This is a genomic window from Gymnodinialimonas mytili, assembly GCF_037544085.1.
In the GTDB taxonomy this organism is placed as follows: Bacteria; Pseudomonadota; Alphaproteobacteria; order Rhodobacterales; family Rhodobacteraceae; genus Gymnodinialimonas; species Gymnodinialimonas mytili.
In genome coordinates, this window is the sequence record NZ_JBBIFW010000008.1 from 55,290 (window position 1) to 110,864 (window position 55,575).

A 55,575-nucleotide genomic window follows, 5' to 3' on the forward strand; every position below is an offset into this window, starting at 1 on the left:
TATTATCGTCGGCAAAGATCGCGAGACGTCGTTTCAGAGTGACGGATTGCTCTGACTTCGATCCTTTTGCCGAACTCCGCACTTAGTACGACGACCGGTTTGTCTGAATTGTCCGTAGTAGGATTTCTGTCTCAACCCAATCTCCGCTGGGAACCATAGTCGCTTGATCAGACTTACAGACAGCATGCAAACAGCCTGGTCGGAAGTATCTTGACCGCTAAGACCTTATCTCACCCAGACTCAACGACCCAATTCTGACGAGAGCTTTTGCATGAGATCTAGCCTACGCGAACCGACTATCTGTTTGGCTAAGAACAGCCGCTTTATCGCTGTGAACGATCAGCTCTTGCAAAATACCTATCGAAAAAGACATGTCGGTGTTTATTGCTGTTGCGCCACAAATTCCGTAGGCACACCTATCAACGAATAGAGGATAAACCCTATGGCAAAGATACCGGATCTTACCAAACTGTCTTTGGATGAATTAAAGCGCCTGCAGAAAGAAGCGGATCAGGCTGTTGCAAGCTTTGAAGCTCGCAAGCGCGCGGAGGCCGTTGCGGAGTTGGAAAAGGTTGCCGCCAAGCACGGCTACAAGCTGAAAGACCTCGTCGGTGCCAAACCGGGAAAGGCGACGCCTCAGGGCGTTGCCAAATATGCTCATCCTGAAAACCCCAGCAAAACCTGGACAGGCAAGGGCCGTCAGCCCGCATGGATCAAAGACGGCATCGTGGCGGGAAAGTCTCTGGAAGACTTTGCCATCTAAAGCAATGCTGTCCATCAGCGAAAATGCTCACGCCGACGCAATCCAGCGGCTTACTCATACTGAGTGAAACACTATAACGGAGCAAGCCAGATACCAGGCGACCGAAGCCGCCTGGTATCCATCTCGACTACGTAAAGATAAAGTCATCACTTCCAATCTGGGCCAGATCCGCAGCTGAGATTTTGGCGAGTTGAAGAGCGTTTCCGCCAAAGACAACTTGCACATCGAAGATCCCGGTTGTGCCTTGCTCAACTGACGTAACAGTCAAATCCCCATATCCAGTCGCACCCCAAGCTGTGATATCGAGTATGTCATCCGCCTCTGAGTAGTCTATGACCGTATCAGAGGAGGCCGTGTCATCTGCGAACACAAAGGTATCCTGGCCAGCGCCGCCGATGAGCTCATCGCTTCCCTTGCCGCCAATCAGAGTGTCATTTCCAGCGCCGCCGTCTAGTAGATTATCAGCGCCCGTTCCAACCAACGTGTTCTGGCCAGAACCTGCAATTGCAGCCTCAAAGGCTATCGCTTGGTTTACGGTCCCGTGAGAGAACACCACGGTTTCCAAGCTCAAATCAATGGTCGAATCTGTGCCCGAATATGAGAAATCAAGCGTATCAAAACCTGTTCCACCATCGTAATCGTCTAGGCCGCTATTCCCAATAATTAAATCATTTCCACCGCCACCATAATGGTAGTCATTTCCGCTGCCTCCATCTAACGTATCGTTCCCGTCTCCGCCATAAAGGGTGTCATTGCCCGATCCACCATGCAGTAGGTTATGTAAGGCATTTCCGTTAATAAGATTATCGCCAGAGCCCGCCAGGACAGCTTCAAACCCTGTCACAGATTCTATGAAACCACTTTCGAATGTTGCCGTCTCTTCAGCTAGACTTATAGCAACGTTGTTCGAACTATAGGTGAAGTCGAGCGTATCGTAGCCTTCACCGCCATCGAACGTATCATCGCCCCCACTGCCATAGATCAAGTCGTTACCAGCGCCGCCGAAATGGGCATCGTTGCCCGCCTCTCCGCTAATCGTATCGTTACCGGCATCGCCATATAGTTTGTCATCGCCCTCGCTTCCTTCGAGTCGGTCATTGCCATCGCCCCCAGAAACAAAGTCATTACCGCCTTGACCAACGATGTGATCGTCGCCGCCCTCTCCAAAATGCTCATCCTCGCCCGAGCCACCGGCGATACTATCATTCCCCTCTCCGCCGAAAAGGGTGTCGAGGCCACCACCGCCAAGCAAGACATCATTGCCGCCCAACCCTAGCAACTCCTCTGACGCATTCTCACCTTCAAGGCTGTCGTCACCTTCGGTGCCCAGCAAAACACTTGTCGCATTCAGTTGTTGCGAGGTCAGGATCGAGCCATCGGCAAACTCAAATTCTTCAACCCGCTCCAAGGTACTGAAACGGAACTGGTCGATAATCGTCACAGCGGGTCCAGATTTGAGCTGGAAGACAAGATCATCATTGATATTCAAGATCGCAGTGATGTCTTTGAGGTTCATGTCTGTGAAGACAAGACGATCTACGCTTGATGAGTCTCCACTGAAATTGAACTCGCGGATCGTGTCGTTCCCGTCACCGCGCGCATAAAAATATGTGTCACCGCCGCGACCACCTTCCAGAAGATCATCCCCAGCGCCGCCCGAAATTGTATCCTCCCCCCTGGCTCCTTCGAGCGTGTCATTGCCAGAACCGCCGTCAATGTTGTCATTGTCAGCGCCCCCATAAATGACATCATCGTCAGCACCGCCGCTCAGCTTATCAGCGCCGTCTCCACCAAGTAGTGTGTCACTCCCCTCGCCTCCATCGACAAAATCCTCTCCATCACCACCAACAAGGGAGTCATCTCCTGTGCCGCCGCTCAAATTGTCATCGCCGATGTGGCCAAGCAGTGTGTCGTTTCCTTCCCCACCTTCAAGGGTGTCGTCCCCTTCATCACCATGAAGAGTGTCGTTGCCGCCACCGCCTAAGAGCGCGTCAGCGCCAGAACCTCCAAACACCACGTCATTGCCACTTCCTGCATCGACGCTATCACTGCCCTCTCCAGCAAAAATCGTGTCGTCTCCGGCGCTACTGGTGATTGTATCGTCACTCGCGGCCATCGTGTCATTAGACGTCTCACCGGGCGCGAGATCACCGAAGATCAAGTCTGCCGATGTTCCACCGTTAAGAATGTCTGACCCTGTTCCGCCGGACAGAATAAGAGCTGCGTCATTCCCATTCACTGTATCGTTGCCACCGCCCGCAAGCGCGATACCCTGGATCGTCCCGGTGAGCGTGAAAGTTCCGTCGCTATCGTCGCCCCGAAGCGCCTCGCCCGTTCCGTTTTGAACCGACGCGGATTGAAACCCAAGGAGCGGGTTCTCTGAGATCGCCTCACGCGCCCGCTCTTGTGAGAGCTCGGCCTCCGACATCAAGCGAGGCGCGCCAAATTCCAAGTCTTCGCCGGTCGTCAGATCAAGACCTTCATAGTTCAAGAGGCCGCGGACCTGTGTCGAATTGTGCAGCACTCTAGGGAAGCTCAGTTCAATATTACCATCCAAGAACAACCCGAAATCACCTTGCCTGAAATCCTGAATGACGGAGGATGCTTCGGAAAGCTTAAAGAGCCGTCCAGGATCAATGCCGGTACCGTGTGATTGTGTTGGGGTAAGTGATACATCCTCGAAAATATATATATCATACAGAATAGAGGATGTTGTTCCGTCAAAGTCATCAGCAATCCCTGTCACTTTAAACACAATACCAATTGACGCTTCGACTGGCTCGCCTTCTTGCCAGGAGATGATTTGACCGCCTTTTTGCACTGCAACATAATCGCGATTGCCAGAGGCCCCGCCGAACTCAATGCCAAAGATCACATCGTTGCTGATCTCGGTGATTTCCACACCATTGATAAACAGCTTGTCGTGGCCCTCTGCATCTTTAATATTCCTGCCGCCACCCGCCGTGATATGGAACTCGTCTGCTCCCGAGCCACCGTAAAGATCGCTCCTGCCATTGCCATATAGAATATCTTCGCCGGAGCCGCCTCTCAACTCTGCTGAGCCAATACCTTCTATTCTTAACTCATCATCGCCTGATCCGCCGTCGAGGAGATCGCCATCGACGTCTCCATCGTCCGATATGATGTCCTTTTCGGCACCACCCCTTAGCTCATCTTTGCCGCCTCCGCCGAATATGAAATCTTCGCCGGAACCGCCATCAATGATGTTTTCGCCCTCTTCGCCTGAAATCGTGTCATTAAAAGCGCTGCCGATAACGCTTTCAAAGTCAAAAGCTTCGAGAGACACGACGCCAACAGACAGAACCCCTGTGTCTAAATCGACGTTTGCACCTTGATCAGAATACCGTAGGTCGATGATGTCGTTATCGAACTCATCACCTTCGCCAAGACCATCAACAGTAGCTAGACCAGTGGCATCGGCATCTGACGACATCACAACCAATCTATCGTCACCAAGAGTGAGCTCTAGCACCTCCGTGTTGAATAGGGCCGACTGATTCTCCGAATTGAAGACATTTCCGAAGTTAGTCGCGTCTGGATTGAACTGAACCAATGCACTGAATTGTGAAGTGCTGCTATGAGAATGAATTATCGCGGCAACCGGCGCTGTTTCAAAGAATGAAACTGTATCTCTTCCACTTCCGCCATCTAAGAGATCGCGGCCTAGCGAGCCCTTAATGAAGTCGCTTCCAGACCCACCATGAACAATAAAGCTGCCTCTAAGCAAGCTCTCTGTTTCGAGAACATCCCCGCCGTCCGACCCTACGTACAACCCGCCTGAGATCAAGCGGACCATCCCGTTGCCACCATGAGAACCATAGGCATCTTCGAAGAAATCCTCTGCCGCACCTAATGCAGCAACAGTAGTGGTAGTAGCGTCTACTGCTGCTGCCGAGCCTTGAGAGAAGAACAAGTCTGATAAACCCAAGAGATTGCCTGAAACGATAGTATCAAAACCCGCTTGGACCGCAGCGGCCATCGATACGGCTAAGTCGTAGGTCTCGCCCGGCTGCTCAAGGATAGTTTCGTACCAAAAATCATCTTCACCAAGGCCAAGAAAAAGCAAGTTTCCGGACCAGATCGCCGGATTGCTAGAAAAACGTGAGAGCTCATCAAGTGTGGCGGCCGCATCTTGCCGACCAATGCGAACTAGGTCGGGAACATCGTAGAATCTCTCTCCGTCTATCATTCGAGGATTGTCGGAGATGTCCTGATAGACCGCCCGAGCGATTGCGTTTGACGCGTCCTGCAGGATAATATCAATATCTTGAATCGGGCCGCCCTGCCGAAGCTCAAGCTGGGCCGCTGTGTAGGTACGGATTAAGTCGGATGCGCCTCCCTGGCCTAGATTTGTTTGGGCTGCAGCACCAAACCAGGCTTCCAGACTAGGCTCTGCGGTGTTCTCGGGTACTTCCGGCATTTGCGCCCAAGCGTAAATTTGAGCGTACATATCAGCAAACTTTGTTAGAGAATTTCCATCGTATATTCTGGTAATTTCATCAAATTGTGATTGAGTCAGTAACATGCCATATCCCCGCGCGACAGAGTTACGTATACAAGCGTGACGTATACGAGTATGATGTTGCACCTCTATCTTATCTGACGAAATCTAATGGAGAACATCAAGGGAGTATTAAATGAGAATTTTAGAATTCTTCGTTTGTTCAGCTGTCTTACTACTCACCAATTCAGCTCTGGCTCAAACGGTAGAGCTGTCTTCGCGTACATTTTGGCTGGGCGAGTCACCAAGTACCATGGAGAGCGATCAACCGTTTTTTGCGCCACAACGCATTCAGTGGTTGAATACAATCATCGAACGTGACACCGTTCTTCGAGAAACGGTGATCCATGTCGACACGGTGCATCCATCAATACCGGTTTCTGAAAGGATTATTGACCCAGGACCTAACGTGATACCGCTGGAGCTTGACGATCTTCCAGAGCATTTGGTTTTGGATGGATATCATGTCTTTGGTTCATCAAACGGGTCACTTCGCAGGATCGTATATCTCCCGCTTGATCCTTCGGCAGGCTTCAGAGTTAGTTGCAGCCAAATGGATGATATGCAATCTCTCGGTTTGTGTGTGGTTCGCGCAACCTATCCGCCAGATAACTTGATTTGGCTCATGGGTAGGCTATACTTTCCGGAAAATCCTGCTGATCGCCCTGAGTTTTTTCGTCAAGTTGCAGAGCGAATGCGTGATTTCACGTATTGCCTTGACGTTACAGACGCGCCTACAAATCCTAGACTGGAAAATCCAACCCTTTCCAACTGCCAAATTGAGATGACTTCTTAGGTGCATATTCGGGTAGTATTATTCCAACCACTTCGTTTAGGCAGATTTGAGCCTTCGAAACTGATCAAATCACGCCTGTCGTGGCCCAAATGCCATTGCCTTTCGCACGAAACTGCCTGATCCAGCCCCATGATACGAGTCGTTTCGATATGGAATCCATTCCCGTTTCTTTCTGTTTGTGTGTTTGCCGTTTGGCGCGATTAAGGCAAAGCGTCGACTAGATATCTAAGCTGCAGTTTCCAAGTGCAGCACCACGCGTTTCAGCGCAATACTCCTCGGCAACCTCGTTTTCTAGCAAAAACCCTATGAATGAACCATGCTGGAGTAGCTGATCGAGTGATTGGAACTCGCAAACAGCAGACTGGGCTACTACGTGGTACCCACTATTTGAACCCGTTGCTCCGGTTAAGATACATCCAAGCTCAAAATCTCTGATTAGGTTTTCGGACTCTACTGGATCAAGAATTAGACCCCAGAGACGTATCTCACCGACAGTATCAAACTCCAAACTACCTAGTGATTTTACTCGCTCAACACTTGCTACAAAACCTGCGAAGCGTCATTGATCGTACCGTATCTGCCAGGGCGGGATCAGATGGTGGGTCTTTTGATGATTAGTCTGACAGATAATGTTCGGATTGCCGAGAACACAAACATCGAACGAGAAGCCATTCCGCTACGCCCCTTGCTGCCCCAGTAGCTTGATAGGCTGCCGACGCTTCCGGCCGAACGCCAAAGTCAGATTTGTTAAGCGTCGGTCTCACACACCGAAACAACGCGAGGGCTTTCCAGAGCAGAGCTCCAGTAACGCTCATATGTCTTCAGCCGAGGCGCCAGAGTTGGTTTGAGGATATCTACAATTTTGCTGTCGTGCTTCTAACCGCCGACACGGGATTTGGTGATGATGTTGGCTGAGTGCAAGACAATCAGGTATCCGAGATATCCGATACGACCAGTGTCTCTTGGCACTTTGTTTGAGGACCAGCCTCCTGTTGCTTTTGGTCTCAAACAGCCAAGACCGAGTTTCTCCCGGAAGAATTAGACGAGGACCTATCGAGATTCAGGATGCAGTCTACTCGATATTTGTTTTTCGATTCAGCTAAAGCCCGGTAGTAGACGTGGGTTGAGAGCGCCACAGATCGGTCGGAGAACAATTTGCCATCGCCTCACGCGGAGCCGCATTCGGTTTTGCTATTTTAGGCAGGGCGCTCCGACGCATCGCGAAGCCGTTCAAGGGCAGATGTCCAATAGCGCTCATACTTGCTGAGCCAAGGTGCCAGACTTTCTTCGAGAGCTTTCGCATTGACGCTGTAATACTGATGGCGACCGTCTCGGGTTGCTGTCACGAGGTCTGCTGCGCGCAAGACCATCAGGTGTTTCGATATTCCAGAGGTCACAAGCTCTGGAAAGGCTTTCCCGATGTCGTTGACAGCTAACGACTCCTTCTCAGACAGAAGATCCAGAATTCGTCTACGTGTTGGGTCTGCCAACACACGGAAAAGCTCGTCCGTATCAAGCGGCATGTGCCTGATCCGTCACGCTAGCCAAACGCTCAAGCAACTTATGCCGATCTACGCCCACCTCATAAGCCGCCTCAGTGTCCCGCCAAGTCTCGGTTCCGATACCGGGGAAGCCGCCATGGGTCAGCACAACATGTGTTCCAATCGCGGTCGGCCGAAGCTCGATAATGAGATGCGCAGGATGCGTCCACGTGCTACTGGTCTCCATCCATGAGAGCACAATCCGACCTTCCGGTACCAATTCCAACACAACACCAGTGATCTCGCTTTTGTCGTCGCCACCGGTCATCCGGTACGCTCCGCCGACTTGCAGATCGATTTCCAGATCCTCGCTGAGCCAACTGCGCAGAGCATCCTAGGACGCTAGGTTCTTCCAGACCACGCTGGGTGAGGCCTTTATATGAATTTGACGGGTCACGTTGGGCATGCCGGGCTCCTTCATTCGAATCATATTACTGTACGGTAAGATAATGAAGATACCTCACAAGAATAACACTCCCTCTCGATAGAAGACCTTCGCAGCAATCCAAGAGTTTCAAGCGTGTGTCTAGATTGCTCATAAAGAGCTTCGTGAGATCGCCCCCGGTAGAAACTCAAAGCAATCACCGCGCAGTACAAAGCCCAGCCCCGCGCACATTGCCGACTTTGCAAAGTTGCAAGCAACCACCTGTCTTCGAACAGAGCGAACACATGCCGGTTTGCTTAGAACAACCACTTTGGGTCGGCGACGTCCTGTTGGACCTGCTACCCTTGGATTTCGACTTGAGTTTCGGTTGATCAACAATCAAGAGAGCGATGATATGAGATACTCGGTAATTCTACTAATCGTTGCGACCATTGGGTCTTCTGGAGGGATGGTATTTGCCGGTGATGGCGGCGACGGAGGCGATGGAGGAAGCTGTGCTGACGGCGCCAATTGTGATGGCGGTGATGGCGGTAGTGGAGGCTCGGGTGGTGCCGGTGGTGATGGGGGGCACGGAGGAACTAACGGCAACGCAGGATTGCCAGGATGCGACGGCGGCACTGCGCCTTCGCCGGATGGAAACTTCTACATCCCGGGAACCACGCAAGAGTGCAATCCCAGCGACGCTGACCTTGAGCAGCTTGAACAATAGATCAAGCAGAGCGATCGTCGTAGGGACATTGGCCGTGATCTGATCGAGGTTCAGTCTGGCTTGAGCCTAATGAGTGTTGCTTGGCCTTCCAACTGGCGTAACAGCGCTGAAAACGAACTTGCCGCTCATCGAACCGGTCATCGGAAAACGCGCATGGCAGGCGGCGCTCCTTCGCATAAACGACAAAAGCATCAGATTGCAGACGAGAGCCCGAACTGCTGGACGCTGCAACATGAACGAGCGGCGGATTTTGCGGAGGCGCGGCAAAAGTAGGGCTGTATTCAATATGACATGGGCTGCCTTACCGAACCGCGTGAACAGTTTCGCCGACGCTATTGCAATGTGCGAACCTCCCAGCTGGTTTTGCCGAAAGCTTACATCCAACGGCGTGAATTAGTATTCCTCATCCAGCAGGCTTGCCGCCCAACCGGTTGCCAAATCGGTCAGCGGCACAAGTTGCTCATAGATACTGCGTCCGATCGGGGTGACGGCGTAACCCAAGATCAGTTCTGCATCGTCTCGTGAGAATGCGTTGAGGTTCGCATGCACCTTTAGCAGGTGCGCCCAGCTGCAGCTTGTCCAGCAAAGCCAACGCCTCCGACAACGGTTCAAGAGACCGGCTCATGCATCGACCCCTTTCATGCCCTCTTCGGTGTAGCGAGCACCGGATACCGGGAGATCTTTAAGCCCCTGTTCGATCTCCTCAAGGTCCGCACCGCTCAGAGTTACGTCAACAGCAGCGCAGTTGTCACGCAGGTAGCCAATTCGCTTTGTGCCAGGGATCGGAACGATGTCATCGCCCTGCGCCAGCAACCACGCCAGTGAGAGTTGGGCCGAAGTGCAGCCCTTGCGCGCGGCGATCCGGCCTACCAGATCCGCGATGCGTTTGTTGGACGCCACGGCCTCCGTCTGAAATCGCGGCAATGAGGCGCGGAAGTCTCCATCCTGGAACCCGGCTCCATCCTGGAACCGCCCGGTGAGAAAACCGCGCCCAAGCGGCGAATAAGGTACAAACCCGATACCCAACTCACGGCAGGCGGGCAGAACCTCAGCTTCAATCCCGCGCGACCAAAGAGAGTATTCCGTCTGCACGGCAGTGATTGGATGAACAGCATGGGCACGACGCAGGGTCGTGGCACTGACCTCGCAAAGGCCGAGCCGGTCGATCTTACCTTCATCGACCAGTCGCGAGAGGCCGCCCATCGTCTCCTCAATGTCCTGTTCCTGGTCGATCCTATGCACACAGTAGAGGTCAATCCGTTCCACTCCGAGCCGCTTCAGCGAACCCTCGCAGGCCTGTCTCGCATAGTCTGGGCTGTTATTGAGACTGCGCCGGTATTCGCCAGGCGCGCGTACGATCCCGAACTTGGTAGCGATTTTCGGGCGAACCTTCGACTGCGCGAGAAACGCGCCGATCAGCTCTTCATTGTGGTGCGGCCCGTACATGTCGGCGGTGTCGAGAAAGTCGATCCCTAGAGCGATCGCCTCGTGGAGAACCCGCATCGACACCTCGTCGTCGCGCGGGCCGTAAAACTCGCTCATGCCCATGCAGCCGAGGCCGATGGCCGAAACCGCGAAGCCGCCACCCAACATTCGAAGTTCCATGCCATTCTCCGTTACAGATTGTCTTGTCCGATGACGTGAGAACTGGCACTTCCAGTTAGTGAAAAATACAGATCAAAACGGCAATGAGGTTTCCAAAATCGGAAAGCCGCGCAGAAGTGCCTTCGTCTGGGACGATATACGTGCCTTTTTGGCTGTGGCCCGCGCGCGCACTTTGAGCGGCGCGGCCGAGAGCATGGGCCTCGGACTTGCCACGGTCTCTCGCCGCATCGAACGCCTGGAAACGGCGCTCGGTCAACCGCTCTTCCTCCGACAACAGTCAGGCTACAGATTGACCGACGAGGGCACCGCCTTGTTGGAACGGGCTGAAGAGATGGAGGCGGCGGCCCTGTCGCTCTCCTCCGGGCTTCGACAGGAGGCAAGTGTTTCGGGCGTTGTGCGATTGGCCACGGCGGAAAATCTCGCGACCGGCATAATCCTTCCGGAGCTTCCGCGGCTCCAGGCAAAGTATCCGCGAATGACGCTGGAGATCATAACGGACATCGCCACGGTCAACTTGCACCGCCGCGATGCTGACATAGCGCTTCGCATGGTGAAACCCGAACGCGGCAACGTCACGCTACAACGATTGGGAACACTGGGCTACGGCTTATACGGTGCGCCGAGCTACATCGCTGCGCGAAAGCAAGCGATGGATGCGAACGCGTTCGACGATGATGATTTCGTCGGCTGGTCTGACTCTTTTGCGAGTCTTCCAGCGGCCCAGTGGATCGAAAGGGTCCTGAAAAGCCGTGCACCTACGGTCACGACAACTTCGCTTGCCACCCAAATCGCTGCTTGCGCGAGCGGCCTTGGGCTCGCTGTTTTGCCGCATGTTCTGGCCAAATCCCGTGGTCTCATTTGTCTCGAACGCGACCTTGGGATCGATCAATCGATCTGGCTCGTAACCCAGTCTGATCTTGCCCAGTCTAGCCGGATTCGCGTGGTCGCTGATTTCCTTCGCGACCTCGTCAATAAACACGCCATCGAACTGAGCGGATGACCTTAGCGCATATGTCGGCGAAGGTCAGCTTCGAGAGGAGATAGCTGTCATTTCCGCATGATGCGGCATCTGTGAGGATGGGCTCACAGCCGCCGTTGGTGTCCATCGCCCGTTTTATCAGGCTGCATCATGACGCGCCCAAGAAACGTGCGGATGATCACAAACCTCAGACGGAGCGGCCTTTGAATTAGTCGACTGAAAGGTCCGCTTTCTGTCGTTACGGTGCGATTTTTTCACTCACTTACATTATAGCTTGAGCCTCATGGACTTGTTTGAATTTCGATCCTCGGACGAGCTGACTCTCCGCTATACCCGCAAGGGAAACGGGCCGCTCGTCATCGCCTTGCACGGGTTTCCCGATACGTTTCGGACATGGGATCAAATGGCGTCGAGGTTGGTCTCAGAGGGCTATACGTTTGTCGCCTTGGCGATGCGGGGATACGCACCGTCTGACATTTCTGAAACCGGGACCTACTCCATAGATCGCCTCGCTCTGGATGTATTGGAGCTGATAGATCATCTTCAGTGCGAAAAAGCGCTGATCATTGGCCATGACTGGGGTGCGTCAACCGCTTACGCGATTGCTGCATTGTACCCAGAGCGTGTAAGCCGAATCGTCACTTTTGCGATTGCGCCACTTGCCGTTGCACCAAGCGGTTGGCGAGAGCGTTGGGCACGCCCTCATAACATTTACCTGGGCTTTGGTGCCCTGTCAGATTGGTGGTTTCGTCGCGGAGATTTCCGAGAGATCGGGCGGCTCTACCGGCTATGGAGCCCAAATTGGGACGTGCCTACGCCCCATCTGAACAGAGTGGGCGACGCCTTAAGACCGCCGGAGCGCTCAAGAGCTGCGATTGAGTATTACCGGCTTGGGAAGACTGCACAGTCATCGAAGAGTTTAATTGCTCCCACGCATATACCTGCATTGATCGTGTATGGTGAGGACGAACCGGGCATTCGCAAAGCCGCGTTTCGAAGGGCTCTCAGTGCGGTTGGAGAGCACTCAAAACTGATTGAAATCGCCGGTGCGGGACACTGGCCACATCTCGAAGCATCAGAGCAGTGTTTCGCAGAAGTGAGTGATTTTATTTCGTCCCAACGGCAACCTTAACGTGCGAAGCGCTTGGCTGAAATCAGGAAAGCGGACGTTCACGCATTGGGCAGCATTAGACTGAATGGGCTCGGAACGGACATCCGCTGCACCAAGCTCCGACGACCGGAGCCAGCCCAAAGCAGACGTTGGTTCAAGAGTAAGATCAGGCTGTTACGCAGGATAAGGCGAGCTTTCGCTGCGACTGCGCCAAGGTCTGCTCTGCGTTGAGCATGTGCAATTGATGCAGACTATTTGGACTGATCTGTCTTCGGCTTCAGCGTCTTCAAGGTGAGAATACCCCGCAAGCTCTTTCGGTCCCAAATGCTCCAGACCGTCGCGGCAAGGACGAAAATGCAGAGGACAATTTTGGAAAGCTGCCCCATGGCGCCTTCGATCATCAGCGCGTGCAGAACGGTACCGACAATCGTCAGCGTCGCAAGAAAAACATGTCCGGTGCGAAACGCCCTTGGACCGAGCTGCTGGCGAAACCCGGCACAAATCGCAGCTCCAAAGGCAGACCACGTGGCGACCGCGCCCCAGATGCCGAACGGCGTGGGCGACCGAAACAGAAGGACGTCGATCACATCGGGCGGGCTGGTGATCCACAGACCGACAACGTGCAGGATGACTGCGACGACCAGTGCGATGCCAACCCATGCATGACCCCGCCGGGCAACCGGCCCCTTGACCAGCGCGCCGCTGATAAGAAGGGGCTGCAACAGAAGAAGCCCCAGCCCGACGATGCCTGCGAAGCCGCCGACAATATAGACCGGCTCACGCCATTCGAGCACGGGGCTGCTTGCGGCGATGGCGATTGGAACGCCAAGGACAAACGCGATCGCTGCCCATGCGAGGATCGCACGGCCCGTCATGCGGGACGGAGCACGAAGTTCACGCGAAGGCTCATATCGGACGCCGACGGCATGATCGGACGGAGGAACACGGTCTCGAACCCGCCGTCGTCGTACTCAGCATCGTAGGCGAGATGGCCGTGCGGTTGGCCGAAAGCGGGCACGATCTGCGGCATCTCGATGCGGAAAACGCCGTCCGCGTCGGAGAGGGTCGCGCCGTGGGACCTGGCGTCGCGTTCATGGCCTTCGGTCGTGTGGGCCCAGACCTGAATTCGACGTCCGGCAAGGGTGGCGCCGTCGCCCGCGCGGCGGACGGTACCTGTGGTCCAGAAGCCCCCGCCGCCGATCCGCTCCACGATCGGGGCACCTGGGCGGTAATTGTTGGCGCCGCCTCGCATGGTGAGCGTGGGCGCGAGACTTTGCGCGAGTGCGGGCCGGACAATGGTAGGCGCGGCGAGAAGTGCGGCGCCGGTCACGGAGATGGCGGTGCGGCGTGTGATGTGGCGGGTCATGTCAGGTCTCCTGTTGGTGGCTTCGATGATGTGGTCAGCGGGTGAGGTATTGCAGGGCGGGTTGGATGTAGCCTGCCTGTTCCCACGTCGGGTAGCGGCGGCGGATCTCCGCAACCATCGCGTCCAGATCGCCCCCGCCTGCAGCAATATCCTCCAGTGCGCCGAGGTAGCTACTCACGTCTTCCGGCAGTTCCGTGCCGCCCAGGTTGCCGTGGCCGGGTACGATGATCGTTGGGGCGAGGTCAGCGATCGCGCCAAGTGCAGTACGCCACGCGGGCAGGTCTATGTCGTCCGCGCCGATCAGGGGCGGGAAATAGGGCACGATGGGATAGATACGTTCCTCAATCAGGTCGCCCGCGAAGAGCACGCCTGCGTCCAGCAGGTGCACGATCTGATCGCCCGGCGAGTGCGCGAGGCCGACCGAGCGGAGCACGACCTGGCGACCGCCGAGATCGAGGCGGGTCTCCGTCCCGTTATAGGTCTGCGTCGGAGGCGTGATGTCGATGCCGTCGAGCAGGAACTGGTGTTCCGGCGGCAACACGCCCGCGCGGAAGCCGTCGAGCAGGGGCTGGCCTGCCCGAGCGAGGTGCTCGGCCTGCAGCGCGTTGTAGAAGATGCGTCCGGCGGCCGCGAAGACCTGGGCACCGAAGCCATGCTCGGGGTGAGCATGGGTCAGGGTCAGCACGATCTCCCGTCCCGGCGCGAGGCGGCGTGTTGTTTCCAGAACCGCCTCGGCGCTATCGATCCCGAGGCCACAATCGACCACCAACGCCCGCTCGGAGCCCACGATGATGCCCACATTGGGCACCAGTGGGATCCGACGGTCTGGGATCACGAAGACGCCGGGGGCGATCTCGGCCGGGTGCCGGGCGTCAATGGAGGGTTGCGGGTAAGATGTCGGCACGGACCCCTCGCCCTCGGTCTCCTGCGCGACACCCAGGAGTGGTGCGATGGACGCTGCGACCGCGACAGTGGAAAGGCTCAGCAATGTGCGGCGGTCGGTTGAAAGGTAGAAGCTCATGAGACGGTCTTTCGATTTTCGGATCAGACGAGAGCGGGACGCAGTTCGGCCTCGGCCCAACTGCGGAATGTCGTGGGCGAGGCGTCGCGCGACGCGCTAGGGACCATCTCGTCCAGTCCGGTCGCCTTGGCAGTCATCATCGCGGTGTAGTCGTGGATCATACCCTCCGACGCACCCATGCCCCGCAGCATCTCGGCGAAGGTGGGGACCGGGGTCTCATGAAACGCGATCTGGCGCCCCAGGACCTCCGAGAGGATTGCGGCCATCTCATTGTGGGACAGATCCTCGGGGCCGGGCATCGGAACCTCAGCCACGCCTTTCCAATCGGAGAGCAAAAGGCGGGACGCCTCGGCGGCCACATCAGCCTTGGCCACGAGCGGCATAGCTCGGTCCGCGGGTGCGGGCACATACAAGGCCCCGCCCCGGATCGCATCGAGCTGCCGCATCAGGTTGTCCATCAGCGAGGCGCAACAGAGTGCCCGGTAAGCTACGCCCGTGGCACCCATCAGATCGTCCATCGCAAGGCTGGCCGAGACTAGACCCGCCGGTCCGGGCCATCCCCGTCCGAGGGCCGAAATGCCAACCACATGGGTGACGCCCGACCCGGGCAGCGCCTCGACGAAAGGACGAGAGAACGTGACATATGCATCGTGGGCGTCCGGCGCGATGGGATTCCCAGGCGGAAGCCAGAACACGCGGTCGGGACCGTCAAGCGCCCGCCCGATCACGGCCGCGTCCGCATGGGAGCCTTCGATTACCTCGATCTGGCCCGCGACGGATTTGGACAATTTGCTCGCATCGCGCGCGACAACCCGAACGGACGCCTCGGCGTTCAACAAATGCTCCAACACGCGAGCGCCGATATCGCCTGTGGGCGTGGTGACAAGGATCATGGTAGCTCTCCAACTTGTTCAATCTTGATTTATGGGCGACAAGTGGAACGATATATGCGCAAGCGTGCGCGGTTCTCTCGTTATCGTTCGAAGGAGGCGCCCCATGGACCCACTTTCCGACATCGTTTCCCTGCTTCACCCGCATGACTGTGTTGCAGCCGGCTTCGATGCGGGCGGCGATTGGTCCATCCGGTTCGACGGGCATGAGGGACTGAAGTGTAATGCTGTACTGAAGGGCGCATGCTGGATCGCGGTCGAAGGATGCGACCCGGTCCGGCTAGAGGCGGGAGATTGTGCGATCCTGCCGCGCGGACGACCGTTTCTGCTCTCAGCGCGACCCTCAAGGGCCGGGATCGATGCGCAAATCCTCTACGAACCTGTCCGCCACGGGGGCACAGCAGTGTATGGGAACGGCGGCGACTTTTTCATGACCGGGGCACGCTTCCTGCTCGACGGCCCACCGGCCCGCACGCTGATGCGCGGCCTTGCGCCCCTCATCGTCGTCGGGCCCGGCCCTGAGCAGGAGACGATCCGCTGGATACTGGACCTGATGGCCGCAGAGTTGCGCAAGCCACGGCCCGGCAGTCCTCTAACCGTGACCCATCTTTCCCATGTCCTGCTTCTGCAGGTGCTGCGCGACCACCTCTCCGCCGCGGCGCAAGCGGGAACCGGCTGGCTCGCGGCGCTTGCCGAACCGCGCATCGCACCCGCAATCGCCGCAATCCACGACGATCCGGCCCGCGCATGGACCGTCGAGGCGCTTGCGGCGACAACGGTCTCCTCCCGCACCTCCTTCGCTGTTCGCTTCCGCAAAGTCACCGGACAGACACCAATCGAGTATCTGACCGAGTGGCGCATGCTGGTCGCCGCCGAACGGCTTCGGAGCACGCATATGCCCGTCGCAAGGATCGCCGCCGACGTCGGCTATACCTCCGAAAGCGCATTCGGTGCGGCATTCAAGCGCGTGATGGGACGCGCACCCCGGCGCTTCGCGAAGACAGGCGGCATCGAAGGCTGGCCACGCGACTCCGCTTAGCTCGCCCCGGCAGCGATCCGAGCGGCCGTATCAACAACAGCCATCAGATCTCCGAAGTATCCCCTCGATCGCGCTGGTCTATCCGGGTCGGATGTCGCCGCCATTGTGAGCCCCAATTCCGGCACGACGACAAGGAGCTGTCCGCCATAGCCCCGGCCATAGGCCACGCCGTGGCCACCGACACGCGTCAGGAACCAGCCGTAGCCGTAGCGATCTCCGGACCAGGGCGAGCGGGTCCGCGGCGTCCAAGACGTCGCGATCCAATCCGCCGGGATCACCTGATTGCCATTCCAAGCACCGCCTTGGCGAACCATCTCTCCTATGCGTGCAAGACCGCGCGGTGTCAGTCCCATCTGATTGCCGCCAAGATAGAGGCCCTGCGGATCTTGATCCCAACGTGGTATGTCGATGCCAAGCGGTTCAGCGAGCCAGTTTCTTGCCAAAGCGTGCAGGTCCTGACCGGTCGCGCGCGATAGAATGGCGCCGAGGACATGCCAACTCCCGGTCGAGTAGATAAACTGACCGCCCGGTCTGCCGTCCGGGGTATCAAGGACGTAGTCGACCCAGTTCGACGAAGACACCCAAGCGCCGTAGTTCGGCCCCGACGTTGGCGCCAACCCGGCCTGCATCGACAAAAGATTGCCAACGGTCAGGTCGTCTCGTGCATCCCCCGTGGGCGCTCGCCCCAAGAGTGGGAGGACAGGAGCATCGGGACCCGGCAGATGGCCAAGCTCGATCGCAACGCCGGCCATAAGTGCCACGAGCGTCTTCGACACTGATTTGACGTTGGTGATCCGGTCGAGACCGGGACCGCGCGGTGCAATGGCCAACACTTCCGTACCGTCCCGCATCACGATCAGCGAATGAAGTTGGTCTAGGGCGGCGGCGGATTGCCCCAGGGTCTCGAGATCAATCTCCTGCGCGCGCAAACGCGGGCCGAGAAACGGCGTGATGGAAGTCGCGGCAGCGGCGATGAACGTATGGCGGGTCAACGGCATTGGTTTCGGTTTCAAATTTACTGACAAGTTGGGTGGAGGCCAAGTGTCAAGAATGACCCTTGCGCCCTGACGTCATGCGGACGAGCGTGCCGTCGCGATCAATGAAATGGTGCTTTAGCGCGGCCCCGACATGGAGGATGAGCAAACCAAGGATAGCGAAGGGCGTGATCCCGTGGACCGCCCCCGTCGCCCTATTCAGCCAGCCGACTTCGCCGATGGATGGGATCAAGATCACGCCCCAAAGAATGACGTCAAAGCCGCCGGAGATCGTCATCAAGATGCCCGAGACGGGCATGGCGACAATGATGGTAAGCAGTGCGACGTGGACGGCTTTCGAGATGGCCTCCTGCCAGCGGGGCCTCGGGGCGGTCGGTTCGGGGAAGCCATTCGCCATTCGCCATGCCACTCTCCAAAAGCCGTAGGCCAGAACGAACGCACCAAAGAGCATATGCCAGGCGTAGAGCGCGAAAACTTGCTCCTCGCCGAGGCCCCCATAACCTATCACGAGGCCGATACCGAGCGCTATGAGGAACGCTGCGGCGGTCACCCAGTGATTGAACCGTGAGATACGGCCATAGCCGTTCTGCACGGAGTTGTATTCCGTCTGTGCAGGTCGATGCATTTCAATTCTCCTCGATTAGGGAAAGGCGGCATGATCGAGATGTGAGCGGCATGGAGTACGCGAAATGCGTGAACCGCCTCGATATTGTCGCCAACGTTCGGAGCTTTGCGATCTGTACGTTCGGTCACGCAAGCGGCGCCACCGCTAGGCGCCAGCTAGCTGCAGAAGGTCAGTAGCCTAGACATCTCGAACCAATCATGTTCGAAAGCTGATGTCGCCGCCGGGAACCTGCCGGTCGCGCCAACCCATGAACTTCTAAATGAAATGACTGCCGAGCTCCGCCTCCGACGTCACCGGCCAATAGGCCCGTTCGATAGTGGCGGCTCCATCGATGAAACAAGTAATTCTGTTTTAACCACGGGTGTCGTTCCGCTTGTCCAGTACGCGTCTGATCTGGACTCACTGGCGTCATCTGAGCAGAGGCAACATTTGATCAGTAGGTCGGGTTGGCCCGGTTGGGGACGGCCCATACCGGACATTCGCCTCATCAAGCCGATGCTGCGGTTGCAACCCGCACAGCGGACCTTCGCTGCAAGCGCAAAGCAACGGAAGCTGTGGACTCATAGATTGTGGGCGAAATGGAATTCCGCGCCATTTGATTGGCTGCCACCTTGATGCTGAGATGATTGATGGAGAAAAATTGGCTTTATGGAATATCTCGCTCTCATTCTGACAATTTTGTTCGTTGATCTTTGGGTGCTTGTAAGCCCAGGGCCAAACTTTGTGCTCATCAGCTCGGCGGCGGTCACTCAGTCGCGCGAGCATGCAATTTGGACTGCTTGCGGCATTGCGACGGGCTCATTCACATGGGCCGCAGCCGCTGCATTGGGGCTTGCCTCTGTTTTCGAGGTTTTTCCGGTTATTGGTCTTATCCTGAAGCTAGTCGGCGCGGCGTATCTGATCTATTTGGGCCTCACGCTCTTGCGATCTCAGGGGTTTCGGAGATTGCAGAAAAAGGCCGAAGACGGGCGAACAGGTTATTGGCGTGGTTTCCTAGTCAATATGACAAATCCAAAATCCGCCGCTTACTATGCAAGTGTGTTTGCCGCGTTTCTGACGCCGGACATGCCGGTTTGGGTGCTTGGTTTTCTTGTCAGCGCAATCGCATTGATGTCGTTGGCATGGCACCTGTTGCTTGCCATTGGCTTATCCGCGGCTGCGCTGCGGTCGAGGTATATCGCGTTTTCCAAGTACATAGACCGTCTGTGCGGCGGTTTGCTTGTTGTTCTCGGTCTCCGACTGGCGTGTGACAGCCGGTAGCGTTCTGCCGCGGTTCCGGCATCGACGGGACATTCGACAACGGCAAGGCGTTCCCAGGATCAAATATCTTACTAAAAGACTCGACAATCAGTTGTCAGAGAATTATCCAGCTCCCACATCACCTAAACGGAGATCGCTCATGTCGTTCCAGACACGTATCAGCGGCTTCCTTGGTGCTATAGCAGCAAGCGCGACCCTTGTTGTCGCGTCCGCCCCTGATGCTCAAGCCGAAGCCTTCACCCTCACCGATATTGCCGGCCGCGAGGTCACCTTGCCTGACCGGCCCACCCGCATCGTCCTTGGCGAAGGGCGGATGATGTATTCCATCGCCGCCATCGAAGACGGCAACCCGTTCGAGAATATCGTCGGCTGGAAAGACGACCTGATCCTTTACGACCCCGACGCCTTCCGCCGGTTCGAGGAGGCCTTCCCCGAAGACACCGCGCGTCTGGTGAACTTCGGCAATCCGTATTCGGGCGATTTCAGCATTGAAACGGTACTGCAGAACGAAGCGGATCTGGTGCTACTGGAGCTTGGCGGCCTATTCAACGCCGAAGAGACTGGCCTAATCGAGCGCCTGGATGAGGCGGGCGTGCCTGTCGTTTTCGTTGATTTCCGGCGCAATGCGACCGAGAACACCGTGCCTTCGCTTCTAATCCTTGGGCGCATTCTAGGTGAAGAGGCCAACGCAGCCGAATTCATCGACTTTTACATCGCCGAGATGCGTCGCGTCACCAATGTCGTGGACGGCATCCCCGCCGAGGAGCGTCCGCTCGTTGTGATGGATAACGCCGCTGGATGGCAGCAGGACTTCTGCTGCTGGTCGTTCGGCCCTTACAACTATGGCCGCTTCATCGAGCTGGCTGGTGGCGTCAACATGGGCTCGCTTTTGGGCAACCACTATTCGATCGACCTGACGATGGAAGGCATCATTGCCGCTGACCCAGACGTGATCGTGGGCACCGGCGCGAATTGGGCCGAAGCGCGTCCAGAGGTGACGGCGACTCTTCTGGGGTATGAAGGCGATCCCGCCGAAAACCAGGAACGCCTTGCCGCCCTTGCTGCGCGCCCGGGTTTCGACACGCTCCGCGCAACGCAAGAAGGTCGGTTCCACTCGATCTATCACCAGTTCTACAACTCTCCGTACCACTTCGTAGCGATCCAACAGCTAGCGCAGTGGATCCACCCCGAGGAGTTCCCGGACCTCGACGTGGAAGACACTATGACCCGTCTGCATGATCGGTTCCTGCCCTTTGATTACGAGGGACAGTTCTGGGTCAGCTTGTCGAACTGACGAGCGGACCATAGCGGCGGCCCAGTACCACTTCGGGCCGCCGCCAATCTTTCTTCCCACAAGGCTACTTTCCCCATGACCGACGCCCCCGCGCCTCAGACCGGCGTTGCGGACATCGCCCGCGGCTACCGCAAATCCATCGCCAAGCGCCTGATAATCGTCAGCGGCGCAGCGGCTATCCTGTGTCTGACCATCCTCGTTGACATCGTCTCTGGCCCCTTTGACGCAAGCATCGGTCGGGTGCTTCAGGTCATCCTGAACCCGTCCGTCGCCACGGTGAACGAAGATGTCGTGATTTGGGACCTCCGCCTTCCGGTTGCGCTTATGGCTGTGGCGGTTGGTGCGATGCTCGGTGTCGCAGGAGCCGAGATGCAGACAATACTCAACAACCCTCTGGCTGATCCTTTCACCCTCGGCCTTTCATCCGCCGCCAGCTTTGGCGCAGCACTGGCAATCGTCTTGGGTTGGTCAATCATCCCGGGCGTCGGCGGCCTGTTTGTGACTGTGAACGCCTTCATCCTTGCAATGGTTACGTCTCTTGGCCTCTTCGCCTTCACCCGATTGCGCGGCGTCTCGCCCGAGGCGATGATCCTTGTGGGCATCGCGATGCTCTTCACATTCAACGCGCTCTTGATGTTTCTGCAATACGGCGCGACTGAGCTGCAATTGGCGCAGCTGATCTTCTGGCAAATGGGCTCGCTTGCCCGCGCGACATGGGAGAAGGTCGGCATCTGCCTCCTCGTGCTGGCAATCGTCATGCCGTATTTCTTGTGGAAATCCTGGGCGCTGACCGCCCTGCGGATGGGCGAGGACAAGGCCGCAGCTCTCGGCGTGAACGTCAGCGCGTTGCGTCTGGGTGTGCTGGCTGGCGTCTCTCTGCTGTCCGCCGTGGCCGTGTCCTTTGTGGGCGCCATCGCCTTTGTGGGCCTGGTGGGGCCGCACATCGCGCGGATGGTGGTGGGCGAGGATCAACGCGGCTTCCTGCCCCTGTCCGCGCTCTGCGGCGGGCTGATCTTGTCGGGCACGTCGATCCTGTCGAAGTCGATCACACCGGGGATCGTCTATCCCATCGGCATGATCACCTCACTCATCGGTATCCCGTTCTTCATCTCACTGATCCTCACCCAACGCAAAAGGCACTGGCAATGACCGGGTTACGCGCCGAAGGGCTGCAATTTTCCTATGGCAAACGTTTGATCCTTCGGGACATGGGCTTTGCGCCGCTTCAGCCGGGCAAGCTGACCGCGCTTATCGGGCCGAATGCCTCGGGCAAATCCACGCTGTTCCGGGTAATTGCGGACCTCCTGCGGCCTAGCGCCGGGGCGGTACATCTGGGGGATCTGGACCTGCGAACGCTGTCCAGCCGCAAACGCCTGCAACAGGTCTGCTTCATGCCACAAATCTTTACGGCCAATGCCGCGCTGACGGTGTTTGACGTGGTGATGATGGCCCAGAAGCAACTGAAAGGTTGGCGCGTCAGCGGTGAGGATATCGACGCCGTGGCCCGCGCCCTCGACACCGGTGGCATTGGGCATCTGGCCGAGGCCTATGTGTCCGAGCTCTCAGGCGGGCAATCGCAGATGGTTTCCGTCGTGCAGGCGCTGGTGCGCAACTCGGACGTGTATCTTTTTGACGAGCCGACTTCCGCCCTCGACCTGCGTCACCAGTTGGACGTCCTTGGCCGGATCAAGGACGCCATGGCCGAGCGGGGGACAATTGGGGTTGTCGCGCTTCATGACCTCAACCTTGCCGCGCGCTTTGCCGATCATCTGATCCTGCTCGGTGGCGGGCGCATCCTGGCGGAAGGGCCACCGGATGAGGTTCTGCGCTCTGCCGCGATTTCCGAAACTTATGGTGTTGATATCGAAATCACCCGAGGCCCCAGAGAGGATTTGCTTGTCCATGCCTATTGACCCCAACCGCCGCACGTTCATCCTGACCGCCAGCGCCTTCGGCAGCGCCGTTGCCGGGGCCTCTGGCATGGCGTTTGCCAATGTGACGCCCTCAACCGAGGCCGGTGCGCACGCGATCATGATGCTCAACGCGGCCTGTGGCGATGACCAAAGCCCGAATGTGTTCGAACCCCCGATCTTGCGCGTCAACGTGGGTGATGTCGTGACCTTCGTGCCCACAGACGAAGGCCACAACACCGCCTCGCGCCGGGGCATGATCCCAGAGGGCGCAGAGGCATGGAACGGTGGCATCGACGAGGCCGTCACGATGGAGCTGACTGTGCCCGGTGTATACGGCTACGTCTGTACACCACACTACGAGGTCGGCATGGTCGGACTGATTGTCGTGGGCGACGATCTGTCAAACTTGGAAGCTGTTCGGGCTGTTCGACAACGCGGCCAAGCGCGCACAGCCTTTCACGAGCTCTTTGACGAGCTCGAAGTCGATTAAACCTAGAGCGGAACTGCAGTAGCACTCGCACTCCTGTATCGAAAAGCAGTATTTCCGGCCCAAAGGAGACATCCACCGGTCAGTAACAATGCTGCAGTGCGGCCCGTCGAACCTGCCATTCGCTGCGTGCGCAAAATCCAGGGATGATCGAACTCACGGATCGCCGATTAATTTACCGTTTGTTTCTGCCAACCGAATGTCAGCCATGGCCTTTCACTCTTGGCGAAGGCCAAAACGAATACCTTGCGGATCAGTGCAGGTTGAAAACCTTCCAAACCCTGGCTCTTCTGGTGTTGGATCGTCCGCGGTTCCGCCAAGACTGCGCACTCTTGCGACGGTGGATTCGATGTCAGGAACCGTAAAGTAGACGACAATGGCTGGTCGGTCATCCTTTCCATGCAGGCCGGTCTTGATCTCCCCGGAGTCGAACCAGCCGCCGTTCTCCATCGGGGTGAACGACCATTCGAAAAGCTCCGCAAAGAAGCTTCGGGCTTTGGCATCATCCGGTGCGCCAATTTCGAGATAGGATGGTTTCATACTTTCGTTCCTTCAGGCTTCTCCAAGGAACGTAACCGATAGAGACCGATCTATCTTGAACAGGCCGGAACTAAAGGCTTAACCGTTCAAAACGGATCGCCTCAGCATCGCTGGACTGGTGCCAGCCAATTCGATGAAATCGCGGTTCATATGGCTTTGATCAGCATAGCCCGCATTGAGGGCTACGGCTGACATAGGCTCTGTGCTTGTCGTGATTGCATGGCTGGATTTTTCAAGCCTGATCAGCTTTCTCCACTGAGCAGGCGTCAGGCCAGTTTCTTCCTTCACTGCTGCGCGGACGCGCCTATCACTCAAACCAAGGTGGCCTGCGATTGCATACAACTTGCGTGTCGGCGCAACTTGTATGGCGTGCCACACGCGTGCTGCGATTTGGGCATCTGCAGTGCCGCGCCCGGCACTCCAGTTCGTGTAGGCCATATTCGCGACATCAAGTGCATGAAGTGAACCTTGCTGAATAGCAGAAAGAAACGGTGTGGCCGGAAGATCAGACAAATCATGAACGTTATGGCTTAGCTCACGACCAGACACACCAAGCAATGCAGTAGCGACCCAAGCTGGAAGAGTGAACTCGGTACAGCTTGCGTTTGCTGCATAGGATACCTCTATCGGCGTAGCTCGGCTTCCCACAACGAAAGCGGTTCTGCTCCGACCCGCTATGTCGAAAGAGCCTCGGCCTGCAACAATGATCTTAATGCGAGCCGTCGCCATCTCACTTGAGTTCTCTACGAGGGGTTTCGCGACTGGAAATAGTGTGGCGGATACTTGGCTCATTTATTGATGATAGCCGACATTCGTAGTGTGCGCAGCATCTGTCCCTAGGGGCTCTCTGCAAACCTCAGATGTAGGGCGTTTGGATGAAGCAGGGCAGACAACGTTGCTGTTCGTTTTGCCATCCAACCGTCGGATGTCCGGAAATGACAAACGCAGCTCAGGGCAAGCGTCGCGTAGAACGGCTTCTCATCAGAATTCCCCATAACGGTGGCAAGGCGGAGCCAAAGAGGATGATGGCAATGCCAGCAAACGCAGTTGATCCGATAGAGGTATCGAAGATCACAGAAGCCGCCAAGGCACCGATACCTGGTGCCCCTGCAGCCAAGAGGCCGAGAACAGGTGTCGGCAAGCGCGAGAGAGCGAAGTTGTATGCTAGGTAGCTGACAGCCGTCATGCCAACTATCAAATAAATAAAGGCTGGATATTCTGATGCGATTGCGGCGGGATCGATAGTTGCGCCGGTCGCCAAAGTGCCAATCCAAGCGACGACCGCGCCGCCTGTCACCTGAAGTGGCGCTAGAACAAACCACGGCAGGATAGCACCCGTGTTGAACGCCCGCCCGGTAATCATCGCACCGCTAGTCAGCAAAAGCCCCAAACCACCGAGAGCGAAACCTAGCGGAGTATTCTCTCCAGTTGCCTCACGCTTAGAAACCAATACGACCAGCCCGAGTAAGCTGAAGCCGATGCCAACGAGCACGACCGGGCGCAAGGTTTCCCGCAGGATGAGCCACCCGCCAACAGCGATCAGTGCCGGACCGAGCGCAAGCAACAACACAGCTGTCACACTATCCAAGCTTCCGCTTGCGGCAGTGTAGACGATCATGAATGCACCTGGATGAAGGACGCCAAGCGTAAGGCCCATGAGCTTGGCGCGCAGTGGCACGGCCACTTTCGGGAAGACAAGCCAACGAACCAGCCAGAGCAGAACCGCGCCGCCTGAGGCCTGGATCGCGATGATCAGAAACGGGCTGAACGACGCGACGAGCCATTTCTGAACAACAACCCCGACAGGCCCGAGACTGAATGACAAAAGTGCGGCCAAAACGCCAAGAGTCGCGCCCTTCGTCGCTGCGGACGCCTTTGGTGTGTTCGTGTTTGCTTGTTTCGACATGGGCATCTCCGACCTGGTTAAGGACCGATGGAAGGCCGGTCGACTTCATGCTATTAGGAGAGTAGCAACATACATGCAACTCTAAAAGTATCATGAAACGAAATTCGAAGCTGTCTCTCGCGCTACATGTCCTCGGTCATATGGCGGCAGACGCAAGTTACCCACGAACCTCCGCTGAAATTGCCGAACTCCACGAGACGCATCCGGCGTTCGTCCGTCGGGTCTTGGGCCTTCTCAGAGAAGGAGGACTGTTGACCTCAGAGAAAGGACATTCGGGAGGGTGGTTCCTTGCGAGAACACCGGAAGAGATTACTCTAGCCGATGTCTATGTCGCCTTGGGGGAGCGGTTCATGCGCCCGGAACCTACAGGGGAGGACAACCCGGTTACGTGCGTGATCGAGCGCGCGCTACGTGGCGAGGTTGAGACCGCGCTTGATCTCGCTGAAGCGACGTTGGTCGATGAGTTGCGACGGACGACCATCGCACGCCTCGCGGAAGCCTATCAGGATGCAGCACTCAAGAGTTGACATTCGCTGCGGGCTCACGAACGAGGGAGTTGGGCTCCCTACTGCCATCGGAGCCAGCGCAGTATATTATTGCTAGTCCGGGATCAGGGCGTTGAGTACGGCCCAAACCAGCCATTCGTCTGGTCAGGCTATGTCGCATCGCAGCTTCACCAGACCGGGTTTTCGCTGCGGGCGCAATATAAGGGTTTAAGTGAACTCACAGACGCGGACAAATCCAGCCTTCGCCGCAGTTGCACCAGTGTCCGGTCGGCGACCTCGCCCAAAATGGTCTTTTTTGCTGCAATGATATATTCTTCTTCGTGACAAAGAGGGGGAAGAGCCCCTTAGCCACTGTCGGCCGCAGAAAAATCGGATAAACAGCACCCACAACAGTATCATGTGGATCTGCGATGCCATCAGTCTTCTTCTCTTACAGCCATGCCGACGAGGCACTTCGCGATCAGCTCGAAAAGCAACTGGCGATTTTAAAACGCCAAGGTTTGATCGAAACATGACATGACCGGCGAATTGATCCCGGCCAAGAGTTTGGCAGTGAGATCAACATTCATGTTGAGAGGGACGACATTATTCTTCTTCTGATCAGTTCCGATTTTCTTGCATCTGACTATTGCTACGAAAAGGAGATGTTGCGGGCGATTGAGAGGCATGACCGGGAGGAAGCAATTGTCATTCCGGTTATCTTGCGTGATTGTCTTTGGCACGACACTCCGTTTGGCAAAATTCTGGGGGTTCCAACCGATGGGAAACCAGTCACGCAGTGACCAGATAGAGATCAGGCGTTTCGTGAGGTCGCCCAAGCTGTTCAGAAAGCTGCAAAGCGACTTGGTGGTTCACCGCAATCCCAAGCCTCATCTGAACCCACCAGTCAAGTTTCGCCTTTGATGACCGAGCCTAGAATTAGATCAAGCAATCTCAGAGTATCCAAGTCATTCACAGACCGTGATCGTGACACCTTTCTCCATGAAGCGTTCGACTACATGGCCAAGTATTTTGAGAATTCTTTGACCGAACTTGCATCTCGCAATCCAGAGATTGAAGGGACATTTCGACGTATTGATGCCAACAGGTTCACAGCAGTCTGTTATCGTGGCGGCAAGAAAGTCAGCGCCTGTACCATTTTCATGGGATCGGAACACTTTGGCGGAATTGCTTACTCAGGGAGCGAGAACGCTGCCACCAATGGCTACAACGAGCAGCTTACGGTTGAAGCTGACGATCAAGCCTTGTTTTTGAAGAGTCTCGGAATGGGGTTTGGTCGCCAAGATGGTTCTAAGCTAACATTTGAAGGTGGCGCTTCACTTTACTGGGACATGCTGATCGAACAGCTGCAATAGGATCCCTACTTCCGACAATATTTCGATCAAGACTGCGAAAGCTACGTAGAGTTGTTGTGGCGGAAGATCACGGGACCTAGGCCAGTCTCGGGGTCAGTCTCGTTGAGGACAATTTTCCAAGACTTAAACACTGCCTCAACGCGTGACCTATTAGAAACGGTGCCAGTTAGAGGAAAGTTGATCTTGCTCTTCATAGGGCCTCGAGGCTGAGATGCGCACAGGCCATGTGCACCATCCCACATGACTATGTCGCCAATTTCGGGCGATGCGTAGACTCCTATTTGGATATCGCCAGTTGGGTCCATAACGAGCTTCCAGTCGTGGCCATAAGAAAGGCAGAGGTCAGGTCTGTGATCCACATAGTGAACACTGAACTGGTCATCACCCTGATCATGCATGGTAGCAAAACCAAGATCCTCCTCAAGTTTGACAACAAGCATGGCCAGTTCGGCACCTCTGCCAAAGTTGCAGAGACCGATTTCTCCCACTTCGAAGTCAGCCATTGGTTTGAGGGTTGTTGAAAAAAGAAGTTCCATTGAGTCACCGAAATTGACTGTAGTTTTGTGGAAATCTGCATCGTGCCACAAGGCTAGCGACATACGTTTGTTCGCATCATGCCAAAGCGCATCCAAAGCATTGACACGCGGATTTTTTGGGCCAGTAACTCCGGCCCGCTCCAAACCTTCATCCTTTAACAATCCAAAGTTGCATCTGGAGTACAATTCTACGGCATTTCAAGAATCTCGCGACCAGTAAGTCGTCACTCAGACAAACAGCTTCTTTCAGCCGAATTTAGAGTAGTATCTCGCTCCACCACTGATCTCTGCATTGCTCAGTCTTTTGCACTCACTCGGCCAATTGGCCATGGTAAATTTAAGCGCCTCAAGAGTGTAGGGAATGTGCACGACGCAACCATTGTCTCGAATAATTGCAGGGCACAATGCGTCATCCTGCCTATTTTGTTTATTTAGGTTGGCAACAATTATCGGCAACTGCAGTTCCAGTGCTAACTCCAATTCCCATCGGACAAACTTGTACAAGTTTTTGGTTTTTTCGCCGACTAGTACAACAACAGCTGAAGACTGCCTCATCCTCTCTTGAAGCTTAGATTTTACATACTGCTCATTTTGGGCACGGCTCGTCATCGTATCCAAATCATTGGCGTTATGGTACGAAAAATCGATGTTCCGGTTTGCTTTCCAACCGTTCATGTAGCGGTAAGCCCAACCGTCGTTATCACCGTCGAACACAATATACGCTGCTCCGGGCATTTTTTGTCTCCTTTAGTCGGTATGCGCAACCCACCGGACGGTACTACGTCATGATTTTGTTCCAATCGACGGCGAAACCAGCCTCATTGAGCTCCTTGCCTAGAGCTTGTTGCCAAGCCCCGGCGCCATCAAGCTGAATATACACTACTCCACCAAAATCAGATGGAACTTCCACGTCGCCTTGCCTAAAGACTGCCACACGTGACCGGCCAAGTTTTCCGACGAAGTAACCCAGCTCTAATATCACGTTTTGACGCGCGCGCGGCTGGGTGTCGCCGCCTAATGCTCCTCCCACATCATCAGACGTCAGTAAGACAACAGCAAACCCAACATCGCTGTGGGCTTCGATCTTTTCGATCACGGTCCGATTTCCGCTTGCTTGTTCGTGCAAGATGATTGGTTCAAAGTCGAGGCGTGACAGAAACCGCGCCATTTTCTCTTTGGCGGCTTCACTATGACCATGAACAACAAATACTTTGCGTGCCGTGGATGCACTTTGTTCAGGGATGTTGGTCAACTCAACTACGCCAGTCTCTTGCTTTACGTAGTCGATAAAGTCGCGACCAAAGGGTGCGAATACCTGCGCCACCATGCCTTGAAGTTCGGGTGTAATCTTTCGACCCCCACTATTGTAGAAAGTATGGGCAAAGTGGATCGCTCGATCAGGTTTGTCCGCGAACCAATGAGCTAGGGCAATTGTCATGCCGAGCTCTTCACGTGGGTCAACTGGCCATTCTAGTTCCGCACTACCAACCATGCCACCTTGTGTGGCTTCTCCAGCGGCCAGCCACGCGTCCAAGTCGATCAGCCCGACTAACTCATCCGACATTTCAACAAGTTCATCGGACTTGAGCAGACTGGACAGTTTCTTAATATGACGATCGAAAGTATTCGTGTCTGCCCATTTTAGGTCATCAATCGTATTTTCTATCTTTCGAAAAATTGTACCGTCCATCTGCTCACGTTCCTCGTATCGTTCTGCGGCTACCGTCCGTGCCTTTGCTGCACGCTGTTCAATCTGTTCCCTCAAATTAGCTTTTACGCCGTCAGTTAGCTCTTTAACCATTGGATTGCGCGAATAGGCCGCTACGCTTGCATCCACCGCGCCTTCCATCTTTGTGATGGCAGCTTGAATGCTTCCGGGTTGGGTGGGGTCGAACTCGACGGTCGTCAACGTGCCATCCAAACGCGCAAGCGCATTTTGCGCCTGATCAAGTTCCCTGAGGAGCTTGTCCAACCCCTGCATTTTCACCTCCTGTAGCAGTCCAAGGGACTTGTTTGCTTGACTGAATCAGAAAGCCGCTGCTCTTGCCGTTCAATTTCTTCTAGCGGCAGCTCCAGACATGCTGGTGTAAAACCTAAGTTGCATCTCGCCTGGCGACCCACTGTGTATGTTCTCTCGAAAACGCCAACTCTGCTTCATTGATGAAGTCAGAAAGCTCCTCCTCTGACGTCACTGACTCTGAGTTGCCGCGAATGATCCCGATCTCGTGGGCCGTAAGGTTGTAACTCGCCATCAGCTCGCCGTGCCGTTTCATTTGTAGCCATCCAAGGGCTGAGGTCAAAACGACGATCAGAGGATCGAATGCTAGCGTTGCCCGAGGTAGACCAAGCTGCTCTGCGTTAAGCGCAATCGCTGCAATGATATAAAGGACGATGGTGGCCGCGACCCAAAATGTAAGAGCGTTCTTATTTGCTTTCGATTTCTTGGAATACCACGTCCGCTGATTATCAATTCTGTTTTTGACGTAGTAATCCATCCGCTGATCAAGCGGCAATTTCCTGATCTCTACCATCGAGCCGGTGACCTGTTCAGTCACCGATGTTTCAAGGTTCGCTGCAATGTGTCTGTTAGCTTGCAAGATATCCTTGAGGAGGTTTCTGAAATTGGCCTTTGGAATCTCAATGCTGCTCGTATCCTCAAATGGATGCGCACGCATTGAAAACCGCCATGTCGATGTCTTGACTGACTCAGCAAGCGCCCTGCATCGGTACCAGTCTTGATCTAGCCGCTTGAATATTTTGAAAACGAAAAGGCCTGCCAGCACAACTAGCAAGAGCGAAATGATTAGCGGGTTGATCCCAGACACCCCACGTGTAGCGCTTGCCACGCTGACGCAAAATAATAGGAAGTATTCAAGCCTGATCGTTCGCAGGAAGCGGCTCTGCGCCTTGATGGAGCCGTTGTTCGCGCTGTCGTATAGCGCCGGGTATTCTAGATTGGGATTGGTCACGCGATCTGCCTAATGCCCGCGACGATGGAATCTGAGTTCCAGTTCACTACCAAATCGGACGCCTGGGCAACAGCAACCGGCATGACCTGTGCACCGCGCGGGCGTACACCAAGCACCGGTTTGTTGATGCTGTTGGCGAAGTCCATCTCGAACCTGATCCAATCGCTGTGGTTAGCCCACATCCCGCCGATGATGATCACGCAGTTGACTGGGCGAATTTGACCGCGCAGCTCTTCTTCCATTTTGTACCGCGCCATAGGCCCGAAGGCCTTGGTTTCTGGGACAGAGTAATTCGTGAAGTTGAAGTACAGGCGATTGTTAAGCAGGTTCACCATTGCATTGTAGCGTTCACTGTATGACCACGAATGACTGATAAAGAGCCGAGTCGACATTTAGTACCTTTCAAAAAGAGATAGCACATTATTAACTCGTGCATCCCACAAGCGGGATAACACAACGCGAACCAAACGTGAACATGCAAATCAACCGAAGACTACGTGTCACTGCAGTTTGAACGACTTGCAGTTAGCCAGAATTTTTTTTGCAGTCGCCAAAGGCGTCAGGAAATCGCCCAAATATCGAATGAGAAGCCAATTGGTTGCGTTTGGAAGGTTTAGCGACGCGAATGCTCGGGCCCAGTGTTTTCCAGGCGTTTGTCAATGCTTCAGTTTACTTGCTTCTACTGGGGGGAACACAAAAGACAGTGTTTCGACTGCGATCATAGTTCAACGTCCGCTATGGCAACGCATCAACGGTTCTTAAGCAAACGCAGCGAAAGACTGCTTCCCGCCGCTCTCCCGGATAGACCGTCTCTTGGTCTGAGACACTTCCTACGCTTCTGGCAGATCGTACAGCGTCATCCCGCCGTCGGCCTCAGCCTCCAAAACCTTATTCACCATCACGTCGGCCGGGTCGCCGAGTTCCTCCAGATAAGCAATGGCGACTTTGATAAGAGCTTTCGCCTGAACCCTACCGAGGCACGGTAGGATGATCATGCCAGGGTGTATGTCGGCGCGCGATGCGAGTGCACGGAAGTCGCGCGCATTCTCGGTGACAATGACAAGATCATGTTCGATGCAACGGGCGAGCACGGTATGATCTGCCTCACCGAGCCCGCCCTGATTGCGCGGATGAACGACATAGTAGCCTTCCTCTGCCATGAGATCGTTCGCCACGCGCGGTGACAGGCATTCGTCCAGAAAAAGCCGCATGAATGAGGCTTATGCAGCCTTGCGCCAAGGCTTGCCGGAAGCGGGTCTTCCCCGCGGCGGATGCGCCTTCGCATAGACAAGGGCGGCCTCGAACGCCTCTTTGCTGATCTCGGGATAGTCCTCGACCAGATCGTCCACGGTTTCGCCACCCTCAATGCGCCCGAGAACGGATTGGCAGGTAATGCGTGTCCCTTTCAGGATCGGCTCGCCACCCAAGATTTCTGGATCTACTGCCAAGTGCTCATGCCTGGTTTCAAGATAGATACGTGTTCGATCCCAAACCTCTGTGACGAGCGGTTCAAGATGAAGTGTCAAACCCGGCGACAACTCCAGACTGCCAAACTTGGCTGTCTTCGAGCTGCGCAGGAATCTCCAAACGAGACGTTTCGACTTCTTTTCCATCTTGATGCCATCGAGTGTTTGCATGGCCCGCGCATAAGCGACCGCATGCATTGGCACATGCGCAGCCACGGTCTTGCGCATCCAAAGCTTTGTCTTACGCCTTGGAACGATACCCTCTTCGCAATCCTTCTCGATCCGCCTCGGGGCAACGCCAGCAAGATGTGCGGCTTCTTTGATCGTGAGGTCTGCTGATGCTTGCGTCGACATAATTCTTCCCTTCGAAGGGATAAATAAAGATAGACGGTCAACTTGTCAAGATTCTGCGGCTTTGATCAGCCGGGATCACGCGGGTCCAACTCTAGCTCTGGCAAGTCCCGCAAGCTCTGCAGATCGAACGTCAACAGAAACGTTTCCGTCGTCACAAAGGTATGCGGCGCGCCGGGTCGCGGCGACCGCGGTCCCGAGGCGATCAGGTCCTTGTAGCGCAGCCGGGCGAGCAGATCGCGGCTGATCTCTTTACCGAAGATTTCTGCCAGGCCTGCCCGGTCGATCGGTTGGTGATAGGCGATGGCGCAAAGCACCCCCATCTCCATCTCGGTAAAGGCAAGCGACTGGTCGCCCAGGTCGGCGGCGGCCTTGATGGCCTCGGAGAACTGGGTCTTGGTGCGAAACATCCAGCCGCCACTGCCTGACACGCCGTGTCCGACATGTGCCAGCTCATAGGGACGGCCGGTCAGCTCGGCCTGGATGTCGTCGATCAATATCTCGACCGAGGCCCCCTGCCCTACCACGCGCGCCAGGTCGTCGCGGCCGACCGGCGACGCACTGGCGAAGAGCACTGCCTCGATCCGTCCCATCCATTCGCGCCAGCGCAGTTCTTGGGGGAGATCGTCCAGCTCGCGGTCAAAGACGGCGCCACTCTCGTCCGCCGGTTTCCGTTTTCTGGCCGCCGCCGTCACGGCGCGATCCCGTAGAGCCGGAAGGTCGGTCGCCCGGTCAGTTCCCGGGCCACTCCCAACTCCACCAGCCTATCGCAGAACCGCCGCGCGGCACGATTGGTCATCGGGATCGAGGTGCCGCGAACTCTTGGAGACAGCATCGAGGCCGGGGCCACCGCATCCTCGGTCAGGAACAGATTGACGGCAGCGTCCGATCCTTTTGCTCGCAGTTTTGGGGCGACGGTACGAAGAGCCTCGCCGCGACGAGCAAGGTCTCGCGCCAGCCCAATCGTCTCTTCGATGGACTCGAGGATCCGCACCTGGACCGCCAGCTCGAGCCCCTGCCCGTCTGCCGTCAGGTCTCGCAACATCGCCTTTGTCAGCCGCCGCGCGGAGACAGGCAGCACAGTCTTCCAATTCAGCGCCCGCGCCAGGACGACATCCGAGAGCAGGCAGGCGACCCGTTCCGCCCGATCGTCAGCGTCGAGCACAGCGCATAGGACGGCCACGCAACCCGCCAGCGGCCCATGGGTCCTGGCACGCTCCAAACCCGCATCGATCCAGACGCCCACCTCCCCCGCAAAGTCAGCGCCAACCCGGTCATTGATCTCGCCACTCCCCTCTGCCCGCAGCCGTACACTGTCGCGCCAGAAGGCCAGAAGATCCCCATCCGGACCCCGCGCCTCTCCCGGTGGTGCCAGATGAAAGGCGTCACGAATATCGGCCTCGCGCGCCAGCCGGCCTTCCAACTTCGAGGTCGCTGTCGCCGCACTCAGGGCCAGCCGGTTGGCCAGCAGTTTCACCGGCACACCATATCGCGGATCGGAGGCCAGTTGATCGAGCACCATGAGAGCAGCGCCTGACCGAAAGGCCACATCTTCAGGGGTTTCCGGCCGCGCCGCGGTGACCCAGGCGGGCATGTGAGGGAGGGTGTCGGCGCGCTCGGGGGCATAGGTCATGCCACAAGACTATCGCAGGACGGCGCTTACGTCCACAATATGATGTATAAACCGCCCCACCCTGCCGCTCTCCACCATGTCCAATAAGTTTGCATTATCGGACATAAAGAGAATAGGCTCCCCATGCGCAAAATGGCCCCATATCAGACCCCAGGGGGCTACTATTTCGACGGCAATGGGCCGCAGCAAGACAGCACGGATCTCGCGAACACCTACTCTCAACGCGGATCCGCAAGCTCCTGCACGCGAATTATCCGGGAGATGCCTTCAACCGTAATCAAGGGCGCCAGCCCAGGCACGGCCACATACCGGTCTTCTTCCCGCAAAGGCACCACGATCCACGACGCATCAATCCCAATCCGATCGTTTTGTGAATCCACAATAAGCTACCCGCCCGCCAAACGAAAAAAGTCAAACCGAGCCAAACCCAAAACACAGGCAGCCTCAACCGCTCGTGGGCTATTCTATCCCATCCATCAGGCCAGAATGTGTTTCTTCCCAAAAAGCGAGTATTGCTTTTGCGTTGAGTGCCGAATGCCAGCCATGACGTTCGAAATCCTGCCGCGCGTCGTAGCTCTTCAACCGATTGTAGAAGGCGCGCTTATCCGCATCCCGCTGTGTCGGGGTGCGCGCCGCAGCCGCCTCCAACACACGCCGCAAACGCTCCGCCTCGGGGCTCAAGGGCGCCGCCTCCCCTGCCCCGTCCGCATCGGTATGAAAATTGCCCTCCAACGCCGCCGATAGATAACCGACCATCGAGCGGACATTTTTGCGGGCCTTCACGTAATCAAGTTTCTGCGCGACCGCGTCCTCCCCGTGCTCCGCAATCCATTGTTTGGCGAGCCTATCGCTTACGCCTAGATCGCGAAGCTGTTTGTAGGGCTTACTGTAGCGCACGCCGTCGCCGTCATCGATATCAAGGATCGATAGCTGCGGGTTCTCTTCGATCAGAAACCGGATCTCACTGACCGCCCTGCCCCGCTTGCGGATCTCAGGCTTGATCTGGATATTCGACGTCTTGTTCACCTCAACCACGGCTGGCTTGATGATCTTGGCGTTCAGGTGCTTGTAGCTCTCGTAATAACTCGAATCCGTCACGCCCATCAGGCGTCGGAACAGATCAAGCGACCACCACCCCGTCGACCCTGTCCGCACGAAACGGTAGCAATTCTCATAGAGTGCGAGCGCGTGGCCCGACGTGAAACGCCGTTGGATGTTCAGATTGATAAGCGCGAAAACCTTTGGGTCGTGCAGCTTTTCGGCCAGGGCGGGTGAGTAAGCATATTCGCAAACGCCCCCCTTCAGCTTGGCATAGCTGAGCAGACTGGACACGCCCCATTCCTGTTGGCCCTTCTCGTCCAACATATCCCATTCCGCGACCGTCTCAGCCAAACCTCTGAGCGAGGTCTTGAGCGTATCAATGTCGTTAGAATTGTACCCGATCAGGATGCACAACGTGCGCGCGTCGATCTCATGGCTGGGGCGGCTGGTCAGGGTATCATAGGCATTCAGCAGAAGAACGTTCGACAACTTGCGCTGAAGAAGCGTCAACTTGCCTGAAACATGGATCGCAGCGACATGCTTTTTGACCGCGCCCCGGCGCAACGCTCCGCTCAACTTATCTCGGGGGATATCGTCCATCTCCGCCTCACCGCTCTTTTTGCGTCAGTCTGCGGCGAAAAGAACCCGAAATCAACCGGGCTACAGGTACCTTAAACTCCCGACAAATGGTCCCGTAAATGGGTCCCGAGCGCAATAGAACCTTGGATGATCTGCGCTTAAGGTACCCAGACACGGGATCGGCCTGCGCTCCGACTCTTGAAATAGACTTTGATTGGCGGCCTATGGGCACAAAACCGGGAAGAGGCACCCCTTTGCCTGAGAATCGGTTCCACTTATCCCGCATACGGGTCCCCAGCATCCTGCATATTGATACTTTTCAACCTGCAAACGGGCCCTCAAAATATCATAACATATTGATAAGAAGATGTTTTAAAGCGTCAAACTTTTTAAAGACACTAAAGATTCTACAAACTTTGTGGTCGGTCTGATCAGCATTATTTTATTGGTTTCGTCACGAAACAGCCTGACGGATTTCAAAATCCATTTGGATGTGCGAGAGTTCGAGCTGAACCTCGCAAACAATGATACATCATGGAAAACTGAGGATGAGCATAAACAAAGACGACAGCCCCCCTTACTTTAACATCGATCCCAAGGCGGCGGCCGCTCGCCTGTCAGAGCCTATCGACACGACACGATTCGCAAAAGCGGCTGCGTTCGCCAGTCGTGGGCGCGAGGATCTGGCCAAGCGCGGTTACGCCCCGGACGGCAAGAAACGCTTGCGCAGGTTCTCGACTTGGGAAGTCTGCAAGTTTCTGATCCCCGTCGCGCCAGCCCATTTCCGACGGGTCTTAAAGAAGAAACCGGATCTGCCGCAGGGCACCGGCGAGGGAAACTCCAAATGGTTTACCCTCGATGACGTGTTGCGCCTGCGAGATCACTTCGCCACCGAAGGCGCGGCGGGCCGTGAATATCGTCCGTGGCGGCCAGAGGGGCTGCCGGCCAAGGTGGTCGCTGTTTCGAATTTCAAGGGCGGGACATCCAAGACCACGACCGCTGCGCATCTTGCGATGTCTGCTGCGCTCGACGGGTATCGGGTGCTGGTGGTCGACTTGGATAGCCAAGGCTCACTGACCTCGATTATGGGCGGCGATGTGCCCGATGAATGGTCCACCGCCTTCCCGCTGTTGGCCAAAGATTACGCGCAGGCCGTGCTGGCTGAAAACCGGGTCAGAGAGGCATCCGGAACCCCTCCCCTGCCTTTCGACGAAACCCTTACCGAAGCGATCAACATCTCCGCCAAAGATCTGATCCAACCCACGCATTGGCCCAACATCGATCTCTTGGGCGCGCAACTGAACCTTTATTGGGCCGAGTTCCAGATACCGGTCTGGCGGATGGGGTTTCGATCTTGGCCCCTCTGGGATGCGTTGTCGAACGCGCTGGAAGCCGATGATGTTCTAAGTGAGTACGACATCGTTTTTCTCGATACGCCGCCAGCGCTTGGATATCTGACGATCAACGCGTTATCGGCGGCCGATATCCTGCTGGTGCCGCTTGGCGCGTCGTTCCTGGAGTTCGACTCAACCGGGCGCTTCTTCGACATGCTCTATTCGACCTTTGCTTCGATTGAGGAAGGCGAAAACGCGATGCGGCGGCAGACTGGCCTGCCAGAAATGCGATTTGAGTGGGACGCGGTTCGCGCCCTGGTAACGCGCTTTGATGCCGGGCAGCAAACAGATCTGGCCAATGTCATCCAGGCGTATTTCGGGGATTTCATGACCACTTATCGTCAAGAGATGACCGCGATGGTCGGTCAGGCCGGGGAACAGGTGAATGGCATCTATGAGGCGGATTACCGTGAGTTCAATCGCGAAACTTATGTGCGCGGGCGTGAAACATTCGACCGAACCTGGGCTGAGGTGAAAGAGCTGATCCTTGGCACATGGTGGCGGGATCTTGAGGCATTGAAGGAGGCGGAAGATGGTGCGGCGTAGAGAAAGAATTTCCGCCCCAAGCGCGGATGAGTTGAACCGGCTGGAAGAAGAGTTTCGCCGCGAAACCCCCGGTCGCGGGCCATTGCCGGGGATGGCGCCAATCGCGCAGGTGGCCGCAGAAACGGCCAGCACCGCGCCGGTTCAATCGCCAGAGGATCGCGCGAAGGCGGCGCAGGTTGCAAGTGATGCAAAGCGCTATCGCCAGGCCGATGAAGGCGGGCTTTTGATCCGAGAAATTCCTTTGGACGCAATAGAGATCGATCTGATCCTGCGCGACCGAGTGCAGTTGAACCATGAGGAATTGTCCGAACTGAAAGCCTCCATTGCCGAAAGCGGAATGCGGCTGCCGATTGAAGTTGTGGACCATGGCGAGGGCGCCGCCAAACGCTATGGCCTCATTTCCGGGTATCGTCGGCTACGTGCCGTGCAAGCTTTGGCTGCAGATGTAGGGCAGGGTACTTATGACCATATTAAGGCGCTGGTTCGGGCGCCGATGGAAACCGGTGCGGCGTTCGCGGCAATGGTTGAAGAGAACGAGGTGCGCGCCGATCTAAGCCCATTTGAGCGAGGACGCATTGCCGTTCTTTCGGCGCAGCAGGGGGCTTTTGCGAGCGTCGAAGCGGCTGTCGATGTGCTTTTCGCGCACGCATCGAAGGCCAAACGATCCAAGGTCCGCTCTTTCGCTTTGGTATATGAAGAGCTGGGCGACATGTTGCTTTTTGCGGATGAGTTGAGCGAGAAGCGCGGGCTGCAATTGGCGCAGGCCCTGCGAAATGGGGGCGAAACGCTTTTGCGCGAGGCGCTTGATACTGGCGCTACAGTCGAAACCGCTGATCAGGAATGGGCATTGCTGGCGGCAGCCTTGGAGCAGATCGTCGTAAGCCCCGGTGCCCGTGCTAAGACTGGACGCCCCAAAAAGCATCAGCCGACAGATTGGGAAAGCGCTGACGTCTTGCATACCACGGCGGGCATCACCATCCGAAAACAGCGGGATCAGAAAGGCTTTATCCTGAAACTTGAGGGCAATCTGAGCGATGATCTGATGCAGAGCCTGATGCAGGAAATCTCAATGCTTCTCAGCAAACCCTAAGAAAGTTTCGCCGCGAAACCTAAGCGGCATGTTCGGTCAATCGGATCGAAAACACGCCTGTATCATGAGCGCGAAAAAGGCCGCTCATATCCATATTAGTTTGGTTTGTTGCAGCTTAAATTGTCAAGGCGGGGTAGGGCGCCAGTGAACTCGGACTCGGGTCTCGAATTTTGACTGAGCGAAATTGGCTACCAGATAATACTAGTGTAATTATCAATCCCCACCTCCTCACGCCGCCAAAGCGCAATTCTTCCAAATCATCATCGCGGGTTTGCTTGATGAAGAGGTTGTGATTGCGAAAGGCGCTCAGCTGGTGGTCCGCTTGGTGCCCGCGCCGCAGGGACGGAGGTTGCTGGGCGTGCTTTAACGTTAACTGATTGTCACGATGATCTTTTAACGGTGATCGCCTAGGAAGAATTGGTGCTTTGGGAAGGCGATTGAGCCTTGCAAGCATTGCTCGACACACATGTTGGAGCCTGAATTCTCACCAATCGTCCGGAACTTACACCGGGCACTTTGGGCTCTTGGTGCGGGATCTGAGCTATTCGGACAGTTCACACGGACGGATCTACAAGCCGCTGAGCTTTGGGGGGATCAATACGATTGGGAAGGCCATTATGTGGATAACACCTCAGTCTTCCATGTGATGCGGCAAGCGATGACGGGCAGAGCGTTGCAAGCTGTCGGGCAGTAGAAGCCGGGGCAGCGTCTCGCAAAGCAGAGCATTAATCGTTTGATCGCTCAAGGCGAGATCATCAAAAAAGGGGGCCGAGACATCTGGCCCCCTCGATGCGCTGCCATCTGTTCTTCTAGAAAATATCTAAGTTGATCAATCGTGCGCCAAAGCTCAGACACGGAGAGACCACCGCAGCTGAGATGGAAACCTCGCTGATTGCGCCGCGCGACGAAACCCTCGCATCGCAATGTCCGTTACCCGATGAAGCCTTTATGGTTGTCGACGGCGCCTCTTAGACGCCTTGCCCCTTGGACCCGGACACCTGCTCGATGTCCGGGCTGATCATGGTGATGGGGCGGCCGTGGCCGCCCCTTGGCTGGCCTTAGCCAGCCAGCGGGACGAGGCGGTATTCGCCTTCTGGGTCTTCATCGGTGCGCAGTGCGTTTACGCGGACGTCCTGGCCATTCACCTTGATCGAGAGGGAGAGGTAGTCCTTCCCGGCCCGGCTGGTCTGCTCCCAGGCGCTTCCGATGCGGATGTAGCGGCCAGCGGGGCTTTTGCCGGTGATCTCGTAGTCCGGATGCACGTCCTTGGTCTTGTGGGGGTTCGGTGTGAGCGTGATCGCCACATCGAAGGTGAGCGATGCGATCCAGCCGGTGAGTGCGTCGTCGTCAGTGCGGGTGATTTGTCCGTTGATTGCCATTGGTCATCTCCTTTGTTTCGATGGGGATAAGCCAGAAGGGATCGACTGAAGGATGCAGGTGGAAAAACGGAAGGTTCGCCCGTAGGGTGAAAGCCGCGCCGAAGGTGTTTATTCTTCTGCTTGCTGAAGCTCAAAAGGATCGCGTGATCGGAGACGCAGACGCAGATCTCCGAAGACGAGCTGAAGGAACGGTCTTCAGGCGGTCCCTTCATCCCCATCAAAAGAGAAACAAGGGGGGTGGCCGGTGGTGATCGACGACATCACTCTAACGACATATCGCAATTGTCGGTGGTCGCCCAAGCGGGTTCCTCTTGTGAATATCATGCTCGCGCCCACCTGCAGGGCTGAGGACAAACGCCCTGTCGGATCACCGCTCACGGCCTCCGCTTCCGCATCGCTTCATAGGATCGGCAGGCCAGACCGGCCACGGGAACGGGTTTTGGGTATAAGACTATGAACGGGCATACAGGGCGCGCAAAGGTGAATGCGATGATAAACTAGTTTCAGCATCAATCGTTTCTCTTTGTGCCAACGGCGTTGCCGCCTGCACGGTAGGCCGCGATGAAGCGGGTTGCGATTTCATTACGAAACGCCTTGGAAAATGCGCCCATCTTGGCGGCCGGATCAAAATAGAAAGAGGTCTCAAGCGTATCTCTGTTGTGATCATCAAAGATCACCCATAGGCGCTTGAACTCAGTCAGACCGGCGCGGCGTATTTCCATAGCGGGGATCTGCAAGGCATCTTGATCGGCCATCGGCTCGGTGCCGGTGATGGGTAGCAAGAAAAGCCGCGTCTCGTCGCCGTCGACGGGCAGGACGGCGGCGAGGGTGACAGGCCGGTCCTTCCGGCCCTCAGTCTCGCCCAAAGCCGCCTGCCATGACCAAAGGTAGGGATAGCGCCAGATGTCGCCGGCCTGTGGCTTAGGCATCGTCTTGCACCATGCGCTCTAGCTCGGCCACCAAGGCCGCGCCTTCATCCTCGGGGATGTCAGCCGTCCGCCGGGCGACGCGTGGATCCAATGACCGTTTCATATGCTCGAAAGCTTCAGTCGTCAGCATGACGAACCGAGGCTTGCCGTGGCGGGCAATGGCGACAGGTTCTTGTGAAGCTGCGGCGAGCACATCGCCGGTTTTGTTGCCCAGATCGGTTGCAGAAAATTCGCGCATAGGGATGTCCTTTTCTCTAAAACCTAGAATATCCCGAAAACCTGGAAAATACAAGGGTGAACGACTAATCCGGGCAAAAAAGGGCCCCGCCGAAGCGGGGACGAGGTGATCCTCACCACAAGGATTTCAAGGTCTCAGTCTTGGGCGATTGGAGCAGCGGTCCAATCGCCCTCGTGACTATTGGGATGTATTTTGCCGCCTCCGCAAGGGTCTGGTGTTTCATAGGGCCGGGCGCGAACGCCCTGCCGTTGCTCTCACGCCATGCCTTCGGGCAACCAAGCGTCGATCTTGGCGGCCTGGGCCTCGGTGACGCCCAGGGCGTTGCGCAGGTCCGATTGGGTGAACAAGGCTTCCAGTTTTGCGGCCTTCTCTGCCTTTTTCAGCTTGGCAAAGGTCGTGACGGTCGGGTGATCCTCGGCCAAGTCAAGAAGATCGCGCCAAATCGCGACCATGTAGGGACCGCCCACGCGGCTGAAAAAGTTGGCCGCTGTCGGCGTCCAGACTTCGCGGGTGTTCGGCTGGGTGGATTTCGCGACCAGCGCTTGCAGCTTCTCGTCACCGCCACTGAATTGGGCCGCTAGGAACCGGACCAACTCACCCCGCACATGCTCCGGGCCTTTCTTGCGGACCGCACGAAAGGACGCGCCCAGGTCTTTTGCATCCCACATATCGCGCGGCGGGTTCGTGGTTAGACGCTCGTCCAATGCGTAGCCCTCGGCCTCCGTAGAGGGCCAGTTTGGCACTTCGGTTGTGGTGATCCCGAACGGAGCATCCCAGCGCAGATTGTGGCTAAACTGATAGGCCAAAAGGTCGATCAGGAGGTCAGGAACGCGCAGGGCAGCATGTTGCTGGGCCCCTTTGGTGATGCGGTTCAAGTCGTCGCGCAGCTTTTGAGAGATTGGCGACTTAGGGGCGTCACCGCCGCCGATGCTGCTGTGCAGCGACTTCGCCAGAACACCCGCCTCAATCGCCGCCTGCTTATCCTCGGGTTTGACCAGAGGACCGCTGACCTGTTGTTCCCCGTTGCCGTCAACATAGATATAGAGGCCCGCATGGCTGCGCTGTGCGTCGGAATACTCCCCGTCGAGGATGGCTTGCAGAGCGGCCAGTTCGGCCTCGCCTTTGGTGTCCAGCACATCGCCATCGGCGAGGTTGGCCAATTCGGAGTAGCGCTCGGCTTCTTCCTCGGACAATTGGCCTTCTGCGGCATAGACCCGGCCAAATTTGTCCAGCCCCATGCTGTAGTGGCAGAGCCAGCGGTCCTGGATCGCCTCGACCCATTTCCAGCCTTCCGCGCGCAAGGTCTCTGCGGCCTCTGTCAGCTTGGCGTCGAATAGTTCGTCCAACAACGCCACATCATCAAAGAATGTCTGCTCTTGGAACAGATCGGCGGTCTTGCGCCCTCCGGCCTCGTCATAGCCCGCCTCGGTGACGTAGATCACGCGGCGGTCACTGCTGCGCACCGCATCCGGCTTGAGGGCCTGTTTGATTTGGTGATCGCTGTAGTTTCCGCCCCGGACCTGAGCCAGCAAGTCCAGCGTGACCTCCAGGTCATTGCTGACGGTGAAAGCGGCAGCATTCGAGAGGCTGATTTCATTGGCCGCAAGCGCGTCCAGCACCGGCTCGGGCAGGTGTGCCAGCGCAAGGCGACGATAGACATGCTTTTCGCTCACGGCGAAGGCGCGGGCAATGGCGGCAACGGTGCCGCCTTTGGCTTCAATCTTGCCATAGGCGCGGATTTCCTCGGCGGGGTGCAGATCGCGCCGGGCGACATTCTCCATATTGGCCCAGGCCTCGGCGGTCTCGGCATCGGGGGCCAGCATGACCATCGGGTTTGCCAGTTCGGGACGGATCGTCGCCATATCGGGGTGCAGATCGGCCAGATAGTGCAGGGCGCGCAACCGGCGCCCGCCCGCTACAATCTCAGCGGTATCCTTCTTGCCTGCCAGCCCGGCAATGGACTGGATCAGGCCAGCGGCCCAGATGCTCTCCGCCAATTCGATCACATCCGCTTCCGGCACATCCTGGCGGGGGTTCATGGGTGACAGGGACAGCTTTGCGAGTGGAAAGCGGGCCTCTGTGGCGATGATCTTAGATGGCGTTGTCATGGGGACATTCCTTGTCTCGTGGTGACGGTTTTGGTATCGGTGCCCCACCCATGTCGGGGCGAGGAGAGGGGGCTTAGGCCCCGTGCTGTTCTAGAAAGGCGAGGCCGATCTTGGCGGAGAGACCTCTCTTTCTCACAAGCGCGAATGCTTCCCGCTTGCGCTGCTCGATCACTGCTCTGGTCATGGATTCACCCCCTTCCCGACGCGGGCAGCGCCTATGGCGCGCCCCTTACGGAGTGACCAATCTCAGTAGTCGCTTGGGAAAAGGATCGTCAGAACGCGGCGGGTCTCGGCCAACGATGTCGGGTCTGGCGAGCCGTATTCATAGGCACGGTCGTAAAGGTCGATCTTCCACCAGACCTTTTTTCCAGCCACCTCCATGAACCCCATTTCATGCGTGTCGAATGGGTCGTTTTCTTGGTTGAAATCGTCGTAGGCATCGACGGCTTTCATACAGGCGAGTAAGAAATCTTGGCCCTCCGCATCGATGGCAGACGTCCAGACCCATTGCCCTTGTCCACCGCCGGGTTGGCGGTGCCGAAACGCGTCGTTTTGCTCAGCGATCTGTTCGTGTTGTGCCGTAACGCTCTCATTCCAATTGGACATATCGGTATCTCCATTGTGGTGATGACGGTTGCCGGTCTTGTGCCAACGTCCCGCCGATGGGCTGCGCCTCGGCCAATCTGATCTGCCCGGAAACGCATGTTTCCGGGCGGAACAGAGTGGGAGAGGGCTGAGCCCGACCCACGGGCCTGACGTGGACTGTCAATGGATTGGAGCTGGGGAGGTGGTGCGGCCCGCAGGCATAGCCGAGGACACGGCCCCCAGCGGAGACGACGCGTAGCACGCGGCGCTTGTCTGTTGACCGACCAGGGCAGGTCTGTTGGGCGGACAACCAAAACGAAAAGTCGTCAGCGATCCTAGAGCGAAGCGGAGGGGGCGATGTCAGCTACCACCTCGATCCGCGCGTGTCGCGCGGATCTCATCTGACGACTGCAAAAGCCGACGCGCAGCGGAGGGAATGATCGTTACCCGAATGGGCGAAGACACGCTGCCCTGGGCGACCATGTGGCCGCGGTGGACCTGGCTCCGTGGAGACGGGTTCCACCGCTTCCAGGCCGCAGGCAGAACGGGGCAGGGGGGCTTCGGGCGAAAGCAGGTCTGCCGGCTGAAGCCTAGAGCGCGGTCCCGTGCAAACGCGCGAGACTTGCCCGGAGAAACCAATGCGTTCAGAGAACAGGTATCCGTCATGCCTTAGTTAGGATGTCGTAGTGGATCCAAAGTGGTCGTTGGAGCTGAACGCGGCAAGGGTCTCAAACGAGCCCAAATTGCCAAAGTGTGCAAGCGCAGCGAATGTTCGGTCCTGAGCTGCACCTTCACGCCAAAGAGAGCTTAGCTCTGCCTTACAGATCACCACCCAACGCGCTGGATATGTCATAGTTTATAGACAGATCATTCTACGCCAGTATGTTCGTGGTGCTGTGATAAACAGAGATGCGCACCTGTTCCTCTTGGATAATGCGTTGGTATTGTCCCAACTTATCGACTTCGGAAGCCTAAAAAGGGCCGGTGAAATCCGGTTTGCTTGAAGTTCCGCGCCAAGATCTATCGAGGTTGCGGCTGCAGTGCTCGACAGCAATCGAAGCGATGTCATTGAGGTGTGCATGCAACCCAGGTACTGTCAGAGAAATCTGACACCATCAAAGTGAGATACGCGAGCTCGCCATGCAAAGCATTGAGCCAACAGAAATTATTGCGACGTTGCGCGAAAGTCTTCTGGTTTTGACGGAAGACTTGAACGTCGAATTTGCGAGCCCGCAGTTCTTTCAGACATTTGAAGTTGATAAGGAGGAAACCATCGACCGTCCCCTTGCCGAACTAGGCAATGGACAATGGAATATCCCAAGCCTGATCAAATTGTTGAGCGAGGTCCTCGACCAAAAGACGACCGTTGAGGACTACGAGGTCGATCACGTTTTCGAACATATCGGCCGAAAGGTCATGCGGCTTAATGCGCGCAAGACAGTCCGTCCTGGGAACGGGTCTCGAAGGATCTTGCTTGCCATCGAGGACGTAACTGCCGCGAGCGACCTTGCAACCGAGCTTGAACGAGAGCGGCTCCTGTCCACCGGGATCGTCGATACGATCCGCGAGCCACTTCTGGTATTGGATGAGCGACTAGCTGTGATCAGCGCGAGCCGATCATTTTACGCGACCTTCAATGTCGAACCTCAAGCCACGTTGGGGCGTCGGTTGGATGATCTTGGAAACGGCCAGTGGGATATCCCGGAACTTCTTGATCTTTTGACCAACGTCATTCCCCAGAATTTGGTTGTTGACAATTTTGAGGTACGACACGTCTTTCCGGACATAGGCGTGCGGGTTATTCAGCTGAACGCACGCAAAGTATATCGCCAAGGCAACCATACCTACATGCTTCTCCTGGCGATGCAGGATATGACTGACCACCGTCGCCTTGAGCAAGAGCGCGAACAAGCTCTCACAAATGCAGATCGCCTACTCGAAGAGCTAAACCATCGAGTGATGAATAGCTTGAGCATGATTGCCGGTATCATCTCGATGGAGGCGAGAGGTCTGACGGACGAAGCTGCCCAAAAAGCGTTAGCGCGCATGCGCGCGCGGCTCGACGCAGTTGGAAGTCTATACAAGACCTTGTCGCGTTCGGGGGTTGTCGATAGTGTCGATGCCCGACAATACCTTTCTGCGCTGAGCGAAGATCTGGTGAAATCGTCTGGCAATCCAAACGGTCCTGAACTGGAGCTTGATATTACTCCTATGTCGCTGTCGACACGCACCGCCGTGCCGCTGGGACTTGTGGCAAACGAGTTGATCACCAATAGCTTGAAGTATGCATACGGTGACAATGGAGGTGGGCGCTTGAGTGTAACAATGACTAACGACCAGACCGACGCTTGTTTGACGATTTCGGATAACGGCGGTGGCATTAATCCGGAGGCACGCGTGGACTCTGGCTTGGGGCAAAAGCTGACAGCAGCGTTCACCACCCAACTTGAAGGCAGGATGACTACTGAGAGCGACGAAAACGGGACGCAGCACAAACTGGTGTTTCCCGTCAATGCGCTTTAGAGCGAATTGCTTACCCAATAGACCATCAATGCTGCCCTTCGCGTGCTTGACGCGAATGTCGGCAGAGTCCCGCTTAACCGCCTTGTCGGATTCTTGAAACAAGGTCGGTTTTGGTGCTGGCACCAGTCGACCAACACAACCGTCAGATGTCTGCTATCTGCTCGTTACCCAGCGAAACTGAGACCGCTATTTTGAGATGCAAATCGCACCAATCGACTATCCAGCACACCAGCCTGCCGGTGTCTCATCGCGTCGCGGTAGGTTTCATTTCTCATCATATCCAAGAAGACTTGGACGCTGGGATACTCTGCGATGAAAGCGATGTCCCAGGTCTCGCTCTGCGGGCCAACCATCGTCAATTCATGTCCGCCGCGCCAAATGATCTTTCCACCCAACGCTTGAAAAACAGGCGCGCTCAGGTCGCTGTATGCTTTGTAAGCCTCTAATCCGGTAGAACCACGTTCATCTGGGTACTCTGCAAGTGCGCGCAACCGGATGAGGTTCAACATCTGGATTGGTCCTGAGCGCTCAAGAGCTTTGAAAGATTCCCACGTCTTCTTTGAGAAACTGGTGTGAAACTGTCCGTCTTCCATCCTAGGCTCCCACATATCCCGGTGTCCGGCGTGCGATCCACGCGCTTAGGCCTTCATGCACGTCTTTCGTGGCCGCCATCCGCGCGAACTGTTCGCGTTCGATAAGCAGTCCCTCGTCAATTGTTGTGTTGATCCCTCTGGTGACGGCGGTGATGATGCGTGACGCCGCGAGCGGTGAGTGTCGAATGATACGTTCCGCCAGATCAAAGGCCGCTGCGATGAGTTCATTGTGCGGAACAACCTTATTCACCAGCCCCATCTCGTAGGCCCGCTGGGGGGAAAAGGTGTCTCCTGTCAGAAGAAGCTCTAATGCCCGTTTGCGCCCAGCAAGCCGTGGAAGCCGCTGTGTGCCGCCAAAGGTCGGGGGTATCCCAATGTTGATCTCCGGCTTGGCAAACACCGCCCTTTCGCTGGCGATGGCCAAATGAACAGCCTCCGTGATCTCACATCCGCCGCCAAAGGCGATCCCATTGACGGCAGCAATGATCGGTTTTGAAAAGGCTTCGAGCCTGGCGGTCATGGTCTGGCCGCGGTTGCAAAAGTCTCTCACGGCTTCATCGATGCCTGCTTTGACGCTTTCAGTAAATTCGTGAATGTCGCCACCAGCGGAAAACGCCCGTTCACCCGCGCCCGTGAGGATGATCGCTCGTATGGACGGATCAGTTTCGATGGCGTCCAGCAACGATAGCAGGCAGTCGTTCGTAGCGTAATTGAGGGCGTTCAGCTTTTCGGGCCGGTTCAGGGTAAGGAGGGCGACCGCTCCTTTTTTGTCGCAGGTTATCAATTCTGTCATCGTGATCTCCGTTGCGTTTTGAGGAACATACGGAGGTTCGGATTTGACGTATACTCACCGAGTAGTATACATAGCTATGCCGTCAGAAAAACTGTCCGCCAAAGAGCGCATCCTCGATGCAGCCAACCGCCTGTTTTACAGCGAAGGTATTCGTGCAGTCAGCGTGGATGCAATTGCAGCAAAAGCGGGGATTACCAAAAAGACGCTCTACTACCATTTCAAGAGTAAGGACGATCTGATCGAGGCCTATCTGGCGTCCCGTGACCAACCGAATCTCGCATTGTATAGGAAATGGTTTGATGAGGCTGATGGCCAGCTTGCCGATAAGGTTGAAGCGATTTTTTTGAATTTGGCACAGTCTTCCCGCCACCCAAAGTGGAAGGGCTGTGGTTTCTTGCGCACAGCAGCCGAGTTGGCAAACATGCCGGGGCACCCGGCCATGAAAGTTGGGGCCGCGCACAAGAAGAAGTTCGAAGCATGGCTTTGTGATGTGTTCGAGGATGCGAAAATGGATAATCCCGATGAACTAGCGCGGCACGTGGTTTTGTTGATGGATGGCGCATTTTCCACCGTCCTCGTTCATCGTGATCCCGAGTATCTCATTTCTGCCGGAGGGGCAGCAAGAACGATCGTGGCAAACGGCTCGTTGTAGTCAACCATTCAAACTTGCGAAATCGTGAAGCGGCCATTGGAGCAACCGCAGCGAATTCACACTTTGTCCCGCGATGCGGACACAAACCCCCTGACAGAACCTATTGGCCAAAAACGGTCTTTATCGCCGGTGACAGAAACGGTCGAGTTTTGGCACACCCTGCGGTGCGGAGAAGGTCTCAAATGAGCCCATACCTACTTATTGATGCACAACAGCGAATGGCTGCTATTTCATGTTGGCTTGGCCCCAAACTTCCATCTGTTCGATGACCGGCAGAACTGTGCGCCCGACGTCAGTCAAAGAATAGTCAACACGCGGAGGCACCTCGGCGTAAACCTTGCGAGAGATCAGACCATCGGCTTCAAGCTCGCGCAATTGCTTGGTTAACATCTGCTTTGTGATGCCGGGCACCGAACGCTGCATCGCACCGAACCGGTCAACGCCGTTCGCTATGCAAAACAGGATGACAGGCTTCCATTTGCCGCCGATGACGGACAGGCAATACGTCACAGGACAGCCTTTGACATCGGGATCAGGTGCCAATAGTTCCGTTTTCATGACTATCTCTTTTTATTTTGACTAGTTGCGGCATGGATTAATATGCGCAGTTTGTGTCTCCATCGTCAACAGATGGAGATCACTATGAAAATCCCAACCCTTTCTCTCGTTGCACTCGGCGCATTTGCGAGCGCTGCTGTGGCGCAGGACACCTCATTTGAGGGGCTTCAAGACCGTATTGTCGGGACCTGGACTTCAATCAGCTGTGAGATGCGCCCGCAGCAGAACGCTGAAAACCCCGAACTTGCGCCAACGCCTTCATATCTGACCCGCGACTTCACCTATGACGCGGAAGGTGGGTTTGAGGCCAACATCACTGTCTACGCAGACAGCGCCTGCGCCATTCCAGCCGTATCCTATGACTTCGCCGGAGAAGTCATCTGGCACGATGCAAACCCGGCAGCGGAGGGCGCATGGTCACAAGACTACCTCCTAAATCGTCAGCTTGAGCTGACTGTTCTTGCACCACCCATGGCGGAACAGCTGAACCAGCTTCCGGACGGGGCGTGTGGTGAAGGTGAATTCGTTGTAGGTGAGCCTCGCGATATCCTCGGCCAACCCTGCGCACTTCTTCGTTTTGTCGAGGGCAGCGCCTTTGTAACCGACCACGATTTCCTCTACGTTCGCGAGGATACGCCGAACATGCTGTTCATGGGTGGTAAGCATGTCGATGGAACAGGTTTCTATTATCCTGAGAACCGCCCGACGGTCGGACTCCAACAGCCTATGATCCGCGTTGAAGGATGACCCAAGAACTGAAAGCCGACCTTCGAGCAAGGTCGGCTTTGTACGCATAGCGGACACAAACCCCCTGACAATACCTGTTCGCCAAAAACGGTCGTTTGTGCCGCCCTACCCTGCCCCACGCCGGATCAATCGCTTAGGCTGGACAAAAACCCCCGGCAAAATAGAAGGGGTTTCGGCAGGTTTTTGCGCCTGCCGGTCGCGAAGAACAGCGAGGTCCGCAGAGCGGGACGTTACTGACGTTCGCTGCGGCTGCATCAATGTCTTCTTACGCGCCAAAGGCCAAGCCGGTCCTACCAACCGGTCCAAGTTCGTGATAACTCTTCAAACGTGATTTCGTTAGACAGTCTTTCCTTGGCATTAGCACATGTCCGTTGGATTGGCGGTGGAAGCGGAGCATCGAAATCAACGACTGCAAGTAGACTGGCCAAACGTCATGGGGCGCTGATCTACGACACTGACGCCGCTATGAGCGACCATTCATCTCGCTGCTCCAGTCATGCTTGCCCGCAACTCGCAACTTTCAAGCGAATGACAATGGATAAAAGATGGGTTGAGCGGTCGCCAAAAGAGATGCTTCACACGTTCCATTGGTTTGCTGGCGAAGGGTTTCACTTCATCGTAGACGACTTACTGGCACTACCAAGTGATCGCCTGGTCATTGCAGAAGGGTTTCGCCTGCTGCCCTTGCTGGTTGCACCGTTGCTTCAAGACAAGCGGCACGCGATTTGGCTCTTACCCACGCCTGCCTTTCGTAGGCACGCCTTTGACGCCCGGGATACAACTTGGGACATCCCGCGCAAAACGAGCAATGCAGAATTGGCGCTCGCCAATATTTTAGAGCGCGACAAACTCTTTACCAACCGTGTGCGAGATGAGGTCAGCCGTTTGGGGCTTTATGCTCTGAAAGTTGATGGTTCGCAGAGCGAAGACGCGCTGGAAGCAGCTATTGGAGACCTCTTGTTCGGCTAAGCTGCCATTGGTCTGTTTTGCAGTATCAAAAACTATGGGTTCAAACCGGACCTTCTCCGCAGGGCGGGATTCGCTGTCTCCGGGCATCTCATGTCCGTCCGCGCGAAGCGCCGGGCCTATCGGCGGGTGGCCTTCAGGTTGCCCGCCGACAGGTCACCCTGAAACCGCCCACAACCATGTTGACACAGAAACGCATGAAGCCCCCGCCTGCTGACGGGGGCCTCGATCATTTCAGCGGCGCGGCAATTACTCGGCGGCCATCCGGTCAGCCTGTGCGGTTCGCTCCATGATATAATCCACGGCCTTCTGCGCCTCGGACGCGGCGCGGAAGATCGCGCGGTTGTCTTCCTTCATTGCTGCCAGCCATCCTTCGACATAGGCGGCGCTCTGGTCGAACTCGGGCTCCACCCCGATCTGCGCGCAGAGCATGCAGTTGCCGATCTCCGCGACCAACTCCTCGAAGGCATAGGCCTTGCGGTCGTTGAACCGGCCCAGACGGTCCAGCCGTTTCATCGCCCCTGTCCAGTGGGTCAGCTCATGCGCCAACGTGCCGTAGTATCCCGCCGCGCGATGAAACGTACCGATCGGCGGCATGTGGATGCGGTCGGACTTGATGTGGTAGTAGGCGCGTGGCTCCTCGGTCACGTCGATCTGCGCACCGGTCGCGGCAAAGAACGCCTCCAGCTCAGGGTCGGCCGTGGTTCCAAGATCACGGGGCGGATCGGGCAGGATGTGGAACTCGGCCGGCAGACCCTCGATCTGGTCTGAATTGAACACCCGGTAAGCCTTGGCATAGGGGATTTGCCGTTCCTCGCCGTTCTCGTCCTCGCGCTCGACGGTCCCGTACTTCACGACGGTGGCGGATTTCTCGCCCTTGCGGACATGCCCCCCGAGCTGCCTGGCCTGATTGAACGTCATCCAGCGGGCCGAGCTGTAATCTTTGCTCATCGCCGTGGCCCAAAGCACAAGGATGTTGATCCCCCGATAGGCTTCGCCGTTGAACCGTTCCGGCAGGCTGATCGAACCCCTGCCGCCGGTCCACGGCTTGCGCCAGGGCGGCGTTCCCGCCTCGATCTGCGCGATGATCTGATTGGTGACATGGGTGTAAACGTCGAATTTCTCTTTGGTCATTTGTGACCCTCCTCGCATACGCGGGCCGGGTCTCTTCCCTTTCCGCCGATGGGCGGGCCTTCCTCCTCTGTTGTCTGGAATGCCCATGCATTCCGGACGGCAGAGCAGGTAAGCGCAAAGCCCGTCCTGCGGCCTGGTGGGGCCGTGACAACTGGGTGGAGGGCATGAATTTGGGAGGGAACCGCGCGCCTGCGCGTGGGAGGAACCGGAATTCTCGGCCGGAACCGACGCCACAGGTGGCGCTTGCCGGTTTTCCCGGACCTGCCGGGATGGCAGGCGGATAAACAGGATTTGGAAACTGTCAGGGTTGGGGTGAGCGGGCGTCAGCCCGTCGATCCCCTGGCTTGTATATCGCTCAAAGCGAGACCGGCGCATCGTCGGGATCACAGATCATGTTTCACCGAAGCATGGAAACCGGTTGCTCGAGTTAGACGCGGCGAAAGAGGAAAAAGAGCCCTGACCTACCAAGTTGCTGCAGCATGGCTAAGGTCAGCTTTGGCTGGTTTCAATGCCTCTACGTAAACCCTCGGCTCAGCGGTCGCCAAGACAGTCCAGCCACGATGAAGACGCCTATGGCAGCGACAAGGAATGGTGTGGTGAGAGCGGCGGAGCGTCCGAGCATCTCCGTCGTCAGATTCACGATGGCCCCGGATGCGACAAGGCCGAGCGGCATCATCCCCCATGCAAACAGCCGGTAGACGCTGTTCACCCTGCCTCGGATTTCATCCGGCACGACACGTTGCCGGTATGAGATCGAGACCGTGTTCCAGACAATGCCGGTGAGGTAGAAAAAGAACATCGCCGCCGCGACCATGATCGGTCCTGGTGCAAATGCGATGAGAAGGAACAGAGGTGCCGCCGCCAGATTCATCCACCTGGCCAGAACGCCTTTTGAGAACACCTTCAGAAGCGGGGCGACGACCACGCCCCCAACGACGCCTCCGACAGCTCCAATCGCCAATATCAATCCATACGATGTAGCGCCGGAATTAAGGTTCTCCTGAACATGCAAAACCAGCGCGATGAGCGCCATCTCGGCAAAGAAATTCCAGAAGCCGGTGACCAGCACCAGCACGCGGAGCATCGGATGGCCGATGACGAACCGAAAACCCTCCATCAGCTCTGCGCGCCAGTTCTTCTCGCGGCCCTCGCGGGGAGCGGCTTTGAATGATCCAGTGAGAGATGCGGTGAGAAGGGCTGCACATAGTAAGGCAAGAGCTATGACCAGAAACGGCGACGGCAGAAAAAGCGCGATCAGGAACGCGCCAACCGCCGGGCCTGCCATCTCGTTTCCGACTGTCTCGATGCTGCCCAGGATGCCGTTTGCCCGTTCCAACCTTTCGGACGGCACAATGGCTGGAAGCATCGACTGCGCGGCGTTGTCGCGTGCGACTTCTGCACAGCCAATGGCAAAGCCGAGACTGAGCAGCGCCGCATAAAGAGACACATTTTCCACACCGCTTTGCGCCGGGTCTGCCAGCGGCAAGCTCATCAATATCAATAGGCCACCCACTGCATAAGCGCATGCGCGGATGGCATCACAGATCACGATCAACCGCTTGCGATCCGCTCGATCCGCCATGATCCCCGAAGGCAATGAGAATAAAACCCATGGTATACGCAAGGCAGCGGGAAGAACGGCAATCCAGAGTGGGTCACGCGTCAGCAGCGAGGCAGTCCATGCCCATGCAACAACAGCGATCCCGTCGCCAAGATTGGCAAGGCCGACGGCAGTCCCGAAGCGCAGAAAACGCCCTCTTTGCAGAGCTGATACTGCGCCCGCTTCAACTGTCTCACTCACAACGTTGCTCTTCCAAACTTCTCTTGTTGCTGGCTTGATACGGCCTCAACTTAAGTTGAGGTCAAGAGTCCAAAGGGAGGAGTAACGAAATGGGTGAGTTGTCGGTGGGCGAGGTCGCCACAAGAACGGGAGTGTCCGTATCTGCCCTTCATTTCTATGAGCGAAAGAAACTCATCAAATCGGAACGAACCGCCTCAAACCATCGAGTCTATCCGCGCAACATCATCCGCCGGGTCACGGTCATTCAGATCGCTCAGAGGGCAGGGCTTTCGCTGGCAGAAATTGCGAGTGCGCTCGAAGCACTCCCCAAGGATCGCGCGATCTCGGCAAAAGACTGGGCACAGGTCTCGACGGTTTGGCGCGATGATCTGACCACGCGGATCGAACTGCTAACCAGCTTGCGAGACGAACTGACCGGGTGCATCGGCTGTGGTTGTCTGAGCGTTGACGAATGCCCTCTGGCGAATGCGGATGATAAGCTTTCCGAGCTTGGGTCCGGTCCGCATTTGCTTGGCGCGACCAATCCCAAGAGTTGACCTCAAAATCGTTAAAGCTGCCGTTCACTTGCCAATCGGCAACGGCAGCAAAGTCCCGCCTTCCGGCCCTATGATGCCCCTGAACCAACGTCGGCTTCGGGCTGGCTCCAGTCGTCGGAGCCTGGCGCGGCGGATGGCGGGTTAGAGCCCACGGCAGACGTCTTGATTCCTCGCTGCGTGCGCTCGCAGCACGGAAATTGATGCAGGCGCTTAGATTTCAGCGGGGCAAGGCGGCGGTGGATCCGGCCATTCATTCGGGCTGGTATTAGGTTTGGAGCACTAACATACGGGTGGCAGGTCAGATGCAATCAGGTTTGCGAGTAGCATTCTAACGTGAGCGCGGTGCTGATGCTTGGGTTCGGAGGGCGGCAAGGAGGGCAAATCATGCCTCGAGTCCTACTTCCTGCTGTCACCCCGAAACGTAAAGCCTGGAACAAGGGGCGGATTATCGGCCAGAAACGACCGTTGCTACCAAACAAGTTTGGGCGATCCGAGCGCGCCTCGAGTTGGCCAACAACCTTGGTGATCTGGCGCTATTCAACGTTGCCATCGACAGCAAACTACGTGGATGTGATCTGGTTAGATTATCCGTGGTCGATCTGGTTAAAGAGGATCGCGTCCGACCACGGGTTTCGGTTATCCAGTGCAAAACCAAGCGGCCTGTTCAGTTTGAACTGACGGAAAACACAAGGGAAACTGTCCTGGCTTGGGTCAAATCACCCGAAATGTTGGCTTGCTCGTTCATGTTTCTCAGCCGCTTCCACGATCGTCCGCACATCTCAACCCGTCAGTATGACCGGTTGGTGCACGACTCGGTGTC

The 55,575-nt window shown here is 56.5% G+C and carries 57 protein-coding genes and 1 pseudogene (2 of these 58 running past the window's edge); 24 read left to right on the forward strand and 34 right to left on the reverse strand.

Annotated features, from left to right (window positions below):
* Both radC and V8J82_RS22510 read left to right on the forward strand, forming a co-directional pair.
* On the forward strand, positions 1 to 55 hold the final stretch of the coding sequence (gene radC, locus V8J82_RS22505) for a RadC family protein (protein ID WP_339979074.1). 878 nt of this gene lie to the left of the window's left edge; the window shows 55 of its 933 coding nt (coding positions 879–933); its start codon lies off the left edge, out of view; its stop codon occupies positions 53 to 55.
* A 387-nt stretch (positions 56 to 442) separates the two neighbouring features.
* Positions 443 to 763: an H-NS histone family protein gene (locus V8J82_RS22510; protein WP_339979076.1), complete on the forward strand. Its 321-nt coding sequence runs from the start codon at positions 443 to 445 to the stop codon at positions 761 to 763.
* Positions 764 to 890: 127 nt separating this feature from the next.
* Here V8J82_RS22510 and V8J82_RS22515 read toward each other — a convergent pair whose 3' ends face one another.
* Complete coding sequence (locus V8J82_RS22515; RefSeq protein ID WP_339979079.1) at positions 891 to 5,309, reverse strand: calcium-binding protein; 4,419 nt, start codon at positions 5,307 to 5,309, stop codon at positions 891 to 893.
* A gap of 112 nt (positions 5,310 to 5,421) precedes the next feature.
* Here V8J82_RS22515 and V8J82_RS22520 point away from each other — a divergent pair, with 112 nt between their 5' ends.
* Entirely contained in the window at positions 5,422 to 6,081 is a 660-nt protein-coding gene (locus V8J82_RS22520; protein WP_339979081.1) for a hypothetical protein, read from the forward strand.
* 1,196 nt (positions 6,082 to 7,277) lie between these two features.
* On the opposite strand, the gene V8J82_RS22525 is transcribed toward V8J82_RS22520, so the two are convergent.
* Positions 7,278 to 7,604, reverse strand: coding sequence for an ArsR/SmtB family transcription factor (locus V8J82_RS22525; RefSeq protein ID WP_339979084.1), 327 nt, complete (start codon positions 7,602 to 7,604; stop codon positions 7,278 to 7,280).
* Positions 7,594 to 7,950, reverse strand: coding sequence for an SRPBCC domain-containing protein (locus V8J82_RS22530; protein ID WP_339979230.1), 357 nt, complete (start codon positions 7,948 to 7,950; stop codon positions 7,594 to 7,596). The genes V8J82_RS22525 and V8J82_RS22530 overlap by 11 nt, the downstream gene beginning before the upstream one ends.
* A gap of 521 nt (positions 7,951 to 8,471) precedes the next feature.
* Here V8J82_RS22530 and V8J82_RS22535 point away from each other — a divergent pair.
* Positions 8,472 to 8,759 (forward strand): hypothetical protein, encoded by a 288-nt coding sequence (locus tag V8J82_RS22535; RefSeq protein ID WP_339979087.1) that lies wholly within the window; start codon positions 8,472 to 8,474, stop codon positions 8,757 to 8,759.
* Positions 8,760 to 9,109: 350 nt separating this feature from the next.
* Here V8J82_RS22535 and V8J82_RS22540 read toward each other — a convergent pair whose 3' ends face one another.
* Together V8J82_RS22540 and V8J82_RS22545 are read right to left on the reverse strand one after the other, a co-directional pair.
* Positions 9,110 to 9,265 carry a hypothetical protein gene (locus tag V8J82_RS22540; protein WP_339979089.1) on the reverse strand — a complete coding sequence of 52 codons (156 nt, stop codon included), beginning with the start codon at positions 9,263 to 9,265 and terminating at the stop codon, positions 9,110 to 9,112.
* A 72-nt stretch (positions 9,266 to 9,337) separates the two neighbouring features.
* Entirely contained in the window at positions 9,338 to 10,321 is a 984-nt protein-coding gene (locus V8J82_RS22545; RefSeq protein WP_339979092.1) for an aldo/keto reductase, read from the reverse strand.
* Positions 10,322 to 10,379: 58 nt separating this feature from the next.
* On the opposite strand from V8J82_RS22545, the gene V8J82_RS22550 reads away from it, so the two are divergent.
* Entirely contained in the window at positions 10,380 to 11,321 is a 942-nt protein-coding gene (locus V8J82_RS22550) for a LysR family transcriptional regulator (RefSeq protein ID WP_339979094.1), read from the forward strand.
* A gap of 262 nt (positions 11,322 to 11,583) precedes the next feature.
* Positions 11,584 to 12,432 carry an alpha/beta fold hydrolase gene (locus V8J82_RS22555; RefSeq protein WP_339979096.1) on the forward strand — a complete coding sequence of 283 codons (849 nt, stop codon included), beginning with the start codon at positions 11,584 to 11,586 and terminating at the stop codon, positions 12,430 to 12,432.
* A gap of 230 nt (positions 12,433 to 12,662) precedes the next feature.
* Here V8J82_RS22555 and V8J82_RS22560 read toward each other — a convergent pair whose 3' ends face one another.
* The 4 genes from V8J82_RS22560 to V8J82_RS22575 are packed head-to-tail and all read right to left on the reverse strand — an operon-like array spanning position 12,663 to position 15,691.
* Complete coding sequence (locus tag V8J82_RS22560) at positions 12,663 to 13,286, reverse strand: ferric reductase-like transmembrane domain-containing protein (RefSeq protein ID WP_339979099.1); 624 nt, start codon at positions 13,284 to 13,286, stop codon at positions 12,663 to 12,665.
* Complete coding sequence (locus tag V8J82_RS22565; protein WP_339979101.1) at positions 13,283 to 13,777, reverse strand: twin-arginine translocation pathway signal; 495 nt, start codon at positions 13,775 to 13,777, stop codon at positions 13,283 to 13,285. Before V8J82_RS22565 ends, V8J82_RS22560 begins: the two co-directional genes overlap by 4 nt.
* Before the next feature lie 34 nt (positions 13,778 to 13,811).
* Positions 13,812 to 14,798: an MBL fold metallo-hydrolase gene (locus tag V8J82_RS22570; protein WP_339979104.1), complete on the reverse strand. Its 987-nt coding sequence runs from the start codon at positions 14,796 to 14,798 to the stop codon at positions 13,812 to 13,814.
* 23 nt (positions 14,799 to 14,821) lie between these two features.
* Complete coding sequence (locus V8J82_RS22575) at positions 14,822 to 15,691, reverse strand: NmrA family NAD(P)-binding protein (RefSeq protein WP_339979106.1); 870 nt, start codon at positions 15,689 to 15,691, stop codon at positions 14,822 to 14,824.
* Positions 15,692 to 15,794: 103 nt separating this feature from the next.
* Here V8J82_RS22575 and V8J82_RS22580 point away from each other — a divergent pair, with 103 nt between their 5' ends.
* Positions 15,795 to 16,727 carry an AraC family transcriptional regulator gene (locus tag V8J82_RS22580; protein ID WP_339979108.1) on the forward strand — a complete coding sequence of 311 codons (933 nt, stop codon included), beginning with the start codon at positions 15,795 to 15,797 and terminating at the stop codon, positions 16,725 to 16,727.
* On the opposite strand, the gene V8J82_RS22585 is transcribed toward V8J82_RS22580, so the two are convergent.
* Together V8J82_RS22585 and V8J82_RS22590 are read right to left on the reverse strand one after the other, a co-directional pair.
* Positions 16,724 to 17,740 (reverse strand): serine hydrolase domain-containing protein, encoded by a 1,017-nt coding sequence (locus V8J82_RS22585; RefSeq protein ID WP_339979111.1) that lies wholly within the window; start codon positions 17,738 to 17,740, stop codon positions 16,724 to 16,726. The two genes, V8J82_RS22580 and V8J82_RS22585, sit on opposite strands and share 4 nt — an antisense overlap.
* Positions 17,741 to 17,771: 31 nt before the next feature.
* Positions 17,772 to 18,347, reverse strand: coding sequence for a cytochrome b (locus V8J82_RS22590; RefSeq protein ID WP_339979113.1), 576 nt, complete (start codon positions 18,345 to 18,347; stop codon positions 17,772 to 17,774).
* A 648-nt stretch (positions 18,348 to 18,995) separates the two neighbouring features.
* On the opposite strand from V8J82_RS22590, the gene V8J82_RS22595 reads away from it, so the two are divergent.
* The 5 genes from V8J82_RS22595 to V8J82_RS22615 all read left to right on the forward strand — a co-directional run bounded on the left by V8J82_RS22595 (position 18,996) and on the right by V8J82_RS22615 (position 23,304).
* Positions 18,996 to 19,607 carry a LysE family translocator gene (locus tag V8J82_RS22595; RefSeq protein ID WP_339979115.1) on the forward strand — a complete coding sequence of 204 codons (612 nt, stop codon included), beginning with the start codon at positions 18,996 to 18,998 and terminating at the stop codon, positions 19,605 to 19,607.
* A gap of 139 nt (positions 19,608 to 19,746) precedes the next feature.
* Positions 19,747 to 20,901, forward strand: coding sequence for an ABC transporter substrate-binding protein (locus tag V8J82_RS22600; protein WP_339979117.1), 1,155 nt, complete (start codon positions 19,747 to 19,749; stop codon positions 20,899 to 20,901).
* Between the two features lie 75 nt (positions 20,902 to 20,976).
* Complete coding sequence (locus tag V8J82_RS22605; protein WP_339979119.1) at positions 20,977 to 22,050, forward strand: FecCD family ABC transporter permease; 1,074 nt, start codon at positions 20,977 to 20,979, stop codon at positions 22,048 to 22,050.
* On the forward strand, positions 22,047 to 22,814 hold the full coding sequence (locus tag V8J82_RS22610) for an ABC transporter ATP-binding protein (protein WP_339979121.1): 768 nt from the start codon (positions 22,047 to 22,049) through the stop codon (positions 22,812 to 22,814). Before V8J82_RS22605 ends, V8J82_RS22610 begins: the two co-directional genes overlap by 4 nt.
* A complete protein-coding gene (locus V8J82_RS22615) occupies positions 22,804 to 23,304 on the forward strand; it encodes a pseudoazurin (RefSeq protein ID WP_339979123.1) in 501 nt (166 codons plus the stop codon). Before V8J82_RS22610 ends, V8J82_RS22615 begins: the two co-directional genes overlap by 11 nt.
* Before the next feature lie 213 nt (positions 23,305 to 23,517).
* On the opposite strand, the gene V8J82_RS22620 is transcribed toward V8J82_RS22615, so the two are convergent.
* From V8J82_RS22620 to V8J82_RS22630, 3 genes are all read right to left on the reverse strand, one after another.
* Entirely contained in the window at positions 23,518 to 23,841 is a 324-nt protein-coding gene (locus tag V8J82_RS22620; protein WP_339979125.1) for a VOC family protein, read from the reverse strand.
* Between the two features lie 78 nt (positions 23,842 to 23,919).
* Positions 23,920 to 24,390, reverse strand: coding sequence for a helix-turn-helix domain-containing protein (locus V8J82_RS22625; protein ID WP_339979127.1), 471 nt, complete (start codon positions 24,388 to 24,390; stop codon positions 23,920 to 23,922).
* A gap of 400 nt (positions 24,391 to 24,790) precedes the next feature.
* A complete protein-coding gene (locus V8J82_RS22630) occupies positions 24,791 to 25,747 on the reverse strand; it encodes a DMT family transporter (RefSeq protein ID WP_339979128.1) in 957 nt (318 codons plus the stop codon).
* 92 nt (positions 25,748 to 25,839) lie between these two features.
* On the opposite strand from V8J82_RS22630, the gene V8J82_RS22635 reads away from it, so the two are divergent.
* The 3 genes from V8J82_RS22635 to V8J82_RS22640 all read left to right on the forward strand — a co-directional run bounded on the left by V8J82_RS22635 (position 25,840) and on the right by V8J82_RS22640 (position 27,608).
* Positions 25,840 to 26,274 (forward strand): Rrf2 family transcriptional regulator, encoded by a 435-nt coding sequence (locus V8J82_RS22635; RefSeq protein ID WP_339979129.1) that lies wholly within the window; start codon positions 25,840 to 25,842, stop codon positions 26,272 to 26,274.
* 506 nt (positions 26,275 to 26,780) lie between these two features.
* Positions 26,781 to 27,035: a TIR domain-containing protein gene (locus V8J82_RS23755; RefSeq protein ID WP_439650095.1), complete on the forward strand. Its 255-nt coding sequence runs from the start codon at positions 26,781 to 26,783 to the stop codon at positions 27,033 to 27,035.
* 216 nt (positions 27,036 to 27,251) lie between these two features.
* Positions 27,252 to 27,608, forward strand: coding sequence for a hypothetical protein (locus V8J82_RS22640; protein ID WP_339979130.1), 357 nt, complete (start codon positions 27,252 to 27,254; stop codon positions 27,606 to 27,608).
* 41 nt (positions 27,609 to 27,649) lie between these two features.
* On the opposite strand, the gene V8J82_RS22645 is transcribed toward V8J82_RS22640, so the two are convergent.
* The 10 genes from V8J82_RS22645 to V8J82_RS22690 all read right to left on the reverse strand — a co-directional run bounded on the left by V8J82_RS22645 (position 27,650) and on the right by V8J82_RS22690 (position 36,204).
* Entirely contained in the window at positions 27,650 to 28,306 is a 657-nt protein-coding gene (locus tag V8J82_RS22645; RefSeq protein WP_339979132.1) for a hypothetical protein, read from the reverse strand.
* Between the two features lie 84 nt (positions 28,307 to 28,390).
* Positions 28,391 to 28,879, reverse strand: a complete 489-nt coding sequence (locus V8J82_RS22650) for a TIR domain-containing protein (RefSeq protein ID WP_339979133.1) — start codon at positions 28,877 to 28,879, stop codon at positions 28,391 to 28,393.
* Positions 28,880 to 28,922: 43 nt separating this feature from the next.
* Entirely contained in the window at positions 28,923 to 30,125 is a 1,203-nt protein-coding gene (locus V8J82_RS22655) for a YuaX family protein (protein ID WP_339979134.1), read from the reverse strand.
* A gap of 112 nt (positions 30,126 to 30,237) precedes the next feature.
* Positions 30,238 to 31,113, reverse strand: a complete 876-nt coding sequence (locus tag V8J82_RS22660) for a DUF4231 domain-containing protein (protein ID WP_339979135.1) — start codon at positions 31,111 to 31,113, stop codon at positions 30,238 to 30,240.
* Complete coding sequence (locus V8J82_RS22665; RefSeq protein WP_339979136.1) at positions 31,110 to 31,505, reverse strand: TIR domain-containing protein; 396 nt, start codon at positions 31,503 to 31,505, stop codon at positions 31,110 to 31,112. Before V8J82_RS22665 ends, V8J82_RS22660 begins: the two co-directional genes overlap by 4 nt.
* A 438-nt stretch (positions 31,506 to 31,943) precedes the next feature.
* Positions 31,944 to 32,324, reverse strand: a complete 381-nt coding sequence (locus V8J82_RS22670; RefSeq protein WP_339979137.1) for a DUF5615 family PIN-like protein — start codon at positions 32,322 to 32,324, stop codon at positions 31,944 to 31,946.
* A 9-nt stretch (positions 32,325 to 32,333) separates the two neighbouring features.
* Positions 32,334 to 32,807, reverse strand: a complete 474-nt coding sequence (locus V8J82_RS22675) for a DUF433 domain-containing protein (RefSeq protein WP_339979139.1) — start codon at positions 32,805 to 32,807, stop codon at positions 32,334 to 32,336.
* A 191-nt stretch (positions 32,808 to 32,998) separates the two neighbouring features.
* Positions 32,999 to 33,625, reverse strand: coding sequence for an SMC-Scp complex subunit ScpB (scpB, locus tag V8J82_RS22680; RefSeq protein ID WP_339979140.1), 627 nt, complete (start codon positions 33,623 to 33,625; stop codon positions 32,999 to 33,001).
* Positions 33,622 to 34,563, reverse strand: coding sequence for a DUF1403 family protein (locus V8J82_RS22685; protein WP_339979141.1), 942 nt, complete (start codon positions 34,561 to 34,563; stop codon positions 33,622 to 33,624). Before V8J82_RS22685 ends, scpB begins: the two co-directional genes overlap by 4 nt.
* Before the next feature lie 459 nt (positions 34,564 to 35,022).
* Entirely contained in the window at positions 35,023 to 36,204 is a 1,182-nt protein-coding gene (locus V8J82_RS22690) for a replication initiation protein (protein WP_339979143.1), read from the reverse strand.
* 527 nt (positions 36,205 to 36,731) lie between these two features.
* On the opposite strand from V8J82_RS22690, the gene V8J82_RS22695 reads away from it, so the two are divergent.
* From V8J82_RS22695 to V8J82_RS22705, 3 genes are all read left to right on the forward strand, one after another.
* Positions 36,732 to 38,123 carry an AAA family ATPase gene (locus V8J82_RS22695; RefSeq protein WP_339979145.1) on the forward strand — a complete coding sequence of 464 codons (1,392 nt, stop codon included), beginning with the start codon at positions 36,732 to 36,734 and terminating at the stop codon, positions 38,121 to 38,123.
* Positions 38,110 to 39,213 (forward strand): ParB/RepB/Spo0J family partition protein, encoded by a 1,104-nt coding sequence (locus tag V8J82_RS22700; protein WP_339979147.1) that lies wholly within the window; start codon positions 38,110 to 38,112, stop codon positions 39,211 to 39,213. Before V8J82_RS22695 ends, V8J82_RS22700 begins: the two co-directional genes overlap by 14 nt.
* Positions 39,214 to 39,679: 466 nt before the next feature.
* A complete protein-coding gene (locus V8J82_RS22705) occupies positions 39,680 to 39,907 on the forward strand; it encodes a hypothetical protein (RefSeq protein ID WP_339979150.1) in 228 nt (75 codons plus the stop codon).
* A gap of 364 nt (positions 39,908 to 40,271) precedes the next feature.
* Here V8J82_RS22705 and V8J82_RS22710 read toward each other — a convergent pair whose 3' ends face one another.
* The 5 genes from V8J82_RS22710 to V8J82_RS22730 all read right to left on the reverse strand — a co-directional run bounded on the left by V8J82_RS22710 (position 40,272) and on the right by V8J82_RS22730 (position 44,473).
* A complete protein-coding gene (locus V8J82_RS22710; protein WP_339979153.1) occupies positions 40,272 to 40,592 on the reverse strand; it encodes a DUF736 domain-containing protein in 321 nt (106 codons plus the stop codon).
* Between the two features lie 509 nt (positions 40,593 to 41,101).
* On the reverse strand, positions 41,102 to 41,521 hold the full coding sequence (locus tag V8J82_RS22715; protein ID WP_339979156.1) for a hypothetical protein: 420 nt from the start codon (positions 41,519 to 41,521) through the stop codon (positions 41,102 to 41,104).
* Positions 41,514 to 41,759, reverse strand: coding sequence for a type II toxin-antitoxin system prevent-host-death family antitoxin (locus tag V8J82_RS22720; RefSeq protein WP_339979158.1), 246 nt, complete (start codon positions 41,757 to 41,759; stop codon positions 41,514 to 41,516). Before V8J82_RS22720 ends, V8J82_RS22715 begins: the two co-directional genes overlap by 8 nt.
* Positions 41,760 to 42,013: 254 nt before the next feature.
* Positions 42,014 to 43,867 (reverse strand): ParB/RepB/Spo0J family partition protein, encoded by a 1,854-nt coding sequence (locus tag V8J82_RS22725; RefSeq protein WP_339979161.1) that lies wholly within the window; start codon positions 43,865 to 43,867, stop codon positions 42,014 to 42,016.
* Positions 43,868 to 44,113: 246 nt separating this feature from the next.
* Positions 44,114 to 44,473, reverse strand: a complete 360-nt coding sequence (locus V8J82_RS22730; RefSeq protein WP_339979163.1) for a DUF3768 domain-containing protein — start codon at positions 44,471 to 44,473, stop codon at positions 44,114 to 44,116.
* A 1,119-nt stretch (positions 44,474 to 45,592) separates the two neighbouring features.
* Here V8J82_RS22730 and V8J82_RS22735 point away from each other — a divergent pair.
* Positions 45,593 to 46,975: a sensor histidine kinase gene (locus V8J82_RS22735; protein ID WP_339979166.1), complete on the forward strand. Its 1,383-nt coding sequence runs from the start codon at positions 45,593 to 45,595 to the stop codon at positions 46,973 to 46,975.
* Between the two features lie 164 nt (positions 46,976 to 47,139).
* Here V8J82_RS22735 and V8J82_RS22740 read toward each other — a convergent pair whose 3' ends face one another.
* Together V8J82_RS22740 and V8J82_RS22745 are read right to left on the reverse strand one after the other, a co-directional pair.
* The gene (locus tag V8J82_RS22740) at positions 47,140 to 47,568 is read right to left on the reverse strand and encodes a DUF1330 domain-containing protein (protein ID WP_339979169.1); all 429 of its coding nucleotides are present in this window, start codon (positions 47,566 to 47,568) and stop codon (positions 47,140 to 47,142) included.
* Between the two features lies 1 nt (position 47,569).
* Positions 47,570 to 48,361: a crotonase/enoyl-CoA hydratase family protein gene (locus V8J82_RS22745; RefSeq protein WP_339979171.1), complete on the reverse strand. Its 792-nt coding sequence runs from the start codon at positions 48,359 to 48,361 to the stop codon at positions 47,570 to 47,572.
* 76 nt (positions 48,362 to 48,437) lie between these two features.
* On the opposite strand from V8J82_RS22745, the gene V8J82_RS22750 reads away from it, so the two are divergent.
* Positions 48,438 to 49,013 carry a TetR/AcrR family transcriptional regulator gene (locus V8J82_RS22750; RefSeq protein WP_339979174.1) on the forward strand — a complete coding sequence of 192 codons (576 nt, stop codon included), beginning with the start codon at positions 48,438 to 48,440 and terminating at the stop codon, positions 49,011 to 49,013.
* A gap of 225 nt (positions 49,014 to 49,238) precedes the next feature.
* Here V8J82_RS22750 and V8J82_RS22755 read toward each other — a convergent pair whose 3' ends face one another.
* Positions 49,239 to 49,571: a winged helix-turn-helix transcriptional regulator gene (locus V8J82_RS22755; RefSeq protein ID WP_339979177.1), complete on the reverse strand. Its 333-nt coding sequence runs from the start codon at positions 49,569 to 49,571 to the stop codon at positions 49,239 to 49,241.
* 84 nt (positions 49,572 to 49,655) lie between these two features.
* Here V8J82_RS22755 and V8J82_RS22760 point away from each other — a divergent pair, with 84 nt between their 5' ends.
* A complete protein-coding gene (locus V8J82_RS22760) occupies positions 49,656 to 50,318 on the forward strand; it encodes a hypothetical protein (protein WP_339979180.1) in 663 nt (220 codons plus the stop codon).
* A 534-nt stretch (positions 50,319 to 50,852) separates the two neighbouring features.
* Positions 50,853 to 51,287 (forward strand): hypothetical protein, encoded by a 435-nt coding sequence (locus V8J82_RS22765; protein WP_339979184.1) that lies wholly within the window; start codon positions 50,853 to 50,855, stop codon positions 51,285 to 51,287.
* Positions 51,288 to 51,533: 246 nt separating this feature from the next.
* On the opposite strand, the gene V8J82_RS22770 is transcribed toward V8J82_RS22765, so the two are convergent.
* Together V8J82_RS22770 and V8J82_RS22775 are read right to left on the reverse strand one after the other, a co-directional pair.
* On the reverse strand, positions 51,534 to 52,418 hold the full coding sequence (locus V8J82_RS22770; RefSeq protein WP_339979187.1) for an ArdC family protein: 885 nt from the start codon (positions 52,416 to 52,418) through the stop codon (positions 51,534 to 51,536).
* Positions 52,419 to 52,932: 514 nt separating this feature from the next.
* Positions 52,933 to 54,219, reverse strand: a complete 1,287-nt coding sequence (locus V8J82_RS22775) for an MFS transporter (RefSeq protein ID WP_339979190.1) — start codon at positions 54,217 to 54,219, stop codon at positions 52,933 to 52,935.
* Between the two features lie 89 nt (positions 54,220 to 54,308).
* Here V8J82_RS22775 and soxR point away from each other — a divergent pair, with 89 nt between their 5' ends.
* Positions 54,309 to 54,755 carry a redox-sensitive transcriptional activator SoxR gene (soxR, locus tag V8J82_RS22780; protein WP_339979193.1) on the forward strand — a complete coding sequence of 149 codons (447 nt, stop codon included), beginning with the start codon at positions 54,309 to 54,311 and terminating at the stop codon, positions 54,753 to 54,755.
* A gap of 384 nt (positions 54,756 to 55,139) precedes the next feature.
* Positions 55,140 to 55,575: pseudogene (locus tag V8J82_RS22785) on the forward strand (tyrosine-type recombinase/integrase) (it continues 202 nt past the right edge of the window).

Excerpts from the sequence above, each read along its gene's own strand:
- V8J82_RS22635 (WP_339979129.1), top strand. The coding sequence starts at position 25,840 with ATGAAACGAAATTCGAAGCTGTCTCTCGCGCTACATGTCCTCGGTCAT.
- V8J82_RS22730 (WP_339979163.1), bottom strand. The coding sequence starts at position 44,473 with ATGTCCAATTGGAATGAGAGCGTTACGGCACAACACGAACAGATCGCT.
- V8J82_RS22770 (WP_339979187.1), bottom strand. The coding sequence starts at position 52,418 with ATGACCAAAGAGAAATTCGACGTTTACACCCATGTCACCAATCAGATC.
- V8J82_RS22525 (WP_339979084.1), bottom strand. The coding sequence starts at position 7,604 with ATGCCGCTTGATACGGACGAGCTTTTCCGTGTGTTGGCAGACCCAACA.
- V8J82_RS22700 (WP_339979147.1), top strand. The coding sequence starts at position 38,110 with ATGGTGCGGCGTAGAGAAAGAATTTCCGCCCCAAGCGCGGATGAGTTG.
- V8J82_RS22575 (WP_339979106.1), bottom strand. The coding sequence starts at position 15,691 with ATGATCCTTGTCACCACGCCCACAGGCGATATCGGCGCTCGCGTGTTG.
- V8J82_RS22740 (WP_339979169.1), bottom strand. The coding sequence starts at position 47,568 with ATGGAAGACGGACAGTTTCACACCAGTTTCTCAAAGAAGACGTGGGAA.
- V8J82_RS22565 (WP_339979101.1), bottom strand. The coding sequence starts at position 13,777 with ATGACCCGCCACATCACACGCCGCACCGCCATCTCCGTGACCGGCGCC.
- V8J82_RS22555 (WP_339979096.1), top strand. The coding sequence starts at position 11,584 with ATGGACTTGTTTGAATTTCGATCCTCGGACGAGCTGACTCTCCGCTAT.
- V8J82_RS22765 (WP_339979184.1), top strand. The coding sequence starts at position 50,853 with ATGGATAAAAGATGGGTTGAGCGGTCGCCAAAAGAGATGCTTCACACG.
- V8J82_RS22705 (WP_339979150.1), top strand. The coding sequence starts at position 39,680 with ATGTTGGAGCCTGAATTCTCACCAATCGTCCGGAACTTACACCGGGCA.
- V8J82_RS22710 (WP_339979153.1), bottom strand. The coding sequence starts at position 40,592 with ATGGCAATCAACGGACAAATCACCCGCACTGACGACGACGCACTCACC.
- V8J82_RS22560 (WP_339979099.1), bottom strand. The coding sequence starts at position 13,286 with ATGACGGGCCGTGCGATCCTCGCATGGGCAGCGATCGCGTTTGTCCTT.
- V8J82_RS22610 (WP_339979121.1), top strand. The coding sequence starts at position 22,047 with ATGACCGGGTTACGCGCCGAAGGGCTGCAATTTTCCTATGGCAAACGT.
- soxR (WP_339979193.1), top strand. The coding sequence starts at position 54,309 with ATGGGTGAGTTGTCGGTGGGCGAGGTCGCCACAAGAACGGGAGTGTCC.
- V8J82_RS22600 (WP_339979117.1), top strand. The coding sequence starts at position 19,747 with ATGTCGTTCCAGACACGTATCAGCGGCTTCCTTGGTGCTATAGCAGCA.
- V8J82_RS22510 (WP_339979076.1), top strand. The coding sequence starts at position 443 with ATGGCAAAGATACCGGATCTTACCAAACTGTCTTTGGATGAATTAAAG.
- V8J82_RS22725 (WP_339979161.1), bottom strand. The coding sequence starts at position 43,867 with ATGACAACGCCATCTAAGATCATCGCCACAGAGGCCCGCTTTCCACTC.
- V8J82_RS22620 (WP_339979125.1), bottom strand. The coding sequence starts at position 23,841 with ATGAAACCATCCTATCTCGAAATTGGCGCACCGGATGATGCCAAAGCC.
- V8J82_RS22720 (WP_339979158.1), bottom strand. The coding sequence starts at position 41,759 with ATGCGCGAATTTTCTGCAACCGATCTGGGCAACAAAACCGGCGATGTG.
- V8J82_RS22670 (WP_339979137.1), bottom strand. The coding sequence starts at position 32,324 with ATGCGGCTTTTTCTGGACGAATGCCTGTCACCGCGCGTGGCGAACGAT.
- V8J82_RS22745 (WP_339979171.1), bottom strand. The coding sequence starts at position 48,361 with ATGACAGAATTGATAACCTGCGACAAAAAAGGAGCGGTCGCCCTCCTT.
- V8J82_RS22695 (WP_339979145.1), top strand. The coding sequence starts at position 36,732 with ATGAGCATAAACAAAGACGACAGCCCCCCTTACTTTAACATCGATCCC.
- V8J82_RS22675 (WP_339979139.1), bottom strand. The coding sequence starts at position 32,807 with ATGCGCAAGACCGTGGCTGCGCATGTGCCAATGCATGCGGTCGCTTAT.
- V8J82_RS22640 (WP_339979130.1), top strand. The coding sequence starts at position 27,252 with ATGGCCAAGTATTTTGAGAATTCTTTGACCGAACTTGCATCTCGCAAT.
- V8J82_RS22715 (WP_339979156.1), bottom strand. The coding sequence starts at position 41,521 with ATGCCTAAGCCACAGGCCGGCGACATCTGGCGCTATCCCTACCTTTGG.
- V8J82_RS22665 (WP_339979136.1), bottom strand. The coding sequence starts at position 31,505 with ATGTCGACTCGGCTCTTTATCAGTCATTCGTGGTCATACAGTGAACGC.
- V8J82_RS22655 (WP_339979134.1), bottom strand. The coding sequence starts at position 30,125 with ATGCAGGGGTTGGACAAGCTCCTCAGGGAACTTGATCAGGCGCAAAAT.
- V8J82_RS22605 (WP_339979119.1), top strand. The coding sequence starts at position 20,977 with ATGACCGACGCCCCCGCGCCTCAGACCGGCGTTGCGGACATCGCCCGC.
- V8J82_RS22690 (WP_339979143.1), bottom strand. The coding sequence starts at position 36,204 with ATGGACGATATCCCCCGAGATAAGTTGAGCGGAGCGTTGCGCCGGGGC.
- V8J82_RS22650 (WP_339979133.1), bottom strand. The coding sequence starts at position 28,879 with ATGCCCGGAGCAGCGTATATTGTGTTCGACGGTGATAACGACGGTTGG.
- V8J82_RS22630 (WP_339979128.1), bottom strand. The coding sequence starts at position 25,747 with ATGTCGAAACAAGCAAACACGAACACACCAAAGGCGTCCGCAGCGACG.
- V8J82_RS22535 (WP_339979087.1), top strand. The coding sequence starts at position 8,472 with ATGGCGGCGACGGAGGCGATGGAGGAAGCTGTGCTGACGGCGCCAATT.
- V8J82_RS22570 (WP_339979104.1), bottom strand. The coding sequence starts at position 14,798 with ATGAGCTTCTACCTTTCAACCGACCGCCGCACATTGCTGAGCCTTTCC.
- V8J82_RS22520 (WP_339979081.1), top strand. The coding sequence starts at position 5,422 with ATGAGAATTTTAGAATTCTTCGTTTGTTCAGCTGTCTTACTACTCACC.
- V8J82_RS22760 (WP_339979180.1), top strand. The coding sequence starts at position 49,656 with ATGAAAATCCCAACCCTTTCTCTCGTTGCACTCGGCGCATTTGCGAGC.
- V8J82_RS22755 (WP_339979177.1), bottom strand. The coding sequence starts at position 49,571 with ATGAAAACGGAACTATTGGCACCTGATCCCGATGTCAAAGGCTGTCCT.
- V8J82_RS22590 (WP_339979113.1), bottom strand. The coding sequence starts at position 18,347 with ATGCATCGACCTGCACAGACGGAATACAACTCCGTGCAGAACGGCTAT.
- V8J82_RS22685 (WP_339979141.1), bottom strand. The coding sequence starts at position 34,563 with ATGACCTATGCCCCCGAGCGCGCCGACACCCTCCCTCACATGCCCGCC.
- V8J82_RS22735 (WP_339979166.1), top strand. The coding sequence starts at position 45,593 with ATGCAAAGCATTGAGCCAACAGAAATTATTGCGACGTTGCGCGAAAGT.
- V8J82_RS22515 (WP_339979079.1), bottom strand. The coding sequence starts at position 5,309 with ATGTTACTGACTCAATCACAATTTGATGAAATTACCAGAATATACGAT.
- V8J82_RS22545 (WP_339979092.1), bottom strand. The coding sequence starts at position 10,321 with ATGGAACTTCGAATGTTGGGTGGCGGCTTCGCGGTTTCGGCCATCGGC.
- V8J82_RS22750 (WP_339979174.1), top strand. The coding sequence starts at position 48,438 with ATGCCGTCAGAAAAACTGTCCGCCAAAGAGCGCATCCTCGATGCAGCC.
- V8J82_RS22580 (WP_339979108.1), top strand. The coding sequence starts at position 15,795 with ATGGACCCACTTTCCGACATCGTTTCCCTGCTTCACCCGCATGACTGT.
- V8J82_RS22615 (WP_339979123.1), top strand. The coding sequence starts at position 22,804 with ATGCCTATTGACCCCAACCGCCGCACGTTCATCCTGACCGCCAGCGCC.
- V8J82_RS22595 (WP_339979115.1), top strand. The coding sequence starts at position 18,996 with ATGGAATATCTCGCTCTCATTCTGACAATTTTGTTCGTTGATCTTTGG.